Source organism: Streptococcus mitis (genome assembly GCF_946190275.1).
GTDB lineage: Bacteria > Bacillota > Bacilli > Lactobacillales > Streptococcaceae > Streptococcus > Streptococcus mitis_DC.
Genome location: NZ_CAMHZQ010000002.1, coordinates 57672 through 115342, shown reverse-complemented (window position 1 = coordinate 115342; position 57671 = coordinate 57672). Strand labels below are relative to the sequence as shown.

Annotated in this window: 60 protein-coding genes and 3 pseudogenes (2 of these 63 cut by a window edge); 48 read left to right on the top strand and 15 right to left on the bottom strand. The window is 39.6% G+C overall.

The window, feature by feature from the left end; genetic code table 11:
• The 4 genes and pseudogenes from N8M20_RS02040 to N8M20_RS02025 form a co-directional block, all read right to left on the bottom strand.
• Positions 1–605: the 5' portion of a peptidylprolyl isomerase gene (locus N8M20_RS02040; RefSeq protein WP_261078892.1), read on the bottom strand. The gene continues 220 nt to the left of window position 1, outside the view; 605 of the gene's 825 nt are visible here — the first part of the coding sequence; its start codon is at positions 603–605; its stop codon lies beyond the left edge, outside the window.
• Between the two features lie 95 nt (positions 606–700).
• A pseudogene (locus tag N8M20_RS02035) lies at positions 701–926 on the bottom strand (hypothetical protein); the annotation flags it as partial.
• A 153-nt stretch (positions 927–1079) separates the two neighbouring features.
• Positions 1080–1304, bottom strand: coding sequence for a helix-turn-helix transcriptional regulator (locus N8M20_RS02030; protein WP_001041097.1), 225 nt, complete (start codon positions 1302–1304; stop codon positions 1080–1082).
• 2 nt (positions 1305–1306) lie between these two features.
• Entirely contained in the window at positions 1307–1903 is a 597-nt protein-coding gene (locus N8M20_RS02025) for a hypothetical protein (RefSeq protein WP_261078891.1), read from the bottom strand.
• A 739-nt stretch (positions 1904–2642) separates the two neighbouring features.
• Here N8M20_RS02025 and rpsP point away from each other — a divergent pair.
• From rpsP to N8M20_RS01985, 8 genes are all read left to right on the top strand, one after another.
• Positions 2643–2915: a 30S ribosomal protein S16 gene (gene rpsP / locus N8M20_RS02020; protein ID WP_000268760.1), complete on the top strand. Its 273-nt coding sequence runs from the start codon at positions 2643–2645 to the stop codon at positions 2913–2915.
• Positions 2916–2934: 19 nt separating this feature from the next.
• A complete protein-coding gene (gene kphA / locus N8M20_RS02015) occupies positions 2935–3174 on the top strand; it encodes an RNA-binding protein KphA (RefSeq protein WP_000379617.1) in 240 nt (79 codons plus the stop codon).
• A gap of 44 nt (positions 3175–3218) precedes the next feature.
• Entirely contained in the window at positions 3219–3545 is a 327-nt protein-coding gene (locus N8M20_RS02010; RefSeq protein ID WP_049542949.1) for a MazG nucleotide pyrophosphohydrolase domain-containing protein, read from the top strand.
• A complete protein-coding gene (locus N8M20_RS02005) occupies positions 3508–4104 on the top strand; it encodes a hypothetical protein (protein WP_261015264.1) in 597 nt (198 codons plus the stop codon). The genes N8M20_RS02010 and N8M20_RS02005 overlap by 38 nt, the downstream gene beginning before the upstream one ends.
• A 107-nt stretch (positions 4105–4211) precedes the next feature.
• A complete protein-coding gene (locus N8M20_RS02000) occupies positions 4212–5000 on the top strand; it encodes an alpha/beta fold hydrolase (RefSeq protein WP_049542951.1) in 789 nt (262 codons plus the stop codon).
• A 30-nt stretch (positions 5001–5030) separates the two neighbouring features.
• Positions 5031–5549 carry a ribosome maturation factor RimM gene (rimM, locus tag N8M20_RS01995; RefSeq protein ID WP_001105890.1) on the top strand — a complete coding sequence of 173 codons (519 nt, stop codon included), beginning with the start codon at positions 5031–5033 and terminating at the stop codon, positions 5547–5549.
• Positions 5539–6249, top strand: coding sequence for a tRNA (guanosine(37)-N1)-methyltransferase TrmD (gene trmD / locus N8M20_RS01990; RefSeq protein WP_261078890.1), 711 nt, complete (start codon positions 5539–5541; stop codon positions 6247–6249). The genes rimM and trmD overlap by 11 nt, the downstream gene beginning before the upstream one ends.
• A gap of 11 nt (positions 6250–6260) precedes the next feature.
• Complete coding sequence (locus N8M20_RS01985) at positions 6261–6599, top strand: ATP cone domain-containing protein (RefSeq protein WP_001196040.1); 339 nt, start codon at positions 6261–6263, stop codon at positions 6597–6599.
• 30 nt (positions 6600–6629) lie between these two features.
• Here N8M20_RS01985 and N8M20_RS01980 read toward each other — a convergent pair whose 3' ends face one another.
• A complete protein-coding gene (locus tag N8M20_RS01980; protein WP_261078889.1) occupies positions 6630–6950 on the bottom strand; it encodes a hypothetical protein in 321 nt (106 codons plus the stop codon).
• A 98-nt stretch (positions 6951–7048) separates the two neighbouring features.
• On the opposite strand from N8M20_RS01980, the gene N8M20_RS01975 reads away from it, so the two are divergent.
• On the top strand, positions 7049–7264 hold the full coding sequence (locus N8M20_RS01975; protein WP_000807422.1) for a YdbC family protein: 216 nt from the start codon (positions 7049–7051) through the stop codon (positions 7262–7264).
• A 53-nt stretch (positions 7265–7317) separates the two neighbouring features.
• Here the strand turns inward: N8M20_RS01975 and N8M20_RS01970 are convergent, their stop codons facing one another.
• Complete coding sequence (locus N8M20_RS01970; RefSeq protein WP_261078888.1) at positions 7318–7854, bottom strand: biotin transporter BioY; 537 nt, start codon at positions 7852–7854, stop codon at positions 7318–7320.
• Positions 7855–8049: 195 nt separating this feature from the next.
• On the bottom strand, positions 8050–9396 hold the full coding sequence (gor, locus tag N8M20_RS01965; protein ID WP_261078887.1) for a glutathione-disulfide reductase: 1347 nt from the start codon (positions 9394–9396) through the stop codon (positions 8050–8052).
• 290 nt (positions 9397–9686) lie between these two features.
• Between gor and N8M20_RS01960 the strand changes: the two genes are divergently transcribed.
• From N8M20_RS01960 to ciaH, 15 genes and pseudogenes are all read left to right on the top strand, one after another.
• Positions 9687–10895, top strand: a complete 1209-nt coding sequence (locus N8M20_RS01960) for an efflux RND transporter periplasmic adaptor subunit (protein WP_261078947.1) — start codon at positions 9687–9689, stop codon at positions 10893–10895.
• Positions 10879–11580, top strand: coding sequence for an ABC transporter ATP-binding protein (locus tag N8M20_RS01955; RefSeq protein WP_261078886.1), 702 nt, complete (start codon positions 10879–10881; stop codon positions 11578–11580). Before N8M20_RS01960 ends, N8M20_RS01955 begins: the two co-directional genes overlap by 17 nt.
• A 1-nt stretch (position 11581) precedes the next feature.
• The gene (locus N8M20_RS01950) at positions 11582–12841 is read left to right on the top strand and encodes an ABC transporter permease (protein ID WP_261069913.1); all 1260 of its coding nucleotides are present in this window, start codon (positions 11582–11584) and stop codon (positions 12839–12841) included.
• 123 nt (positions 12842–12964) lie between these two features.
• Positions 12965–14962, top strand: a complete 1998-nt coding sequence (gene metG, locus N8M20_RS01945) for a methionine--tRNA ligase (protein ID WP_261078885.1) — start codon at positions 12965–12967, stop codon at positions 14960–14962.
• Between the two features lie 330 nt (positions 14963–15292).
• On the top strand, positions 15293–15613 hold the full coding sequence (locus tag N8M20_RS01940) for a PadR family transcriptional regulator (protein ID WP_000665422.1): 321 nt from the start codon (positions 15293–15295) through the stop codon (positions 15611–15613).
• Positions 15614–15616: 3 nt separating this feature from the next.
• On the top strand, positions 15617–16432 hold the full coding sequence (locus tag N8M20_RS01935) for a hypothetical protein (RefSeq protein ID WP_261078884.1): 816 nt from the start codon (positions 15617–15619) through the stop codon (positions 16430–16432).
• 74 nt (positions 16433–16506) lie between these two features.
• Entirely contained in the window at positions 16507–17433 is a 927-nt protein-coding gene (locus N8M20_RS01930; RefSeq protein WP_261078883.1) for an aldo/keto reductase, read from the top strand.
• A 99-nt stretch (positions 17434–17532) separates the two neighbouring features.
• The gene (locus tag N8M20_RS01925) at positions 17533–17769 is read left to right on the top strand and encodes a DUF2829 domain-containing protein (RefSeq protein ID WP_049479736.1); all 237 of its coding nucleotides are present in this window, start codon (positions 17533–17535) and stop codon (positions 17767–17769) included.
• Positions 17762–18460 (top strand): 3-oxoacyl-ACP reductase, encoded by a 699-nt coding sequence (locus tag N8M20_RS01920; RefSeq protein WP_261078882.1) that lies wholly within the window; start codon positions 17762–17764, stop codon positions 18458–18460. The genes N8M20_RS01925 and N8M20_RS01920 overlap by 8 nt, the downstream gene beginning before the upstream one ends.
• A gap of 10 nt (positions 18461–18470) precedes the next feature.
• Positions 18471–18788 (top strand): annotated as a pseudogene (locus N8M20_RS01915) (NUDIX domain-containing protein).
• Positions 18766–19614, top strand: a complete 849-nt coding sequence (locus tag N8M20_RS01910; protein WP_261078881.1) for a putative PEP-binding protein — start codon at positions 18766–18768, stop codon at positions 19612–19614. The pseudogene N8M20_RS01915 and the gene N8M20_RS01910 overlap by 23 nt, the downstream one beginning before the upstream one ends.
• Entirely contained in the window at positions 19611–20051 is a 441-nt protein-coding gene (locus N8M20_RS01905; RefSeq protein WP_261078880.1) for an ASCH domain-containing protein, read from the top strand. Before N8M20_RS01910 ends, N8M20_RS01905 begins: the two co-directional genes overlap by 4 nt.
• A gap of 122 nt (positions 20052–20173) precedes the next feature.
• Positions 20174–22720 (top strand): M1 family metallopeptidase, encoded by a 2547-nt coding sequence (locus tag N8M20_RS01900; RefSeq protein WP_261078879.1) that lies wholly within the window; start codon positions 20174–20176, stop codon positions 22718–22720.
• 214 nt (positions 22721–22934) lie between these two features.
• Positions 22935–23609 carry a two-component system response regulator CiaR gene (gene ciaR, locus N8M20_RS01895; RefSeq protein WP_000590639.1) on the top strand — a complete coding sequence of 225 codons (675 nt, stop codon included), beginning with the start codon at positions 22935–22937 and terminating at the stop codon, positions 23607–23609.
• Complete coding sequence (gene ciaH / locus N8M20_RS01890; RefSeq protein WP_261078878.1) at positions 23599–24933, top strand: two-component system sensor histidine kinase CiaH; 1335 nt, start codon at positions 23599–23601, stop codon at positions 24931–24933. Before ciaR ends, ciaH begins: the two co-directional genes overlap by 11 nt.
• Before the next feature lie 32 nt (positions 24934–24965).
• Here ciaH and N8M20_RS01885 read toward each other — a convergent pair whose 3' ends face one another.
• Positions 24966–25253 (bottom strand): DUF3270 domain-containing protein, encoded by a 288-nt coding sequence (locus tag N8M20_RS01885; RefSeq protein ID WP_261078877.1) that lies wholly within the window; start codon positions 25251–25253, stop codon positions 24966–24968.
• Positions 25254–25392: 139 nt separating this feature from the next.
• Between N8M20_RS01885 and N8M20_RS01880 the strand changes: the two genes are divergently transcribed.
• From N8M20_RS01880 to ezrA, 7 genes are all read left to right on the top strand, one after another.
• Entirely contained in the window at positions 25393–26322 is a 930-nt protein-coding gene (locus tag N8M20_RS01880; protein WP_261078876.1) for a peptidase U32 family protein, read from the top strand.
• Between the two features lie 199 nt (positions 26323–26521).
• Complete coding sequence (locus tag N8M20_RS01875; protein WP_261078875.1) at positions 26522–28972, top strand: bifunctional DnaQ family exonuclease/ATP-dependent helicase; 2451 nt, start codon at positions 26522–26524, stop codon at positions 28970–28972.
• 36 nt (positions 28973–29008) lie between these two features.
• Positions 29009–30232, top strand: a complete 1224-nt coding sequence (locus tag N8M20_RS01870) for an FtsW/RodA/SpoVE family cell cycle protein (RefSeq protein ID WP_261078874.1) — start codon at positions 29009–29011, stop codon at positions 30230–30232.
• A gap of 10 nt (positions 30233–30242) precedes the next feature.
• Positions 30243–30797, top strand: a complete 555-nt coding sequence (locus tag N8M20_RS01865; RefSeq protein WP_261078873.1) for a DJ-1 family glyoxalase III — start codon at positions 30243–30245, stop codon at positions 30795–30797.
• Positions 30798–30882: 85 nt separating this feature from the next.
• Positions 30883–31446 (top strand): HAD family hydrolase, encoded by a 564-nt coding sequence (locus tag N8M20_RS01860; RefSeq protein WP_261078872.1) that lies wholly within the window; start codon positions 30883–30885, stop codon positions 31444–31446.
• 14 nt (positions 31447–31460) lie between these two features.
• Positions 31461–33407: a DNA topoisomerase (ATP-hydrolyzing) subunit B gene (gyrB, locus tag N8M20_RS01855; protein ID WP_261078871.1), complete on the top strand. Its 1947-nt coding sequence runs from the start codon at positions 31461–31463 to the stop codon at positions 33405–33407.
• Positions 33408–33488: 81 nt separating this feature from the next.
• On the top strand, positions 33489–35216 hold the full coding sequence (gene ezrA, locus N8M20_RS01850) for a septation ring formation regulator EzrA (RefSeq protein WP_261078870.1): 1728 nt from the start codon (positions 33489–33491) through the stop codon (positions 35214–35216).
• 169 nt (positions 35217–35385) lie between these two features.
• On the opposite strand, the gene N8M20_RS01845 is transcribed toward ezrA, so the two are convergent.
• The 4 genes from N8M20_RS01845 to N8M20_RS01830 all read right to left on the bottom strand — a co-directional run bounded on the left by N8M20_RS01845 (position 35386) and on the right by N8M20_RS01830 (position 39046).
• The gene (locus N8M20_RS01845; RefSeq protein WP_000767197.1) at positions 35386–35685 is read right to left on the bottom strand and encodes a DUF1827 family protein; all 300 of its coding nucleotides are present in this window, start codon (positions 35683–35685) and stop codon (positions 35386–35388) included.
• A 58-nt stretch (positions 35686–35743) separates the two neighbouring features.
• Positions 35744–36196, bottom strand: coding sequence for an NUDIX hydrolase (locus N8M20_RS01840; protein WP_050239640.1), 453 nt, complete (start codon positions 36194–36196; stop codon positions 35744–35746).
• Between the two features lie 130 nt (positions 36197–36326).
• On the bottom strand, positions 36327–38585 hold the full coding sequence (locus tag N8M20_RS01835; protein WP_261026690.1) for an ATP-dependent Clp protease ATP-binding subunit: 2259 nt from the start codon (positions 38583–38585) through the stop codon (positions 36327–36329).
• A gap of 230 nt (positions 38586–38815) precedes the next feature.
• A complete protein-coding gene (locus N8M20_RS01830; RefSeq protein ID WP_000443570.1) occupies positions 38816–39046 on the bottom strand; it encodes a DUF1797 family protein in 231 nt (76 codons plus the stop codon).
• Positions 39047–39236: 190 nt separating this feature from the next.
• Here N8M20_RS01830 and N8M20_RS01825 point away from each other — a divergent pair, with 190 nt between their 5' ends.
• The 13 genes and pseudogenes from N8M20_RS01825 (at position 39237) to deoD (ending at position 52905) form a co-directional block, all read left to right on the top strand.
• Complete coding sequence (locus N8M20_RS01825; RefSeq protein WP_261078869.1) at positions 39237–39920, top strand: amino acid ABC transporter permease; 684 nt, start codon at positions 39237–39239, stop codon at positions 39918–39920.
• Entirely contained in the window at positions 39920–40654 is a 735-nt protein-coding gene (locus N8M20_RS01820; protein ID WP_261078868.1) for an amino acid ABC transporter ATP-binding protein, read from the top strand. Before N8M20_RS01825 ends, N8M20_RS01820 begins: the two co-directional genes overlap by 1 nt.
• Before the next feature lie 153 nt (positions 40655–40807).
• Positions 40808–41665 carry a bifunctional methylenetetrahydrofolate dehydrogenase/methenyltetrahydrofolate cyclohydrolase gene (locus tag N8M20_RS01815; RefSeq protein WP_261078867.1) on the top strand — a complete coding sequence of 286 codons (858 nt, stop codon included), beginning with the start codon at positions 40808–40810 and terminating at the stop codon, positions 41663–41665.
• Positions 41666–41801: 136 nt separating this feature from the next.
• Positions 41802–42623: a phosphate ABC transporter ATPase gene (locus N8M20_RS01810; protein ID WP_261078866.1), complete on the top strand. Its 822-nt coding sequence runs from the start codon at positions 41802–41804 to the stop codon at positions 42621–42623.
• A gap of 13 nt (positions 42624–42636) precedes the next feature.
• Positions 42637–43476, top strand: coding sequence for an NAD(P)H-hydrate dehydratase (locus tag N8M20_RS01805; RefSeq protein ID WP_261078865.1), 840 nt, complete (start codon positions 42637–42639; stop codon positions 43474–43476).
• Between the two features lie 298 nt (positions 43477–43774).
• A complete protein-coding gene (rpiA, locus tag N8M20_RS01800) occupies positions 43775–44458 on the top strand; it encodes a ribose-5-phosphate isomerase RpiA (RefSeq protein ID WP_033684959.1) in 684 nt (227 codons plus the stop codon).
• Between the two features lie 23 nt (positions 44459–44481).
• Positions 44482–45693 (top strand): phosphopentomutase, encoded by a 1212-nt coding sequence (locus tag N8M20_RS01795; RefSeq protein WP_261078864.1) that lies wholly within the window; start codon positions 44482–44484, stop codon positions 45691–45693.
• A gap of 1 nt (position 45694) precedes the next feature.
• Complete coding sequence (locus N8M20_RS01790; protein ID WP_261078863.1) at positions 45695–46255, top strand: DUF1697 domain-containing protein; 561 nt, start codon at positions 45695–45697, stop codon at positions 46253–46255.
• Positions 46252–47061: a purine-nucleoside phosphorylase gene (locus N8M20_RS01785; RefSeq protein WP_261078862.1), complete on the top strand. Its 810-nt coding sequence runs from the start codon at positions 46252–46254 to the stop codon at positions 47059–47061. The genes N8M20_RS01790 and N8M20_RS01785 overlap by 4 nt, the downstream gene beginning before the upstream one ends.
• Positions 47062–47249: 188 nt before the next feature.
• Positions 47250–49982: a galactose-binding domain-containing protein gene (locus N8M20_RS10535; protein ID WP_314726166.1), complete on the top strand. Its 2733-nt coding sequence runs from the start codon at positions 47250–47252 to the stop codon at positions 49980–49982.
• Positions 49983–50271: 289 nt separating this feature from the next.
• Positions 50272–50517: pseudogene (locus tag N8M20_RS01770) on the top strand (phosphorylase family protein); the annotation flags it as partial.
• The gene (locus N8M20_RS01765; protein WP_261078861.1) at positions 50511–51794 is read left to right on the top strand and encodes a chloride channel protein; all 1284 of its coding nucleotides are present in this window, start codon (positions 50511–50513) and stop codon (positions 51792–51794) included. The pseudogene N8M20_RS01770 and the gene N8M20_RS01765, both read left to right, overlap by 7 nt.
• A gap of 400 nt (positions 51795–52194) precedes the next feature.
• The gene (gene deoD / locus N8M20_RS01760; protein ID WP_261078860.1) at positions 52195–52905 is read left to right on the top strand and encodes a purine-nucleoside phosphorylase; all 711 of its coding nucleotides are present in this window, start codon (positions 52195–52197) and stop codon (positions 52903–52905) included.
• A gap of 25 nt (positions 52906–52930) precedes the next feature.
• Here the strand turns inward: deoD and N8M20_RS01755 are convergent, their stop codons facing one another.
• The 3 genes from N8M20_RS01755 to coaA form a co-directional block, all read right to left on the bottom strand.
• Positions 52931–53455, bottom strand: coding sequence for a DNA topology modulation protein (locus N8M20_RS01755; RefSeq protein ID WP_261078859.1), 525 nt, complete (start codon positions 53453–53455; stop codon positions 52931–52933).
• A 52-nt stretch (positions 53456–53507) separates the two neighbouring features.
• Positions 53508–53744, bottom strand: coding sequence for a 30S ribosomal protein S20 (gene rpsT, locus N8M20_RS01750; RefSeq protein ID WP_001274000.1), 237 nt, complete (start codon positions 53742–53744; stop codon positions 53508–53510).
• A gap of 67 nt (positions 53745–53811) precedes the next feature.
• Complete coding sequence (gene coaA / locus N8M20_RS01745) at positions 53812–54732, bottom strand: type I pantothenate kinase (RefSeq protein ID WP_261078858.1); 921 nt, start codon at positions 54730–54732, stop codon at positions 53812–53814.
• Between the two features lie 200 nt (positions 54733–54932).
• Between coaA and N8M20_RS01740 the strand changes: the two genes are divergently transcribed.
• From N8M20_RS01740 to deoC, 4 genes are all read left to right on the top strand, one after another.
• Positions 54933–55334 carry a hypothetical protein gene (locus N8M20_RS01740; RefSeq protein ID WP_261078857.1) on the top strand — a complete coding sequence of 134 codons (402 nt, stop codon included), beginning with the start codon at positions 54933–54935 and terminating at the stop codon, positions 55332–55334.
• A 213-nt stretch (positions 55335–55547) separates the two neighbouring features.
• The gene (locus N8M20_RS01735; protein WP_314726165.1) at positions 55548–56138 is read left to right on the top strand and encodes a class I SAM-dependent methyltransferase; all 591 of its coding nucleotides are present in this window, start codon (positions 55548–55550) and stop codon (positions 56136–56138) included.
• The gene (locus tag N8M20_RS01730; protein ID WP_261078856.1) at positions 56135–57412 is read left to right on the top strand and encodes a pyrimidine-nucleoside phosphorylase; all 1278 of its coding nucleotides are present in this window, start codon (positions 56135–56137) and stop codon (positions 57410–57412) included. The genes N8M20_RS01735 and N8M20_RS01730 overlap by 4 nt, the downstream gene beginning before the upstream one ends.
• A 19-nt stretch (positions 57413–57431) precedes the next feature.
• Positions 57432–57671, top strand: the start of a protein-coding gene (gene deoC, locus N8M20_RS01725; RefSeq protein ID WP_261078855.1) for a deoxyribose-phosphate aldolase. The gene runs 423 nt beyond the window's last position; 240 of the gene's 663 nt are visible here — the first part of the coding sequence; it begins with the start codon at positions 57432–57434; its stop codon lies off the right edge, out of view.

Below are 57671 nucleotides of genomic sequence, written 5' to 3'. Positions count from 1 at the left end.
GGATACTTGCTTGTAGGGAGTTTAGCAGAGGTATCTGTAGAGTTTTGGTTGATGAAGAACTGGCTACCATTGGTGTTTGGTTGACCAGTATTAGCCATAGAAAGAGCACCACGGATGTTATAGAGATAAGGAGTAATCTCGTTCTTGAAACCAGTTCCCTTGTCTTTAGTCTTATCCTTGTCATGCCAGATGGACTGACCACCTGTACCGTCCCCTTTTGGATCTCCAGTTTGAACCATGAAGCCATCGATGATACGGTGGAAGGTAATGCCGTTATAGTATCCTTCTTTGGCATGAGTGAGGAAGTTTTCAACCGCTAGAGGAGCGAGTTTAGGGAAGAGTTTAATACGGATATCTCCCTGATTTGTGTGGAGAATGACTTCAGCCTCGTCTTCAGCAACTTCTTTAGATAGTTGTGGGAAATTGGCATTTTCGTTTGTCAAAGCATCATTTAACTCCTTGGCAGATTGGGCAGCTGCTTTGGAACTTTCTTCAGCAGCCAAGCTAGAATCTACATAGTCATCGCCACGCAAACTACGTTGGATGTTGCTACATCCAGCTAGGGCTACAGTGGATAGTAAAAGAAGGGTTGCTAGTTTTTTCATTCTGTTCCTCTCAAAAATTTATTTCTACCATTGTACCTTAAAAGGAAGGGGAATTCAAATGTTAATGATTTTGTAGGGATTTCTTAAGTTTTAAAAATTTTATATTCTGTCAAGTTTTTATGAAGAGCTTGGTCCAAATTTGTAGCCTTCATCTTAGACAGTCCTGTAATTCCCTTGCTTTTCAGAATATTCTTTTTCATAGTAGCATTCAGATGGTCAGTGAATCAAAAGCCGTTTCAATGCAAGCATAACCTTTTCCACCAGAGTTTTTAGATGCTTAGGGGTATCAATACCATAAGTGTACTCGAAGTATTTAGGAAACCAGATCTTAAGAAAGTTCGTAAAGAATCACAATTAGTAAACGTTAATTCGAAAGAATTACTATATTTTAAAAGAGCACATTTTCAAAGGATTTTTTCTTTTGGCTTTACTTCCTAATTAATCAATGAACTTAATACTAGGTCTCGAAAAGAATTATGCTTCCTCTTTCTGTCTGAGTTCAAAGAGGTCTTCTACTTTCAGATTAAAAACTTGAGCAATTTTAAGAGCCATTTCCAGAGAAGGGTTGTAACGGTTATTTTCCAAGTGTAGAATTGTCTCGCGTCGCATGCCGATGAGGTCGGCTAACTCCTGCTGGGTCATGCCTGTGGACTCACGAACAGATTTGAGATTAGTAATAATCTTGCTTTCTTTGGCCATGCTTATCCTCTACGTTCCAAGATAAAATAGACAACCGCAAAGATGAAAATCAAGGCAGCTATGCTAATAAATATCTGTCCCATGTAAAGAGTGAGAGACCCCATATACCCAATGATAACTGCTAGGATCATCAGTGCGCCTAGTATAAAAACAAACATCAAGCTAGCTGCCTTGGCTAAATTAGCATAAAAGCGTTCGTCCGGAGTTTCCTTGACATTTTTCAAGGAGAAAAAAACAAATACAATCACTTCAATAACGAGGCCAATTCCTAAAATCCATTCTTTAATACCAGAACTTTCGCTTGGGTTCGCAACCCAAATTCCTACTGTATAAAAAATGCTTGCTGCAAACACAAGTATCGCGTAAAGCTTAGCAGACAAGTCAAAAATAATCTTTCCCTTACCTTTCTGACTCTTATGAGGCCGTGGTTTCCTATGTAGCCAGCCCCAAATAGCTACAATTTGACCTAACACTGAAATACCAGTAATAACTAACTTGGGTTCCCAACTAAGATTAGAACCAAATAAAACAATAAAATCAATAAAGAGAGCTACGGCAATCACTGCAATGAGGCCACGCATTTTTTGACTTTTTTTCATGATAGACTCCTTTTTTGTGTTATAAATATATAACACTTAAATTTTATGTTATAAATATATCACATTTAAATTTGGAAAGCAAGAATTTATGTGCCAAGGTGGCAATTATTTGAAAAAATTTTTTAATTAAAGCCCTCGCTAGTCAAACAACTAAAGAATTTCTGGAAAATCTAGATACTGTATGAATCTCTACTTTTTTCTTAGACTGTTATAAAGTCTGTCAGAATAAGCGTTATAGGTGTAGAAGTTAATTTTTACAGAACTAAATTATTCCCCTATTTAGAATCTATTAATTCATATTTTATAAGTTAATTAGTAGATATCGTTCTTAAAATCCTTGATATTTCGCTTGGGAACAGGCTTGGGATTTAGGAGCCAAGCATTCACATCACGTTCAGGAGAGATAAAGGGTTTGACTTGATGGTCTTTATAAAATGTTTCTAATACTCTTCGAAAATCAAATTCAAACTACGTTAGCTTTGCCTTGCCGTACTCAAGTACAGCCTGCGGCTAGCTTCCTAGTTTGCTCTTTGATTTTCATTGAGTATAAAATAGTATTCACGGATAGCTTCTTTTAAACATTTATTTCCTACTTCTAACAAATTTCTAAATGGTTTAAGAATTTTATAATCTGTCAAGTTTTTTTCTTGACACCTGTTAGAAATCTGCTATAATAGAACATGTGCTAAATAGCTCAGCTATTTCACTCAAATAAAAAATAAGAAAAGAGACTTTAAAAATGGCAGTTAAAATCCGTTTGACTCGTATGGGTTCTAAGAAAAAACCTTTCTACCGTATCAACGTAGCAGATTCACGTTCACCACGTGACGGACGTTTCATCGAAACAGTTGGAACTTACAACCCACTTGTTGCTGAAAACCAAGTAACTTTGAAAGAAGACCGCGTTCTTGCATGGTTGGCTGATGGAGCTCAACCTTCAGATACAGTTCGCAACATCCTTTCAAAAGAAGGTGTATTGAAGAAATTCCACGATTCTAAATTCTCAAAATAAATTTAAAGTAGGTTGACAGATGGATACGATTGAAAATCTCATTATTGCGATTGTGAAACCCTTGATTTCACAACCAGATGCCTTAACTATCAAGATTGAAGATACACCAGAATTTTTGGAATATCATTTGGATCTTGATCAAAGCGATGTGGGTCGTGTAATCGGTCGTAAGGGTCGCACTATTTCTGCGATAAGAACGATTGTCTACTCTGTCCCAACTGAAGACAAAAAAGTACGAATCGTTATTGACGAAAAATAAGAAGGGCGGGACGAATGTCTCGCTTTTTTTTGCAAGGAGAAAGAATGAGAGATTTAACAGTTAGACAACTAGAGGAATATTTACTTGACCATTACCGACAATCTAGAACAGAAGAAGGGCTTTTTATTAAGCTAGTAGAAGAAGTTGGAGAAGTTGCTGAGGTTTTAAATGGACGCTCTGGTCGAAAAGAGGGAGTTCAAGATTCGAACGAGGAACTAGCAAAAGAATTGGCTGATATCATTCACTACACTGTCGCAATTGCGGCCATCAACGACATAGATCTAACCAAGACCATTTTTGAAAAAGACAAAAAGGCGGCTATCAAATATCAGCATGAACGAGATTTGGAAGGCTTTTTTAAAGAAAACTGAAAAAAGAATGAATATTGATTGTGTTTTTAACATAGATTGGTCAATGTATATTGATTGGCTATTACGAATTTTACAAATTGCGACATTTATTGCTGTGATTATAAAGATAACTTTCCAAAATAAGGTTTATATCAATAATATTGAAATCAAGGAAATTAAACCATTCGAGTTTGAATCTTTACATACAAATTTTCACTATATTCATGAATTTACACATAATATAAGTAGCAAACCTTTTAATCATTTGATTTTTTATCCCAAAGAAGTTGATATTGAAATAGTAGAATTTTATTCTTTAAACTATGATTCAAGAAACGATTGTTTGATTGTAAATAATAAACTGCATACAGTTAAAAATTTAAAGAATTATACATGCTTATTGATTCATACAAATTTACCAGAGAATATGCCTAGTTTAAGAATGAAATGGAAAACAAGTCAGGGTGAAATTGGGGAATATACATTTTATAGCAATATGTATAACGGGAATGTAAATATCTCATCTTTCAAATATAAATTAACATTAAAGAGAAAAATATTAGCACTTTTTGGACTATAGCGGGCCCTCTATGTATTTTCCTCTAACTTGAGAAAATCTTTGGAACGTGATAAAATAAAGGATAAGGATTTTTAATAATTCATTATATAGAACGAGTGGATTTCTTTATGAAGAGGTTTGAAGTATCTACAGAAATTGGTAGTCTCTCTGTTACTTATCAAAAACAAAAGAAAATGCTAGTTTGTTTAAGTGGCGCAGGTTTGCTACCAAGTTATGAAAATTTTTCACTTATACTTGAAAAACTTCCTCCTACAATTGGTTATTTGACAATTGATTTTCCGAACACAGGTAGGAGTCCGATTCATGACCAAACTGGAAAAAATCTAGATAATCTTGCAGATGCGGTTTATGAAGTACTTGAAGAATTAGGGATTTCTGAATATATACTTTGTGTACATAGTTTGAGTGGAATTTTAGCTTGTGAATTGCTCAACAAACCAATTAAGTGTCAGGCTTTAGTAGCGCTTGAACCGACAACTAAAAAAGTCATGTTTGCTGATTTTTCAGAAAATCCTTATCCAGAAATGGAAGAGCAAATGAGACTGATTGAAGAATTTGGTCCTGAACTTTATTTTAAGAACTTAACTCAAGCAACATTTAGCCCTGAGATTAATAAAGAAATCTGGGAAATAATGCAAGAAAAAGGTTCAGAGTTGGAAAATCAAGATACAGGATTTCAGATATCTGGAGAGATTACTGAGGAAGATTTTGAGAATGTATCTATAGAATCTTATATCCCTGTATTTATTTTTTGTCAGCCTTATAGAGAAAAAGAGTACAGAGAATCAGAATATTGGACTTCCAATACTAAGCTCATTTTAGGAGGGAATCACCATTATTTACAGTGGTCTGAATCCGAAAAAATTGTGACTATTATTCGAGAATTGTCCGAATAAGATGGAAAGAAGGAGACTACAGGAGACAAGATGAACTACTTTAATGTTGGGAAAATCGTCAATACGCAGGGGTTGCAGGGGGAGATGCGAGTCTTGTCTGTGACGGATTTTGCAGAAGAACGCTTTAAAAAAGGGGCTGAACTGGCCTTGTTTGATGAAAAAGATCAGTTTGTTCAAACAGTGACCATCGCTAGCCACCGTAAACAGAAGAACTTTGACATTATTAAATTCAAAGATATGTACCATATCAATGCTATTGAAAAGTACAAGGGATACAGTCTCAAGGTTGCTGAGGAAGATTTGAATGACCTAGACGATGGTGAATTCTACTATCACGAGATTATCGGTTTGGAAGTCTATGAGGGTGATAACTTGATTGGAACCATCAAGGAAATCCTACAACCAGGTGCCAACGATGTCTGGGTGGTCAAGCGGAAAGGCAAGCGTGATTTGCTCTTGCCTTATATCCCACCAGTGGTTCTCAATGTTGATATTCCAAATAAACGGGTCGATGTGGAAATCTTAGAAGGGTTAGACGATGAAGATTGATATTTTAACTCTCTTTCCAGAGATGTTTTCTCCGCTGGAGCATTCAATCGTTGGAAAGGCTCGAGAAAAAGGGCTCTTAGATATCCAGTATCATAATTTTCGAGAAAATGCTGAAAAGGCCCGCCATGTAGACGATGAGCCCTACGGAGGCGGTCAGGGGATGTTGCTCCGAGCCCAACCCATTTTCGATGCCTTTGATGCTATTGAAAAGAAAAATCCGCGCGTCATCCTCCTCGATCCTGCTGGAAAGCAGTTTGATCAGGCTTATGCTGAGGATTTGGCTCAAGAGGAAGAGTTAATCTTTATCTGTGGGCACTATGAGGGTTATGATGAGCGTATTAAGACCTTGGTGACAGATGAGATTTCCCTGGGCGACTATGTCTTGACTGGTGGAGAGTTGGCGGCTATGACCATGATTGATGCTACGGTACGCCTGATTCCAGAAGTGATTGGTAAGGAGTCCAGCCACCAAGATGATAGTTTTTCTTCTGGCCTTCTTGAATATCCTCAGTACACACGTCCCTACGATTATCGAGGTATGGTCGTGCCAGATGTACTGATGAGCGGACACCATGAAAAGATTCGTCAGTGGCGATTGTATGAGAGTTTAAAGAAAACCTACGAGAGAAGACCGGATTTGCTTGAACATTATCAACTGACAGCAGAAGAAGAAAAAATGCTGGCAGAAATCAAAGAATAAAGGAGATACCTATGCAAGTAATCAAACGTGATGGTGAAATTGCTGAATTTAATCCAGATAAGATTTACCAAGCTATCTTAAAGGCAGCCCAGACTGTCTATGTATTGACAGATGATTTACGTCAAAACCTTGCACAAGTCACTAAGAAAGTGGTTTTGGATTTGGAAGAGGCCAAGGTGGAACGTGCTACCATTAGCATGATTCAGTCTATGGTTGAACATCGTTTACTGGGTGCAGGTTACATTACCATTGCAGAACACTACATTTCCTATCGTTTACAACGTGACTTGGAAAGAAGTGGTTATGGAGATCATATCGCAGTTCATTTACATTTTGAACAAATTCGCTAAGAAAAAAGAGTGGGATGAAGCAACTACATCTCACTCTTTCTTAAATCTATTTTTTTGGGCTGTTTGGACAGTTGACGGGACAAATCGCAGGCGTTGAATATCGCTTATACGGATAATACGGGTCACATTTTTGGCAAAATTTTTCACGATAATTTGCTGGCGTTGCTGATCGTATTTGATGATATCACCTGTAAAACTTGTCTCAGACAAGATAAGGTGAACAGCGGTTTGTTTCTGGATAGCCTCTTCAATAGTGGCTGTAAGGGAGTTGCTTTCAGTATGGTCTGGTTCTTCATATCCATTTAAAAAATCATGTATTTTATCTAGAACTTGCTGGAATTTATGTCTCATAGTGGCCTCCCTTCTTTTATATCAATATTATATAAAATTTTCCTAAAATCTACAAGATTTTACGAATAATCAAATGAAAGCTAAAAAAGGAGAAGAAAATGGCAGAATTTACATTTGAAATCGAAGAGCACTTGTTGACTCTTTCTGAAAACGAAAAAGGTTGGACCAAGGAAATCAACCGTGTGAGCTTTAATGGTGCCCCTGCAAAGTTTGATATTCGTGCTTGGAGTCCAGATCATACTAAAATGGGTAAAGGAATTACTCTCTCAAATGAAGAATTTCAAACAATGGTGGATGCCTTTAAAGGTAACTAAGTTGTCAAAATAAAAGAAAAGGATACTGAGTCATGATAACTCGATATCCTTTTTTAGTTAGTAAAGTAAGCCTGATTTTTAAGGCGTTGAAGTAGTGGACGGCTAATAAAACTAATAGTTAGAAGTTTACCAAGGTCTGGGATAATAAAGGGAATGACCCCCACAACAAGAGCTTTTTCAAATGCCATTCCAGCTAGGAAATGCAAGCTAAGAATCCCTCCGATAAAGACAAGGGCATCACCCAAGAGGTTTGCAAGAAAAATCTTGACAACACCACTCTTGCTGTTAGTTAGGGAAGAAGTAAGTCCAGAGTATACAAGATAAAACCAAAGATAGCCTGCAGTAGGGCCAACTAAAGCCTGAAATCCTGCTCCACCTCCTGCAAAGACAGGGAGACCGATGGCACCTAGAAGAAGATAGAGTCCAACAGAAAGTACAGCCTCTCTCGGTCTAAAGACAGTAGCAATCAAGCCGATTGCAAAGTTCTGTAGAGTGAAGGGAACAGGTCCAATTGGAAGACTGATTTGTGCTAAAACAGCAATGAGAGCAGCCCCAATAGCAGGGATAGCATAAACGTGAGCTTTTTTCAAAATAGTTAACCTCTTTTCTAATGTATAGTAACTATTATACGCATAGAGGAATCATTGTCAACCAATTTTTAAAAACAAGGTAACAAAAACTGTAACAGCCGATTTTGCTTACTGGTTAAGGTGGGTAATTGTTTTGTTGATTCGAAAACATCAAAAAAGAAGCCGACACATTTGTATCAGCTTCCTTTATTTCGATTAACGCATAGTTACAAATTCTTCAGATGCAGTTGGGTGAATCGCAACAGTTGCATCAAAGTCTGCCTTGGTTGCTCCCATTTTGATAGCAACAGCAAATCCTTGAATCATTTCATCAACACCGTATCCAATTCCATGAAGTCCGACAACTTTTTCTTCTGAACCAGCTGTGATCAATTTGAAACGAGTTTCTTGACGGTTGCAAGTGCAAGCAGAGTACATAGAAGTAAAGCTTGATTTATAAACCTTGATTTGGTCTTGACCGTATTCTTTAATAGCTTGCTCTTCTGTCAAGCCAACAGTTCCGATAGCAGGGTGTGAAAAGACGACAGTTGGAATAGTTGTGTAGTCCATTTTAGCAGTTGTTTTTCCGTTAAAGAGACGTTCAGATAAAGTACGTCCAGCCTTGATAGCAACTGGAGTTAGTTCTTTTTCGCCTGTTACATCACCTAGAGCATAGATTCCCTCAACAACAGTATTTTGGTATTCATCCACTTGGATAAAGCCACGTTCATTCAGAGTTACTCCAGCTTTTTCAAGTTGCAAGCTCTTAACGTTTGGACGGCGACCAGTAGCCCAGATAACTTGGCTAGCTGTGTGACTAGTACCATCTTCGAAATGAATGGTAATGCCTTCAGCAGTTTTTTCTAACTTGACAGGGACTTTGTGAGTATGAAGTGGCAAGTTTGTTCTTTCCATTTCCTTTACCAAACCTTCAACGATATAAGAATCAAAACCACGTAAAGGACGATCGCGGCGAACAAAGAGATCTGTCTTGACACCAAAGGTGTGGAGTACGCCAGCCAATTCAACGGCAATATAACCCGCGCCTAGAATAGCAACTGACTCTGGCAATTCTTCCCAGGCAAATACATCATCAGAAGAGCCACCTAGATCAGCACCAGGAATATTTGGAATACTTGGATGGGCACCAGTAGCAATCACGATATGTTTAGCACGAATCAGCTCACCATTTACGCTGACAGTATGAGAATCTACAAATTCAGCATGACCTTCAATCAAGTCTACTCCGTTGCGTTTAAAACTGCCATCATAAGAAGAACGAGCGCGATCGATGTAGGCTTCACGATTGCGACGTAGGGTTGCAAAGTCAAAGTTAAGATCAGTAGTTTTAAAACCGTAGTCTTCTCCAAATTGATGGAAAGTCTCAGCGATTTGCGCCCCGTACCACATGATTTTTTTAGGAACACAACCGACATTGACACATGTTCCGCCTAGTTTCTTTTCCTCAATAACGGCCGCTTTGGCTCCGTGTTCACCAGCACGGTTCATGGTAGCAATTCCTCCGCTACCTCCACCGATAGCAATGATATCATATTCTCTCATTGAAAACTCCTTTATACTCTTTTAAATAGTAGAGTGTCATTTTTTGATAGTCATATTCTATCTTTTTTTTGATGTGATTGCAAAAATCTGCTACGTTCAAAAAAATTTAAAGAAAAGGCTTGCAAAAAAGAAAAATAAAGTGTATTATATAACTAGTACAATGATTGTAAAATAAATTCCGAACAATAATTAAATCCTGAAATGTCATTATTTCGTTCTGAAATGTTATTGTTTCAAATTGATAATTTTTGTATAATATTGTTAAGAACTTTAAATCAAAAAGGAGTTTCATTATGAAAAAGAATGGTAAAGCTAAAAAGTGGCAATTGTATGCAGCAATCGGTGCTGCAAGTGTAGTTGTATTGGGTGCTGGGGGCATTTTGCTCTTTAGACAACCTTCTCAGACTGCTGTAAAAGATGAGGCTACTCATCTTGTTGTTGCCAAGGAAGGAAGCGTCGCATCCTCTGTTTTATTATCAGGGACAGTAACGGCAAAAAATGAACAATATGTTTATTTTGATGCTAGTAAGGGAGATTTAGATGAAATCCTTGTTTCTGTGGGTGATAAAGTGAGTGAAGGGCAGGCTTTAGTTAAGTACAGTAGTTCAGAAGCACAGGCGGCATATGATTCAGCTAGTCGAGCAGTTGCTAAGGCAGATCGTCATATCAACGAACTCAACCAAGCGCGAAATGAAGCCGCTTCAGCTCCTACTCCACAGTTGCCAACACCAGCAGGAGGCGAAGGAGCTGCAGCCCAAACTCAAGCTGCAGTCTCAGGAAATTCGGTATCATCTATTGATGCACAATTAGGTGATGCTCGTGATGCTCGTGCAGATGCAGCAGCGCAATTAAGCAAGGCTCAAAGTCAGTTGGATGCCATGACGGTTCTCAGTACCTTAGAGGGAACTGTGGTCGAAGCCAACCGTAATGTTTCTAAATCTCCAACTGGAGCTAGCCAGGTGGTAGTTCATGTCGTTAGCAATGAAAACTTGCAAGTTAAGGGTGAACTATCTGAATATAACCTTGCCAACCTCTCTGTAGGACAAGAAGTAACCTTTACTTCTAAAGTTTACCAAGATAAGAGCTGGACTGGTAAGATTAGCTACATTTCGGACTACCCTAAAAACAATGGTGAAGCAGCAAGTGCAGCTACTGCCACAGCAGGTGGTAATTCTGGTTCTAAATATCCATATACCATCGATGTTACAAGTGAAATCGGTGATTTGAAACAAGGATTTTCAGTAAGCGTTGAGGTCAAGAATAAGAGTAAAGCCATTTTGGTTCCTCTAACAAGTGTTGTGACTGAAAATGATAAGAACTATGTCTGGGTGCTTGACGAGCAGAAAAAGGCCAAGAAAGTGGAAGTTGGTTTGGGCAATGCTGATGCAGACAACCAAGAAATCACTTCAGGTCTGACAAATGGAGTCAAGGTCATCAGTAACCCAACGTCTTCTCTAGAGGAAGGAAAAGAGGTGAAGGCTGATGAAGCAACTAATTAGTCTAAAAAATATCTGCAGAAGCTACCGTAACGGTGACCAAGAACTGCAGGTTCTCAAAAACATCAACCTAGAAGTGAATGAGGGTGAATTTGTTGCCATCATGGGACCATCTGGTTCTGGTAAGTCTACTCTCATGAATACGATTGGGATGTTGGATACACCAAGCAGTGGAGAATATTATCTTGAAGGGCAAGAAGTAGCTGGACTGGGTGAAAAACAACTAGCCAAGGTCCGCAACCAACAAATCGGTTTTGTCTTTCAGCAGTTCTTTCTTCTATCTAAACTCAATGCTCTGCAAAACGTAGAATTGCCCTTGATTTACGCAGGAGTTTCATCTTCAAAACGTCGCAAGTTAGCTGAGGAATATCTAGATAAGGTTGAATTGACAGAACGTAGTCATCATTTGCCTTCGGAATTATCTGGTGGTCAAAAGCAACGTGTGGCTATTGCGCGTGCCTTGGTAAACAATCCTTCTATTATCCTAGCAGACGAACCGACAGGAGCCTTGGATACCAAAACAGGTAACCAAATCATGCAATTATTAGTTGAACTAAATAAAGAAGGAAAAACCATTATCATGGTAACGCATGAGCCTGAAATAGCTGCTTATGCTAAACGCCAGATTGTCATTCGAGATGGAGTTATTTCATCTGATAGTGTTCAGTTAGAAAAGGAGGAAAACTAAGATGCAGAATCTGAAATTTGCCTTTTCATCTATCATGGCTCACAAGATGCGTTCTTTGCTTACCATGATTGGGATTATTATCGGTGTTTCATCAGTTGTTGTGATTATGGCTCTAGGTGATTCCCTATCTCGTCAACTCAACAAAGATATGACCAAATCTCAGAAGAATATTAGTGTCTTTTTCTCTTCTAAAAAAAGCAAAGATGGGTCTTTTACTCAGAAACAATCAGCTTTTACGGTTTCTGGAAAAGAAGAGGAAGTTCATGTTGAACCGCCAAAACCGCAAGAATCCTGGGTTAAAGAGGCAGCCAAACTCAAGGGAGTGGATAATTACTATGTAACCAACTCAACGAACGCCATCTTGACTTATAAAGATAAAAAGGTTGAAAATGCCAATTTGACAGGCGGGAATAGAACCTATATGGACGCTGTTAAGAATGAAATCATTGCAGGTCGTAGTCTGAGAGAGCAAGATTTCAAAGAGTTTGCAAGTGTTATTTTGCTTGATGAAGAATTGTCCATTAGTTTATTTGGCTCTCCTCAAGAGGCTATTAACAAGGTTGTAGAAGTCAATGGTTTTAGTTATCGAGTCATTGGGGTTTATACTAGTCCAGAGGCTAAACGTTCAAAAATATATGGTTTTGGTGGCTTGCCCATTACTACAAATACTTCCCTTGCTGCGAATTTTAATGTAGATGAAATAGCTAATATTGTCTTTCGAGTGAATGACACAAGCTTGACTCAAACTCTGGGTCCAGAATTAGCACGAAAAATGACAGAGCTTGCTGGCTTGCAACAGGGAGAATATCAAGTATCAGATGAGTCAGCTGCATTTGCAGAAGTTCAACAATCGTTTAGTTTTATGACGACGATTATTAGTGCCATTGCAGGTATTTCCCTCTTTGTTGGAGGAACTGGTGTTATGAACATTATGCTGGTTTCTGTTACAGAGCGTACCCGTGAGATTGGTCTCCGTAAGGCTTTGGGTGCAACTCGTGCCAATATTTTAATCCAGTTTTTGATTGAATCCATGATTTTGACTTTGTTAGGTGGATTAATTGGCTTGACAATTGCAAGTGGTTTAACTGCCTTAGCAGGTTTGCTATTGCAAGGCTTGATTGCGGGTATAGAAGTTGGAGTATCAATCCCAGTTGCCCTATTTAGTCTTGCGGTTTCGGCTAGTGTGGGTATCGTTTTTGGAGTCTTGCCAGCCAACAAGGCATCGAAACTTGATCCAATCGAAGCTCTCCGTTATGAATAAGATCAACAAGATGGACACTTGTCTATCTTGTTTTTGTATGGATTTCCCTATCGAAAATTATTAAAAATGTGATATAATGAAGTGTTAGAAAAACAGGTTTCATTTGCCTGGAAAGGAAAAATTATGTCTGAAAAGAATTTTTATATTACAACGCCGATTTACTATCCATCTGGAAAACTTCATATCGGATCTGCCTACACAACTATCGCATGTGATGTCCTAGCACGTTATAAACGCCTGATGGGCTACGATGTCTTTTATTTGACAGGTCTTGATGAGCATGGTCAGAAGATTCAACAAAAAGCAGAAGAAGCTGGGATTACACCACAAGCCTATGTTGATGGAATGGCAATTGGAGTTAAAGAACTCTGGCAATTACTCGATATCTCATACGATAAGTTTATCCGTACAACGGATGACTACCATGAAAAAGTAGTGGCTCAAGTCTTTGAGCGCTTGCTTGCTCAAGATGATATCTATTTGGGTGAATACTCTGGTTGGTACTCAGTATCAGATGAGGAATTCTTTACAGAAAGCCAGCTTGCGGAAGTTTTCCGTGATGAAGCTGGAAATGTGACTGGAGGTATTGCTCCATCAGGCCACGAAGTGGAATGGGTATCTGAAGAGTCTTATTTCCTTCGTCTTAGCAAGTACCAAGACCGTCTAGTAGAATTTTTCAAAGCTCATCCTGAATTTATCACTCCAGATGGTCGTCTGAATGAAATGCTTCGCAACTTCATCGAACCTGGTTTGGAAGATTTGGCGGTTTCTCGTACAACCTTTACATGGGGGGTACCAGTTCCATCAAATCCAAAACACGTTGTCTACGTTTGGATTGATGCCCTTCTTAACTATGCGACAGCTCTTGGATACGGTCAAGATGAACATGGTAACTTTGACAAATTCTGGAATGGCACAGTCTTCCATATGGTAGGGAAAGATATCCTTCGTTTCCACTCAATCTACTGGCCAATCCTTCTTATGATGTTGGATATCAAATTGCCAGAACGTTTGATTGCCCATGGTTGGTTCGTCATGAAAGATGGCAAAATGTCTAAGTCAAAAGGGAATGTCGTATACCCTGAAATGTTGGTAGAGCGTTATGGACTAGATCCGCTTCGTTACTACCTCATGCGTAGCCTTCCAGTTGGTTCAGACGGAACCTTCACTCCTGAAGACTATGTAGGCCGTATCAACTACGAATTGGCTAATGACCTTGGGAACCTCCTCAATCGTACGGTTTCTATGATTAACAAGTACTTTGATGGACAAATTCCAGCCTATGTAGAGGGTGTAACAGAGTTTGATAATGCTCTTGCTCAAGTAGCTGCTGAATCAATCGCTGACTACCATACTCACATGGAAGCAGTTGACTACCCACGTGCCCTAGAAGCAGTATGGGCTCTTATTTCACGTACTAATAAATACATTGATGAGACCGCACCATGGGTCTTGGCTAAAGATGAAGCCCTTCGTGATCAATTGGCAAGTGTCATGAGCCACTTGGCAGCCAGCCTCCGCGTCGTAGCACACTTGATTGAGCCATTTATGATGGAAACCAGTCGCGCGGTCTTGACTCAACTTGGCTTGGAAGAAGTAGCAAGCCTTGAGAATTTGAGCTTGGCTGACTTCCCAGCAGATGTGACTGTAGTTGCCAAAGGAACACCAATCTTCCCACGTCTGGATATGGAAGAAGAAATCGCCTATATCAAGGAACAAATGGAAGGCAATAAACCAGCAGTCGAGAAAGAATGGAATCCAGATGAAGTTGAACTCAAACTAAACAAAGAAGAAATCAAGTTTGAAGACTTTGATAAGGTTGAAATCCGTGTCGCAGAAGTCAAAGAAGTGTCTAAAGTAGAAGGTTCAGATAAGTTGCTTCAATTCCGCTTGGATGCTGGTGATGGTGAAGATCGTCAAATCCTCTCAGGAATTGCAAAATACTATCCAAACGAACAAGAATTGGTCGGCAAGAAAGTTCAAATCGTTGCCAACCTCAAACCGCGTAAGATGATGAAAAAATATGTCAGCCAAGGTATGATCCTATCAGCTGAACATGATGGAAAATTAACCCTTCTCACAGTTGATCCAGCTGTACCAAACGGAAGTGTGATTGGGTAAAAATAGACAGGACTAGTTCATGCTAGTTCTGTTTTTTTATTTACACTCAATGAAAATCAAAGAGCAAACTAGGAAGCTAGCCGCAGGTTGCTCAAAACACTGTTTTGAGGTTGTAGATGAAACTGACGAAGTCAGCTCAAAACACTGTTTTGAGGTTGTGGATAGAACTGACGAAGTCAGTAACCATATCTACGATAAGGCGATGCTGACGTGGTTTGAAGAGATTTTCGAAGAGTATCGACTATTATGCTTTACAAACTAGTGTGAAAGTGGTATTTTATAGGTGAAGCCACTAGTAGGTATTACAAAATAGATTAGAAGGGAGTAGGGATGAAGGAAACTCAACTATTAAAAGGTGTTCTTGAAGGTTGTGTCTTGGATATGATTGGTCAAAAAGAGCGGTATGGTTATGAGTTGGTTCAAACTTTGCGAGAGGCTGGATTTGACACTATTGTTCCAGGAACTATTTATCCTTTGTTGCAAAAGTTAGAAAAAAATCAATGGATAAGAGGCGATATGCGCCCGTCGCCAGATGGTCCAGATCGAAAGTATTTTTCATTAACTAAAGAAGGAGAAGAGCGTGTCTCGGTCTTTTGGCAACAATGGGACGATTTGAGTCAAAAAGTAGAAGGAATTAAGAATGGGGGTTAAACCATGAAGAAAATGAAGTATTATGAAGAAACAAGCGCTTTGTTGCATGAGTTTTCTGAGGAGAATCAGCAGTATTTTGAGGAGCTGTGGGATAGTTTTAATCTTGCTGGATTTCTCTATGATGAGGACTATCTCAGAGAGCAGATTTATTTGATGATGTTAGATTTCTCAGAAGCAGAACGAGATGGCATGAGTGCAGAGGATTATCTAGGTAAGAATCCTAAAAAAATAATGAAAGAGATTCTCAAGGAAGCACCACGCAGTTCTATCAAGGAGTCCCTTTTAACACCAATTTTTGTCCTAGCGATATTACGCTACTATCATCTACTGGGTGATTTTTCTAAAGGTCCTCTCTTAACAGTCAATTTGCTTACTTTTTTAGGGCAACTTCTTCTTTTTCTGGTCGGATTTGGGCTTGTAGCCACAATCTTACGTTGGGGCTTAGTCCAAGATTCTCCTAAAATGAAAATTGGCACCTATATTGTCGTTGGGATTCTTGTTCTGCTAGTTGTTCTGGGATATGTAGGAATAGGAAGTTTTGTACAAGAAGGAGCATTTTATCTTCCTGCTCCCTGGGATAGTTTGTCTGTCTTTACGATTTCCCTAGTCATCAGTATTTGGAATTGGAAAGAAGCGGTCTTTCGTCCATTTGTTAGTATGATTATTGCCCATCTTGTGGTAGGTTCTCTGCTTCGTTACTATGAGTGGATGGGAATTTCAAATGTTTTTCTTACAAAGATTATTCCTTTAGCTGTTCTTTTTATTGGCATTTTTCTCTTGTTCCGTGGGTTTAAGAAGATAAAATGGAGTGAAATATAGTCAAAAAGCCGTTGCAAAGCGGTTTTTTGTTATAATGAAGGGAAGAATGTTAGAAATTTAAGGAGAAAAATTTGATGAGATACATAACTCTTGGTCAAGATGACAAAGAATTATCAGAAATTGTTCTCGGAATGATGAGAATAGAAGATAAGTCTGTAAAAGAAGTTGAAGAGCTTGTAGAAACAGCACTTTCTGTTGGAATCAATGCTTTTGACTTGGCTGATATATATGGTCGTGGTCGTTGTGAAGAACTGTTAGGTCTTGTCCTAAAAAATCGTCCAGATTTAAGAGAAGAGATGTGGATTCAGTCAAAATGTGGCATTCGCATTGAAGAATTTACCTATTTTGATTTTTCTAAGGACTATATTATAAAATCAGTTGACGGAATTTTGCAAAGATTGAAGATTGATCATCTAGATAGCTTGCTCCTTCATCGACCAGATGCTTTGATGGAATCTGACCAAGTAGCAGAAGCCTTTGATCTTCTTTATAAACAAGGTAAGGTTCGAGATTTTGGAGTTTCTAATCAAAATCCTATGATGATGGAGTTGCTTAAAAAAGATGTCAAGCAGCCGTTAGCTGTTAATCAGCTACAATTGAGTGCGGCTTTTACTCCAGGATTCGAATCAGGTTTTCATGTTAATATGGAAGATAGTCAAGCAGCTATGCGAGATGGCAGCATTTTTGAATATTGTAAATTACACGATGTGGTCATTCAAGCATGGTCTGTCTTACAATTCGGGTATTTTAAAGGGAATTTTGTTGGAAATGAGAAATTCCAAGCTTTAAATCAAGTACTTGATCGTTTAGCTATTAAATATGGAGTAACCTCTTCAACTATTGCCATTTCTTGGATATTGCGTTATCCAGCAAAAATGCAGGCAGTCGTAGGTACAACAAATCCTAAGCACTTGAGAGAAGTTAGCCAAGCGGGAAACTTTAGCTTAACAAGAAAAGAATGGTATGAAATTTATCTTGCAGCAGGGAATAATTTGCCGTAAGTAGAAGCAGATGTAAATAAATCACAGTCAAAAAGCCGTTGCAAAGCGGTTTTTTTGTTATAATGAAGGGGAGAATTATTGATATTAAAGGAGAAAAACATGACATTTGAAGAAATTCTGCCTGGGTTAAAGGCTAAGAAAAAATATGTACGTACTGGTTGGGGAGGTGCTGAAAACTATGTCCAACTTTTTGACACCATTGAACAAAACGGGATTGCACTTGAAGTGACACCCTATTTCCTAATCAACGTGTCTGGAGAGGGAGAAGGTTTTTCCATGTGGAGCCCGACACCTTGTGATGTTTTGGCGACGGATTGGGTAGAAGTGCATGACTAAACGTGTACTCATTACAGGAGTGAGTTCAGGTATCGGATTGGCTCAAGCTCGCCTCTTTTTAGAGAAGGGCTATCAAGTTTACGGAGTTGACCAAGGTGAAAATCCAGTTTTAGATGGTGATTTCTACTTTTTACAGAGAGATTTGACCTTGGACTTGGAGCCAATTTTTAGCTGGTGTCCTCAGGTTGATGTTTTGTGCAATACTGCTGGAGTTTTGGATGCTTACAAACCACTGTTGGAACAAACAGCGCAGGAAATTCAAGAGATTTTTGAAATCAACTATGTGACTCCTGTTGAGTTGACTCGGCATTATTTGACACAAATGCTGGAGAATAAAAAAGGAATCATTATCAATATGTGCTCCATTGCTTCTAGCCTAGCAGGTGGCGGTGGACACGCCTATACTTCCTCGAAGCATGCCTTGGCTGGCTTCACCAAACAGCTAGCTCTAAACTATGCAGAAGCTGGGATTCAGGTCTTTGGGCTTGCTCCAGGAGCAGTCAAGACAGCTATGACCGCTGCCGACTTTGAACCAGGTGGCTTAGCAGACTGGGTGGCGAGTGAAACACCAATCAAACGCTGGATCGTGCCAGAGGAAGTAGCAGCAGTCAGTCTCTTTTTGGCCAGTGGAAAGGCATCTGCCATGCAGGGACAAATGTTGACAATAGATGGTGGCTGGTCGTTGAAGTAGGAGGAGTTGGATGGAAATCAAAAGACACTTTGGAGTCTACGCTGTTTGCTTTGAAAATGGGAAGTTACTCCGCATTGAAAAAACGAGAGGCCCTTATCAACATAGGTATGATCTACCTGGAGGCAGTCAGTAACTTGGTGAAGGACTGATGGAAACGCTGATTAGAGAAGTTTTGGAAGAGACGGGATTTACTGTTAGAAGTTATTCCAAAGAAAATGCACCGTCACTGGTCTTGAAGGTCAAAGCATAATTATTAGGATTTCCAGAACTGTACAAGACTTCTTGCATGAATTGGAAGGTGAATGATGAAAAACCAACTTGCTCTTAGTGGCGAAAAACTTGATGAAAAAGTTTACCCACAACTATTTCATCATGTTGGCATGATTCGTGGGGAATATTTGTTGAGAGAGCTTAATCAAAACATCATATTAGCAAGTTGTCAGCAATTTGTAAAAGATTATCTAGAGACTATATGCTCCCTGTACTCAGATGAAGAAGTTTGGTATCGTTTTTCTGAATTAACGAATACAGAAGCTAATTGTTTAAAGGGGACTAAAGAGTATTTTGATGAAAATCATCCCTTATTTGGATATAGAGGAACGAGGCGTTTACTGGCGTGTCCGGATGAATTTCAGGCTGAAGCACATGTCGTTACAGAAGTTCATCAAAACAATCCCAATCTATCTGTTATCTTTCCTTTTGTCAATGATGCTGAGCAGTTAAAGCAAGCTATTACAGTATTGCGTGAGTATGGTTTTACTGGGAAAATCGGCACGATGATTGAATTACCGTCAGCGTATTTTGACTTGGATAGGATACTGGAAACGGGCATTTCAAAGATTGTAGTTGGAATGAATGATTTGACTTCTTTTATTTTTGCGACTGTGAGAAACAGTCAATGGCATGATATGGAAAGTCCAATAATGTTAGATATGCTAAGACAGATGCAGGATAAAGCAAGGATGAAAAAGATTGACTTTGTTTTAGCAGGCTATCTGAATGATTCTTTCATACAAAAAATGAATCAGATGGGTATCAAGTGCATTATTCACTACAGTTCTATTCCAGAGATTTTTAATTTAGAGATTGACCATCCAGACCACCTCAAACGTGTAAAAGAAGTAAGTAAAAAATTACAAAGGAGCAACCCATGACACCGCAAGAAATGTGGAATGCATACAAGAAAATTAACCCCTCTATAGGAGATGAAATCGATGCTTGGGCTTTTGGAGTGGAACCAGAACTTTTAGCAGATTTGGTTTTAAGAGGCGAAAAGACTGCAACAGCTTCAGCCTACGATCTCTACGCACTAGAAGATGAGCCCCTTCCGCAAGAAGGAACTTTTGATGTCATTTTGGATAGTCAAAATCAGGCTGTCTGTATTGTCGAAATTACAAAGGTTTCTGTCCAGGCCTTCAATCAAGTTTCTGCTCAACATGCCTTTAAGGAAGGGGAAGGTGACAAATCCCTAGCCTATTGGTGTCAGGTTCATGAGGATTGTTTCGCCGAGTGGCTGAGAGAAGCAGGACTGACTTTTACACCTGAAAGCAAGGTTGTTTTAGAAGAATTTCGCAAGGTCTACCCACTGTAGACTGTTAGACGGAAGAAAGTTTTGGAAATCACCCGTCCAATCCTTTTTTCTCAAGCAAAACATGATATAATAAGTTTGTTTGAAGAAGAGCTTTAGCTCTTAAACTTAGATAGGAGAAAACTATGCAAGCAGTTGAACATTTTATTAAGCAATTTGTTCCTGAACATTATGATTTATTTTTAGACTTGAGTCGTGAGACCAAGACGTTTTCAGGGAAGGTGACCATCACTGGTCAAGCACAGAGTGACCGTATTTCCCTTCACCAAAAAGACTTGGGAATCGCCACTGTAGAAGTTGCAGGGGAAGCTCGCACATTCACAGTTGATCATGACAATGAAGCTCTTCATATTGAATTAGCTGAGGCTGGTCAAGTTGAAGTGGTTATCGCCTTTTCTGGTAAAATCACAGATAACATGACAGGGATTTATCCATCTTACTACACAGTTGATGGAGTCAAGAAGGAAGTCTTGTCTACTCAGTTTGAGAGCCATTTTGCGCGTGAAGCCTTCCCATGTGTGGATGAGCCTGAAGCTAAAGCAACTTTTGACCTCTCTCTACGTTTTGACCAAGCAGAAGGTGAATTGGCCTTGTCTAACATGCCAGAAATCGATGTTGAAAACCGTAAGGAAACAGGTATCTGGAAGTTTGAGACAACACCTCGCATGTCTTCTTACTTGTTAGCCTTTGCTGCGGGTGATTTGCAAGGTGTGACGGCTAAAACTAAAAACGGTACCCTTGTAGGTGTCTACTCAACCAAAGCCCACCCACTATCTAACCTTGATTTCTCACTGGATATCGCTGTTCGCTCAATCGAGTTTTACGAAGATTACTATGGAGTTAAGTACCCAATCCCTCAATCTCTCCACATCGCCCTTCCTGACTTCTCAGCTGGAGCTATGGAAAACTGGGGTCTTGTGACCTACCGTGAAGTTTACTTGGTTGTCGATGAGAACTCAACCTTTGCCAGCCGTCAACAAGTTGCCCTTGTTGTGGCACATGAGTTGGCTCACCAATGGTTTGGCAACCTCGTTACTATGAAATGGTGGGATGACCTTTGGCTCAATGAAAGCTTCGCTAACATGATGGAGTACGTCTGTGTGGATGCCATTGAACCAAGCTGGAATATCTTTGAAGATTTCCAAACAGGTGGAGTACCTCTTGCTCTTGAACGTGACGCGACTGATGGTGTTCAGTCTGTCCACGTCGAAGTCAAACACCCAGATGAAATCAATACGCTCTTTGATGGTGCTATCGTCTATGCCAAAGGAAGCCGTCTCATGCACATGCTTCGTCGTTGGCTAGGTGATGCCGATTTTGCCAAAGGTTTGCATGCTTACTTTGAAAAACACCAATACAGCAACACCATTGGTAGTGACCTTTGGGATGCCCTTGGTCAAGCGTCAGGACGTGATGTCGCAGCCTTCATGGATTCTTGGTTGGAACAGCCTGGTTACCCAGTTCTTACTGTCAAAGTTGAAAATGATGTTTTGAAGATTTCACAAAAACAATTCTTCATCGGTGAGCACGAAGACAAGAACCGTCTCTGGGTTGTGCCACTCAATAGCAACTGGAAAGGCTTGCCTGATACACTTGAAACTGAAAGTATCGAAATTTCTGGCTACGCAGCTCTTCTTGCTGAAAATGACGGAGCTCTTCGTCTCAACACAGAAAATACAGCCCACTACATTACAGACTATCAAGGAGACTTGTTAGATGCTGTTCTTGCTGACCTAGTTGATCTTGATAACACAAGCAAATTGCAAATCGTCCAAGAACGTCGTTTGCTTGCTGAAGCAGGGCACATTTCTTATGCAGACTTGCTTCCAGTCCTTGATAAACTTGCTAAGGAAGAATCTTACCTTGTCGTTTCAGCTGTTTCTGAAGTAATTTCTGCTCTTGAGCGCTTTATCGATGAAGGAACAGAAGCTGAAAGAGCCTTCAAAGCCTTGGTTGCTAAATTGGCTCGTCATAATTATGACCGTCTTGGTTTTGAAGCTAAAGATGGCGAATCAGATGAGGATGAATTGGTTCGTCAGTTGGCTGTCTCTATGATGATTCGCTCAAATGATGCAGAAGCTAGTCAAGTCGCTAGCCAAATCTTCGCAGCTCACAAGGATAATCTTGCAGGACTTCCAGCAGCTATTCGCTCACAAGTTCTGATCAATGAGATGAAACATCATGAGACCAAAGACTTGTTAGCACTTTATCTTGATACTTATACTCATGCAACAGATGCTGTCTTTAAACGTCAGTTGGCAGCTGCTCTTGCCTATAGTAAAGATGCGGACAATATCCAAACCTTGATTGCTTCTTGGAAGGACAAATTTGTGGTCAAACCGCAGGACTTGTCTGCTTGGTATTACCAATTCCTAGCTCACCAAGCAACTCAGGAAACAGCTTGGTCTTGGGCGCGTGAAAACTGGGCTTGGATTAAGGCAGCTCTTGGTGGAGATATGAGCTTTGATAGCTTTGTTATCCTTCCCGCTCATGTATTTAAGACTCAGCAACGCTTGGCAGAGTACAAGGAATTCTTTGAACCGCAACTTTCTGACCTTGCTCTTAGCCGTAACATCGGTATGGGAATCAAGGAAATTGCAGCGCGTGTTGACTTGATTAACCGTGAAAAAGCTGCAGTGGAAGCAGTCGTTCTTCAATACGGAAATGCATAAATGAGCCTAAAATAAAAAGAAAACTCAGCTATCTCATGTAATACTCTTCGAAAATCAAATTCAAACCACGTCAGCGTCGCCTTACCGTACTCAAGTACAGCCTACGGCTAGCTTTCTAGTTTGCTCTTTGATTTTCATTGAGTATAAAATGCGGAGAGTTGAGTTTTTTTTAAGGCAAATTTGGTATAATGGTTTTAATAAGGAGGAGTTTCTCATGATAAAAATCTTATTGGTTGAGGATGATCTAGGCCTGTCAAATTCAGTATTTGACTTTTTAGACGATTTTGCGGATGTCATGCAGGTATTTGATGGGGAAGAAGGTCTCTACGAAGCCGAAAGTGGCGTCTATGACTTGATTTTGCTCGATTTGATGTTGCCTGAAAAAAATGGCTTCCAAGTCTTGAAAGAATTACGTGAAAAAGGAATTACGACACCAGTTCTGATCATGACTGCCAAGGAAAGTTTGGATGACAAGGGACATGGATTTGAACTGGGAGCGGATGACTATCTGACCAAACCTTTCTACCTAGAAGAACTCAAAATGCGGATTCAAGCGCTTCTCAAACGTTCAGGCAAGTTTAATGAAAACACCTTGACTTATGGAAATATTGTAGTTAATTTGTCAACCAATACCGTCAAAGTCGAAGATACTCCTGTCGAATTGCTGGGGAAAGAGTTTGATTTACTGGTTTATTTCCTTCAAAATCAAAATGTTATTTTGCCTAAGACTCAGATTTTTGATCGTCTATGGGGATTTGATAGTGACACAACGATTTCAGTTGTCGAAGTCTATGTTTCAAAAGTCCGTAAGAAATTAAAAGGAACCACTTTTGCAGAGAATTTGCAAACCTTGCGCAGTGTTGGGTATATTTTAAAAGATGTTCAGTAAACTAAAAAAAACATGGTATGCGGATGATTTTAGTTATTTTATTCGCAATTTTGGTGTCTTCACTCTGATTTTCTCCACCATGACTCTAATTATTTTGCAGGTCATGCACTCGAGTCTCTATACTTCGGTGGATGATAAGCTTCATGGACTGAGTGAAAATCCTCAGGCAGTTATTCAGCTTGCTGTAAATAGGGCAACAGAAGAGATTAAAGACTTAGAGAATGCCGCTACAGATACTAGTAAGACTGAGATAAAACCCAATGTCAGTTCCAATACGGAGGTTATTCTTTTTGATAAGAATTTTACCCAGCTCCTTTCTGGAAATCGATTTTTGGGATTGGATAAGATTAAGTTAGAGAAAAAAGAACTAGGCCATATCTATCAGATTCAGGTTTTTAATAGCTATGGACAAGAAGAAATCTATCGCATGATCTTGATGGAAACGAATATCAGTTCGGTTTCAACCAATATCAAGTATGCAGCTATCTTGATTAATACCAGTCAGTTGGAGCAGGCCAGTCAAAAGCACGAGAAATTGATTGTGGTCGTGATGGCTAGTTTCTGGATTTTGTCTTTGCTTGCCAGTCTCTATCTAGCTAGGGTCAGTGTTCGTCCTCTGCTTGAGAGCATGCAGAAGCAACAGTCCTTTGTGGAAAATGCCAGTCATGAGTTACGAACTCCACTCGCAGTTTTGCAAAATCGTTTAGAGACCCTTTTTCGTAAGCCAGAAGCAACCATTATGGATGTGAGCGAAAGCATTGCATCGAGTTTGGAAGAAGTCCGAAATATGCGGTTTTTGACGACGAACTTGTTGAACTTAGCTCGTAGAGATGATGGCATTAAGCCAGAACTTGCAGAAGTTCCAACTAGTTTTTTCAATACGACTTTCACAAACTATGAGATGATTGCTTCGGAAAATGATCGTGTCTTCCGTTTTGAAAATCGGATTCATCGCACGATTGTCACAGATCAGCTTCTCTTGAAGCAGTTGATGACTATCCTATTTGATAATGCTGTCAAGTATACTGAAGAGGATGGTGAAATTGATTTTCTTATCTCGGCGACAGATCGCAATCTGTATTTACTTGTTTCTGATAATGGAGTCGGTATTTCGACAGAAGATAAGAAGAAAATTTTTGATCGTTTTTATCGAGTGGACAAGGCTAGAACCCGCCAAAAAGGTGGTTTTGGTTTAGGATTATCTCTGGCCAAGCAAATTGTAGATGCGCTTAAAGGAACCATTACTGTTAAAGATAATAAACCAAAGGGAACAATCTTTGAAGTGAAGATTGCTATCCACACACCATCTAAAAAGAAAAAATAAAAATATCGCTCCAGACGGGGCGATATTTGGATTTATCTTCTACGTTTTCGTTTGATAATAGATCGTTGAACTTTTAAGACAAGTAAGCTGGATCCGATTGCTGCGGTAAAGGCAAGAGCAGGTGATAATTTTAATGCTAAAAAGATAAAACTAAAGATAGCAATACAGATACAAAAAACAGCAATATTAACAAAAAATAGGATTTCCTTGAGATTGGCATCAGATTGCGCTTCAGGTGTATAATCTTGATAGCGAGGAATCTGTTGGCTTAATTCTTCTTGATAGTCTACCTCATAGGATTGTAATTTTCTTACGGGCATTATTCTCTCCTTAACAGTACATACCTATTTTATCATTTTTTCAGGAGAGAATTATTACAGAAAGGTTACAAAAAGAATAAAGTCCCTTTTCATTTTCAAAGAATAGCTGATTTTGGAGAAATATGGTATAATTTTTCTTATGGAAAAGATTATCATTACAGCAACTGCTGAAAGTATTGAACAAGTTAAACAACTGCTCGAAGCTGGCGTAGACCGGATCTATGTCGGTGAGAAAGATTTTGGCCTTCGTCTGCCAACGACCTTTAGTTATGACCAATTGCGTGAAATTGCTAAGTTGGTCCATGAAGCAGGTAAGGAATTGATTGTTGCGGTTAATGCCCTCATGCACCAAGATATGATGGACCGTATCAAGCCCTTCTTAGACTTTTTGGAAGAAATCAAGACAGACTACATTACGATTGGGGATGCAGGTGTCTTTTACGTAGTCAACCGCGATGGTTATTCCTTTAAGACCATCTACGATGCTTCGACTATGGTAACTAGCAGTCGTCAGATAAACTTCTGGGGACAAAAAGCTGGCGCATCTGAGGCTGTTTTGGCGCGTGAAATTCCATCAGCTGAACTCTTCAAAATGCCAGAGATTTTGGAAATTCCTGCTGAAGTTTTGGTTTACGGAGCTAGCGTTATCCATCATTCTAAACGTCCACTCTTGCAAAACTACTATAACTTTACGCATATCGATGATGAAAAGACTCGCAAGCGTGACCTCTTTTTGGCTGAACCAAGTGACCCAGAGAGTCACTATTCCATTTTTGAAGACAATCATGGGACCCACATCTTTGCCAACAATGACCTTGATTTGATGACCAAATTGACAGAATTGGTAGAGCACGGTTTCACTCACTGGAAACTAGAAGGGCTCTACACACCAGGTCAGAACTTTATTGAGATTGCAAAACTCTTTATCCAAGCGCGTAGCTTGATTCAAGAGGGCAACTTTAGCCATGACCAAGCCTTCTTGCTGGATGAGGAAGTACGTAAGTTACACCCTAAAAACCGTTTCCTTGATACAGGATTTTATGACTACGATCCTGACATGGTTAAATAAAGTAAATGATTCGTTGAGAGAAGGAAGATGCAAACATTTCTTCTCTCAATTTTTCGTATTTCTTCACCATTTTCAAAAAATCAGTAGGCTAGGATGCTCTGTTTACTGGGAATTTTAATACAAGTAACCTTCTTGAGTTTGAAAATTATCCCATGTTTGCAGGTGCCAAATGGCCCTTTTTTTGGTATAATTTTTTATAATGAAAACGATTGGTAATCGCTATGTTGTGGTGGATTTAGAGGCAACTAGCACAGGTAGTAAGGCTAAAATTATCCAAGTGGGAATTGTCGTGATTGAGGACGGAAAAATCGTCGATCACTATACGACGGATGTCAATCCACATGAACCCTTGGATGCTCATATCAAAGAACTGACAGGGCTAACTGACAAACGTCTGGCGCAAGCACCTGATTTTTCGCAAGTTGCTAGAGAAATCTTTGACTTGGTGGAGGATGGGATTTTTGTAGCCCATAATGTTCAATTTGATGCCAATCTCTTGGCGGAAAATTTATTTTTTGAAGGCTATGAACTAAGAAATCCTCGTGTTGACACGGTCGAATTGGCTCAGGTTTTTTTCCCAGAACTGGAAAAATATAGTTTGCCGATATTGTGTCGAGAATTAGGAATTCCTCTAAAACATGCTCACACAGCCCTTTCAGATGCTCAAGCTACAGCAGAATTACTCTTGTTTTTACGGGAAAAGATGGCCCAACTTCCTAAAGGACTCTTGGAACGCTTGCTGGAAATGGCTGATGCCCTCCTATATGAGTCCTACCTGATTATTGAAGAAATTTATCGAAGTCAATCTATCCTGAGTTCTCCAGACTTGGTCGAAGTTCAAGGGCTATATTTCAAGAAAACTGCAGCTTCTCTGGAACCACGAAAACTATCTCAAGACTTTTCTAAAAATATTTCTCTATTGAACCTTGAAGTGAGGGAGGAGCAAGAAAGTTTTGCTAAAGAGGTTGGCTTGCTATTGAAAGATGAACCTGTCTCATTAATTCAAGCACCGACAGGGATTGGGAAAACCTATGGCTATCTCTTACCCGCTTTATCTCAATCCAAAGAGCGTCAAATTGTTCTTAGTGTTCCGACAAAGATTCTTCAAAATCAGATCATGGAAGAAGAAGGTAAACGTCTCAAGGAAGTATTCCATACAGATATTCATTCTTTAAAGGGACCACACAATTATCTGAAGCTGGATGCCTTTTATCGTTCCTTGCAGGAAAATGATGAAAATCGCTTATTTAGACGTTTTAAAATGCAACTCTTGGTCTGGCTGACTGAGACAGAGACAGGAGATTTGGATGAAATTGGGCAACTCTACCGTTACCAACATTTTCTAACAGATCTTCGTCATGATGGGAATTTATTATCCAAGAGTTTATTTGTGACGGAAGATTTTTGGAAACGTAGTCAAGAAAGGGCACAAGCTTGCAAGCTCTTAGTGACCAATCATGCCTATCTTGTAACCAGACTTGAAGATAATCCTGAATTTGTCAGTGATCGTTTATTGATTATTGATGAAGTCCAAAAAGTTTTGTTGGCCCTAGAAAATCTGCTTCAAGAGACCTACGATATCCAGTCTATTATCGATTTGCTTGATAAGGCTTTACTGGAGGAGCAAAATAAGGTTCAGCAACGAATATTAGAAAGTATTCGCTTTGAGTGCTTCTACTTGATAGAACAATTTCAGTCTGGCAAATCTAGGAAAAATATCTTAGATTCTCTTGCCAATCTCCATCAGTATTTTTCAGAATTAGAGGTAGAGGGCTTTGGGGAACTGGTCCGCTATTTTACGGCTGAAGGTGATTACTGGCTTGAAGCAACTGAAACGAGTCAAAAGAAAATTCAGATTTCTTCTACAAAATCAGGCCGTATTCTTCTATCTTCCTTAGTGCCTGATTCATGCCAAGTCTTGGGAGTGTCGGCCACTCTTGAGATTAGTCAAAGAGTTTCTTTGGCAGACCTGTTAGGCTATCCCGAAGCTAAATTTGTTAAGATTGAAGCTTGTAAAAAACAGGATCAAGAAGTGGTCTTGGTCAAAGATTTTCCCCTGGTGACAGAAACCTCCTTAGAAGTTTATGCCCAAGAGGTAGCTGATTTGCTGATGGGAGTTCAAGCTTTCCAACAACCGATTTTGGCTCTCTTTACTGCCACAGATATGCTTCTAGCAGTATCGGATTTACTCCCTGTAAGTCATTTAGCCCAGTATAAAAATGGGGATGTTCATCAGCTTAAGAAACGCTTTGAAAAAGGTGAACAACAAATCCTGCTTGGTGCAGCAAGTTTCTGGGAGGGAGTTGATTTTTCAAGTCATCCTTTTGTGATTCAAGTTGTACCAAGGCTTCCTTTCCAAAATCCCCAAGAACCCTTGACGAAAAAGATTAATCAGGAATTGAATCAAGAAGGAAAAAATGCCTTTTATGATTATCAGTTGCCAATGGCCATTATTCGTTTAAAACAAGCTTTGGGAAGAAGTATGAGACGCGAAAACCAACGTTCCTTAACCCTCATTCTGGATAGGAGAATTGTCGGAAAGCGATATGGTAAACAGATAGTAGCATCTCTAGCAAAAGAAGCGACTATTAAAACCGTCTCTCGATCCGAAGTTGATGAGGCTGTTGATAAATTTTTAAATGAACTTTGATAAATAGTATTGTATGAAAGTATAAGGTTAGTGTATATGAAACGTTCTCTCGACTCTAGAGTCGATTATAGTTTGCTCCTGCCAGTATTTTTTCTACTGGTTATTGGCGTGGTCGCTATCTATATAGCTGTTAGTCATGATTATCCAAACAATATTCTGCCCATTTTAGGGCAGCAGGTCGCCTGGATTGCCTTGGGGCTTGTGATTGGTTTTATCGTCATGCTCTTTAATACAGAATTTCTTTGGAAAGCGACCCCTTTTCTATATATGTTAGGTTTGGGACTCATGGTCTTGCCGATCGTCTTTTATAATCCAAGCCTAGTTGCATCAACGGGTGCTAAAAACTGGGTATCAATAAATGGAATTACCCTATTCCAACCGTCAGAATTTATGAAGATATCCTATATCCTCATGTTGGCTCGTGTGATTGTCCAATTTACAAAGAAACATAAGGAATGGAAACGCACGGTTCCGCTGGACTTTTTGTTAATTTTTTGGATGATTGTCTTTACCATTCCAGTCCTAGTTCTTTTAGCACTTCAAAGTGACTTGGGGACGGCTTTGGTTTTTGTAGCCATTTTCTCAGGAATCGTCCTGCTATCAGGAGTTTCTTGGAAAATTATTATCCCAGTATTTGTGACTGCTGTAACAGGAATTGCTGGTTTCTTATCTATTTTTATCAGCAAGGACGGCCGGGCTTTTCTCCATCAACTGGGAATGCCGACCTACCAAATCAATCGTATCTTAGCTTGGCTCAATCCATTCGACTTTGCCCAAACAACCACTTACCAACAGGCTCAAGGGCAAATCGCCATTGGGAGCGGTGGATTATTTGGTCAAGGTTTTAATGCTTCTAATCTGCTTATTCCAGTTCGTGAGTCGGATATGATTTTCACAGTCATTGCAGAAGATTTTGGCTTTATTGGCTCTGTCCTTGTTATCGCCCTTTATCTCATGCTGATTTACCGTATGTTGAAGATTACTCTTAAATCAAATAACCAGTTCTACACCTATATTTCTACAGGTTTGATTATGATGTTGCTCTTCCACATCTTTGAAAATATAGGTGCTGTTACTGGCTTGCTTCCTTTAACTGGGATTCCCTTGCCTTTTATTTCGCAAGGAGGATCGGCTATTATCAGTAATTTGATCGGTGTTGGCTTGCTTTTATCTATGAGTTACCAGACTAATCTAGCTGAAGAAAAGAGCGGAAAAGTCCGATTCAAGCGGAAAAAGGTTGTATTAAAACAAATCAAATAAGGAGAAAATCATGGTAAAAGTAGCAGTTATGTTGGCTCAGGGCTTTGAAGAAATTGAAGCTTTGACAGTTGTGGATGTTTTGCGTCGTGCTAATATTACTTGTGATATGGTAGGATTTGAAGAGCAAGTGACAGGTTCGCACGCAATCCAAGTAAGAGCAGATCGTGTCTTTGAGGGGGATTTATCAGACTATGACATGATTGTTCTTCCTGGAGGGATGCCTGGTTCTGCACATTTACGTGATAATCAGGCCTTGATTCAAGAATTGCAAAATTTCGAACAAGAAGGGAAGAAACTGGCAGCCATTTGTGCGGCCCCAATTGCCCTCAATCAGGCAGGGCTATTGAAAAACAAGAAGTTTACTTGTTATGACGGCGTTCAAGAGCAAATCCTTGATGGTCACTACGTCAAGGAAACAGTAGTGGTAGATGGTCATTTGACAACCAGTCGAGGTCCCTCAACAGCCCTTGCCTTTGCCTACGAGTTGGTGGACCAACTAGGAGGAGACGCAGAGACTTTACGAACAGGAATGCTCTATCGAGATGTCTTTGGTAAAAATCAGTAAAACGGGAGTCAAACTCTCGTTTTTTTATGTGGAAAACTCAGGGAAATCATCGCTTTTTTCATAAAAAAATGCTATAATGAAGGGTATGAAATATCACGATTATATCTGGGATTTAGGTGGAACTTTACTGGATAACTATGAAACTTCAACAGCTGCATTTGTTGAAACATTGGCATTGTATGGCATTACACAAGACCATGACAGTGTCTATCAGGCTTTAAAGGTTTCTACTGATTTTGCGATTGAGACATTCGCTCCCAACTTAGAGAATTTTTTAGAAAAGTACAAGGAAAATGAAGCCAGAGAGCTTGAACACCCGATTTTGTTTGATGGAGTTTCTGATTTATTGAAAGATATCTCAAATCAAGGTGGGCGTCATTTCTTGGTTTCTCACAGAAATGATCAGGTCTTGGAAATTTTAGAAAAAACCTCTATAGCAGCTTATTTTACAGAAGTGGTGACTTCTAGCTCAGGCTTTAAGAGAAAACCAAGTCCAGAGTCCATGATTTATTTAAGAGAAAAATATCAAATTAGTTCAGGCCTTGTCATTGGTGATCGACCGATTGATATCGAAGCAGGTCAAGCTGCAGGACTAGCTACTCACTTGTTTACCAGTATCGTGAATTTAAGACAAGTATTAGACATGTAAGAAAAAGGAAAAAGATGACAGAAGAAATCAAAAATCTGCAGGCACAAGATTATGATGCCAGTCAAATTCAAGTTTTAGAGGGCTTAGAGGCTGTTCGTATGCGTCCAGGGATGTATATCGGATCAACCTCAAAAGAAGGTCTTCACCATCTAGTCTGGGAAATTGTTGATAACTCAATCGATGAGGCCTTGGCAGGGTTTGCCAGCCAAATTCAAGTCTTTATTGAGCCAGATGATTCGATTACTGTTGTCGATGATGGACGTGGGATTCCAGTCGATATTCAGGAAAAAACAGGCCGACCTGCTGTTGAGACAGTCTTTACGGTTCTTCATGCTGGAGGAAAGTTTGGCGGTGGCGGATATAAGGTCTCAGGTGGTCTTCACGGAGTGGGGTCCTCAGTTGTTAACGCCCTTTCAACTCAATTAGACGTTCATGTCCACAAAAATGGTAAGATTCATTACCAAGAATACCGTCGTGGTCATGTTGTTGCAGACCTTGAGGTGGTTGGAGATACGGATAAAACAGGAACAACAGTTCACTTCACACCGGACCCAGAAATTTTCACTGAAACAACAATCTTTGATTTTGATAAATTAAATAAACGAATTCAAGAATTGGCCTTTCTAAATCGCGGTCTTCAAATCTCCATCACAGATAAGCGTGAAGGTTTGGAACAAACCAAACATTACCATTATGAAGGTGGGATTGCTAGTTATGTTGAATATATCAACGAGAACAAGAATGTAATCTTTGATACACCAATCTATACAGACGGTGAGATGGATGATATCACAGTTGAGGTAGCCATGCAGTACACAACAGGTTACCATGAAAATGTCATGAGTTTCGCCAATAATATTCATACCCATGAAGGTGGAACGCATGAACAAGGTTTCCGTACAGCCTTGACTCGTGTTATCAACGATTATGCTCGTAAGAATAAGTTACTGAAAGACAATGAAGACAACCTAACAGGGGAAGATGTTCGTGAAGGATTAACTGCTGTTATCTCAGTTAAACACCCAAATCCACAGTTTGAAGGACAAACTAAGACCAAACTGGGGAATAGCGAAGTCGTCAAGATTACCAATCGCCTCTTCAGTGATGCCTTCTCCGATTTCCTCATGGAAAATCCACAGATTGCCAAACGTATCGTGGAAAAAGGGATTTTAGCTGCTAAGGCTCGTGTGGCTGCCAAGCGTGCGCGTGAAGTCACTCGTAAAAAATCTGGTTTGGAAATTTCCAACCTTCCAGGGAAACTAGCAGACTGTTCTTCTAACAATCCTGCTGAAACAGAACTCTTCATCGTCGAAGGAGACTCAGCTGGTGGATCAGCCAAATCTGGTCGTAACCGTGAATTTCAGGCAATTCTTCCAATCCGCGGTAAGATTTTGAACGTTGAAAAGGCAAGTATGGATAAGATTCTAGCTAACGAAGAAATTCGTAGTCTTTTCACAGCCATGGGAACAGGATTTGGGGCAGAATTTGATGTTTCGAAAGCCCGTTACCAAAAACTCGTTTTGATGACCGATGCCGATGTAGATGGAGCCCACATTCGTACCCTTCTTTTGACCTTGATTTATCGTTATATGAAACCAATCCTAGAAGCTGGTTATGTTTATATCGCCCAACCACCAATCTATGGTGTCAAGGTTGGAAGCGAGATTAAAGAATACATCCAGCCAGGAGCAGATCAAGAAATCAAACTCCAAGAGGCCTTGGCCCGCCACAGTGAAGGACGTGCCAAACCAACCATTCAGCGTTATAAAGGTCTGGGTGAAATGGATGACCACCAATTGTGGGAAACAACCATGGATCCGGAACATCGCTTGATGGCCAGAGTTTCTGTGGATGATGCTGCAGAAGCAGATAAAATCTTTGATATGTTGATGGGGGATAGAGTAGAGCCTCGTCGTGAGTTTATCGAAGAAAATGCTGTCTATAGTACACTTGATGTCTAAAAAATCGGGAGAAGTAGTTCCCTTGGTCTAAAAAATATGATATAATCATTACGATTGTTTCAAGTAAAAAAGGAGTTTAATATGTCTGCTAGCCTAGTAATTTATTTGATAATTGCAGTTGCAGTTTTATTGGTCATTGCTTATGCTATCGCAATCTATGTAAGGAAGCGCAATGAAAGTAAACTAGCAATTTTAGAAGAGAAAAAAGAAGAACTGTACAATCTTCCAGTTAATGATGAAGTTGAAGCTGTAAAAAATATGCACTTGATTGGACAAAGTCAGGTGACTTTCCGTGAATGGAATCAAAAATGGGTTGATTTATCTCTTAATTCTTTTGCCGATATCGAAAATAATCTTTTCGAGGCAGAAGGCTACAATAACTCATTCCGTTTTTTAAAGGCCAGTCATCAAATTGATCAAATCGAGAGTCAAATTACCTTGATTGAAGAAGATATTGCGGCAATTCGCAACGCCTTGGCAGATTTGGAGAAACAAGAGTCTAAAAATAGTGGACGTGTTCTTCATACCTTGGACTTGTTTGAAGAGTTGCAACACCGAGTTGCTGATCATTCTGAAGAATATGGTCAAGGTTTATCTGAAATTGAAAAACAATTGGAAAATATCCAATCAGAGTTTTCTCAGTTTGTAACTTTAAATTCGTCAGGTGACCCAGTAGAAGCTGCTGTGATTTTGGATAATGCTGAAAATCATATCTTGGCTTTAACGCATATTGTTGATCGTATACCAGCAATTGTAGCAACATTATCTAAAGACCTACCTGATCAGCTGGAAGATTTAGAAGATGGCTACCGTAAGCTTTTAGATGCTAATTATCATTTTTCTGAGACAGATATTGAAGCGCGTTTCCAACTGCTTTATGAAGCACTCAAGAAAAATCATGAGAATATTGCGAAATTAGAATTGGATAATGCAGAGTACGAAAATACTCAAATCCAAGAAGAGATTAATGCACTTTATGATATCTTTACAAGAGAAATTGCGGCACAGAAAGTAGTAGAAGGTTTAGTAGCAACACTTCCTACTTATCTGCAGCACATGAAAGAAAATAATGCTTTATTGATAGAAGACATTGAGCGTTTGAGTAAAAACTATTTACTTTCTGAGTCAGATGCAAGTCATGTTCGTCGTTTACAGGGTGAATTAGAAAATTTTGAGACTGCTATTATTGAGGCAACTTCAAATCAAGATGAACCAACTCAAGCATATTCAATTCTTGAAGAAAATCTTGAATCTTTACAGGAAAATCTTAAAGAGATTGAAGATGAACAGATTTCAGTTAGTGAGCGTCTTGCACGAATTGAGAAAGATGATATCAATGCACGTCAAAAGGCAAATGTATATGTTAATCGTCTCCATACAATCAAGAGATATATGGAAAAACGAAACCTACCTGGTATTCCACAAACTTTCTTGAAGTTATTCTTTACAGCAAGTAATAATACGGAAGATCTAATGGCTGAATTAGAGCAAAACTTAGTCAATATAGAATCAGTTAACCGTATTCTTGAAATTGCAACGAAGGATATGGAAGAGCTTGAGACGGAAACTTATAATATTGTACAGTATGCAACCTTGACAGAACAACTATTGCAATATTCTAACCGCTATCGCTCATTTGATGAACGTATTCAAGAAGCATTTAACGAAGCTTTAGATATTTTTGAAAAAGAATTTGATTATCGCGCTTCATTTGACAAGATTTCTCAAGCATTGGAAGTGGCAGAGCCTGGTGTAACCAACCGATTTGTTACCTCGTATGAGAAAACACGTGAAACGATTCGTTTCTAAAATAAAAAAAGATTTGGTTTTGTGAGAAGCAGAATCAAATCTTTTTTATTTGTCTATAAAATCTTGTATGATAAGATCTCAAGATAAAAAATTGGAGACGATTTAAAAAGCAAGTCAGAACCTATGTTTGGTCTATAAGGTTCAATAGCTTTCTAATCTCTCCAAAATTTTACTTGATTGGAATCGAAATCCCAATTAATTTTTCTGAGTAGAGGGTTTTGATATTGGCCTCATCAATAGAGTCCTTATCAATTTTACGTTTCAAGAAAAATTCTTGGATGGCTTCGATTTCAGTTTCTCGAATAGCACGGTGTTTATTTGAGATGAGGATTTCATAGTGAAGCGGAGCTTGGGTAAAAATAACATCAGTATTTCCAGCAGAATAGACCTCAACAAGGGTTGCATCTGTACTCTCTAGCTGGCTTTTTACAAGTTGCGAGTGTGAGTTTGTCGTATTGATAAGCTTCATAGCATTTCCTCCGATTTTCTAATACTATTATAGCACTTTTTGAATAAAGTAGCTTGATTTAGTCAATCTTATGCTGTTTTTTCCAAGATTGAATAGCCCATTTATGGCTACCACGTTTGAGATTCTCAATAGCCTCATCAATAGGGAACCAGGCAATATGATTAAAGTCTTCTAGTGGTTTTTGAACTTCCTTGAAAGATGTCGCTTCATAGAGGTAGGCAGGATTGTAGTAGTAGGTATCACGGTGACGAGAGTAGAAATATTCGTCAGCTTGTCCGTAATAGACACCAATTTCAGCTGTGAATCCAAGCTCTTCAATCAATTCACGTTTTAGGGCTTCCTGATGATTTTCCCCTGCTTCAATTTCGCCACCTGGTAAGAACCAAGCACCATTAGGAGCTTGAACTAAAACTATTTGTTTTTGTTCAGCGTCAGGGATAACTGCATACACTCCATAGCGTGCAACATAGTCTGTATTCGCTTTTTTTTCTCCGAAAGTTGGGTTTGCCATTGCATTTTCCTCATTATCTAGTATCGTTATTATTATCATAATGGACAAAGGGCAAGCTGTCAAGAAATTACAGTTATTTTAGTAAAAAAGAAGCAGAAAATTTTCATTTTCTACTTCTTTTCTATAGTATTTATTTTTCTGTCTCAGAAGTTTTAACTTCTGCTTTTTTGGCAGATTTGATTTGAATCTTGCCCTTGCTGGTCATAACTGCCTTTAGGTCTTTTTCACTTGGATTTTCAAGGTAGTAGTCAGTGATTGCGTCTTCAATATAGTCTTGAATAGTACGACGAAGTGGGCGTGCTCCCATTTTTGGATCATAACCGAGGTCAACTAATTTTTCCTTGACCTTGTCAGTTACATCTAAATGAATGTTGTTGCTAGAGAGGCGCTTGTTAACGTCTGCTAGCATAAGCTCGACAATCTGAAGGAGGTTATCCTTGCTGAGAGCCTTAAATTCGATAATACCATCAAAACGGTTCATAAACTCTGGGCTAAAGAAGTTGCCGAGTTCACCGAGAACAGAATTGGTACGTCCTTCTCTAGCAGCACCAAAACCAACGCTGGCTTCAGCCTTACCTGTCCCTGCATTTGAGGTCATGATAATGATGGCATCCTTGAAGCTAACGGTACGTCCTTGCCCATCTGTCAAACGACCATCGTCCAAGACCTGGAGGAACATGTGCATAACATCTGGATGGGCTTTCTCTACTTCATCCAAGAGAATAAGAGAATATGGATTGCGGCGAACTTTTTCAGTTAATTGCCCAGCCTCATCGTAGCCAACATAACCTGGAGGGGCGCCGACCAACTTAGCCACGCTGTGTTTTTCCATGTATTCGCTCATGTCAAAGCGTATCATACTGTCAGCAGAACCAAAGAGTTCAATGGCTAGTTGTTTGGAAAGTTCTGTCTTACCGACGCCAGTTGGTCCGACGAAGAGGAAGCTTCCGATTGGGCGGTTAGGCGTACCGAGACCGACACGATTACGGCGAATAGCCTTAGCGATCTTATCGACAGCATCGTCTTGCCCAATAACATGAGACTTGAGGTCTTCAGCTAGATGGATAAGTTGAGATTGTTCTTTCTCTTTCAAATCGCCAACAGGAATATTGGTTTTCTGCTCGATAATGTGCTCAATGGTTTTCTCGCTGATGATAGGGGTATCTTGGTCTGTGACCTTTTTCTTTTGCATTTCCTTATACTTGGCAATCTGGTCGCGGAAATAGGCGGCCTTCTCAAAATCTTCCTCCCGTGTAGCTTGAGATTTGAGATTTTCAGCCTCAATCAAGCGTTGATCAATCACTTTAGGATCGACAAAATTCAAGGTCAAGTTCATCTTAGAACCAGCTTCATCTAGGAGGTCAATGGCTTTGTCAGGTAAGAAGCGATCTTGGATGTAACGATTGGAAAGAGTTGCAGCTGCTTCAATTGCAGCATCAGTATATTGAACGTGGTGGTAGTCTTCGTATTTCTTTTGAATTCCTTTGAGGATAGTGATTGTTTCTTCCACTGTTGGTTCATCAACTTTGACAGGCTGCATACGACGCTCTAGGGCAGCATCCTTTTCAATGATACGGTATTCATTGAGAGTAGTAGCGCCGACCAGTTGCAGTTCCCCACGAGCAAGGGCTGGCTTGAGGATATTTCCTGCATCCATATTGCCATCGCCCGCAGAACCAGCACCGACAATTTCATGGATTTCATCGATAAAGAGGATAATATCCTCACGTTTGCGAATTTCTTCCATGAGTTTTTGCATGCGTTCTTCAAATTGTCCACGGATACCCGTTCCTTGAACTAGGCTAACTACATCCAGACGGATGACTTGTTTACCTTGGAGTTTATGTGGAACGTCGCCATCAACGATTTTCTGAGCTAGACCTTCGACAACAGCCGTTTTTCCGACACCTGGTTCACCGATAAGAACAGGATTATTCTTAGTTCTACGATTGAGAATTTCGATGACACGGATAATCTCATCGTCGCGCCCAATAACGGGGTCAATGTCTCCACGACGGGCAATCTCAGTTACGTTGATACCAAATTCTTCCAGCAGGCCTTTCTCTTGGCTTGGTGGTGGAGTTTGAGCAGATCCACGATTTTGGGAACCATAACCGCCGTTTCCACCGTAACCTCCACCTGATTGGGTTGGGGGAGTAGGAGGAGTATTGTTAGAAGGTCTAAAATTGTTTAGGTCATTGAAGAAATCACCAAAGGGATCAAAGTCACGATTGTTCAGATCCGTCATACCTTTAAAGAGGCTATTGTTAGGATCTGTCTTGATAATCTTATAGCAGTTTTGACAGAGGTCAATTTGTTTTTGTTTTCCATTGAGATTGGTGTAAAGATGAATTGTTGAGTCATTGATTTTACAGTTTTGACAAAGCATACATCTACCTCATTTCTTTCTTTATCCTGACCTGTTCAAAGGTCAAAAATAGTCAAATTTCTATACTCTCATTATAACAGGATTGGGGTGTAAAGCAAGTAAAAAGATTGAAGCTTTGAGAAGTTGTTACAATGAAAATTTTTGAGATTTTAGGGAATAAAAAAATCCTATTTGTGAGACAAAAAGGATTTTGGTTAGACATGCAGGGTGTAATCCCAGCTTGTTTTGTATTAGTAAAGAAGTTCGTAAATCTCCATTGCAATCAAGTCAATGCTGTCAAACGTATAAGTTTCGCGAGCTTCTACATCACGAAGGGTAAAGATTGATCCGTTTTCTTCGTCGTGGCTGTATGCAACTTCTGCAACAACAACTCCTTCGCGTTCAAAATTACGTTTTAAATTTCCGCCGTCTTTTGCCATTGCTTCAAGGCGGTTGATAATTCTAACCAAATGTGATTCCATTTTGATTCTCCTTCATTTCTTATCGTTACTATTTTACCATAAAGGAGGCCAACTTGACTAGAAAAAACTAAGATTTCTCGCTAATTCTACCAGCTGAAAGTTTTTTTGAATAAATCGGATAAAAAGTTTGAATTTTAATTCAATACATGTTATAATCATACAGTATTCTATTTTAGAAAGCAGTGTGACTATGAATTTTTCTTTTTTACCTAAGTATTTACCTTATTTTAACTATGGGGCTGTCGTGACGGTTCTCATTTCTATCTGTGTTGTCTTTTTGGGAACTATTTTGGGTGTTGTCTTGGCTTTTGGGCAACGTTCAAAGTTTAAACCGCTTGTTTGGCTTGCCAACTTGTACGTTTGGATTTTCCGTGGGACACCGATGATGGTTCAGATTATGATTGCCTTTGCCCTTATGCACATCAATGCTCCGACTATTCAGGTTGGGATTTTGGGTGTTGATCTTTCTCGTCTGATTCCAGGGATTTTGATTATCTCTATGAACAGTGGTGCTTATGTTTCTGAGACTGTTCGTGCTGGGATTAATGCGGTTGCAAAAGGTCAGCTAGAAGCGGCTTATTCGCTAGGGATTCGTCCTAAAAATGCGATGCGCTATGTGATTTTGCCACAAGCAATCAAAAATATTTTGCCAGCATTGGGGAACGAATTTATCACTATTATCAAGGATAGTTCCCTCTTATCAGCTATCGGTGTTATGGAGTTGTGGAATGGGGCTACAACAGTTTCTACAACAACCTATCTACCTCTGACACCACTTTTATTTGCAGCCTTTTATTACTTGATTATGACCTCTATTTTGACAGTGGCCTTGAAAGCTTTTGAAAAACGTATGGGACAAGGAGATAAGAAATAATGACAGAAACCTTGATAAAAATTGAAAATTTACATAAATCATTTGGAAAGAATGAAGTATTGAAGGGCATCAACCTCGAGATTAAAAGAGGAGAAGTTGTCGTTATCATCGGTCCTTCAGGGAGTGGAAAATCTACCTTGCTTCGCTCTATGAATTTGTTGGAAGAAGCGACCAAAGGGAAGGTTATCTTTGAGGAAGTCGATATTACGGACAAGAAGAATGACCTGTTTGCCATGCGTGAGAAGATGGGCATGGTTTTCCAACAATTTAACCTCTTTCCTAATATGACTGTGATGGAAAATATCACCTTGTCACCTATCAAGACTAAAGGTGAAAGCAAGGCAGTGGCTGAGAAGAGAGCCCAAGAGTTGTTGGAAAAAGTTGGCTTACCAGATAAGGCAGATGCTTACCCACAGAGTTTGTCAGGTGGCCAGCAACAACGAATTGCCATTGCGCGTGGTTTGGCCATGGAACCAGATGTTTTGCTCTTTGACGAGCCGACTTCAGCCTTGGACCCTGAAATGGTAGGTGAGGTGTTGGCTGTTATGCAAGATTTAGCCAAATCAGGAATGACCATGGTTATCGTAACACATGAAATGGGATTTGCCCGCGAGGTGGCAGATCGTGTCATCTTTATGGCAGACGGTGTGGTTGTTGAAGACGGAACACCAGAACAGATTTTTGAACAAACCCAAGAACAACGGACTAAAGACTTCTTGAGTAAGGTTTTATAATCTATTTTAAAATTTCAAGACAAGATTAGTGAAAAGCTCGACCTGAGCTTTTTCTTATAGTTTGAAACTATAGGATAGCCTAGGAAAGAAGTGTTGGAGGGTACTAGCAGTTTTTGGTATAATGGAAGATATTTGAAAGAAAAGAGAAGTGATATGACACAGATTATTGATGGGAAAGCTTTAGCTGCCAAATTGCAGGGGCAGTTGGCTGAAAAGACTGCAAAATTAAAGGAAGAAACGGAACTAGTGCCTGGTTTGGTAGTGATTTTGGTTGGGGACAATCCAGCCAGCCAAGTCTACGTTCGCAACAAGGAACGTTCTGCCCTTGCGGCTGGTTTCCGTAGCGAAGTAGTGCGAGTTCCAGAGACCATTACGCAAGAGGACTTGCTAGACCTGATTGACAAATACAATCAAGATCCAGCTTGGCATGGGATTTTGGTCCAGTTGCCATTACCAAAACATATCGATGAAGAGGCAGTTTTGTTGGCCATTGACCCAGAAAAGGATGTGGATGGTTTCCATCCTCTAAATATGGGCCGTCTTTGGTCTGGTCATCCAGTTATGATTCCATCAACACCTGCAGGGATTATGGAGATGTTTCATGAATATGGGATTGACTTGGAAGGTAAAAATGCGGTTGTTATCGGTCGTTCAAACATAGTTGGAAAACCCATGGCCCAGCTTCTTTTGGCAAAGAATGCTACAGTTACCTTGACTCACTCACGCACCCATAATCTCGCTAAGGTTGCTGCAAAAGCGGATATTCTTGTTGTAGCAATTGGTCGTGCTAAGTTTGTGACTCCTGATTTTGTCAAACCAGGTGCGGTAGTCATTGACGTTGGGATGAATCGTGATGAAAATGGTAAGCTCTGTGGGGATGTGGATTATGAGGCAGTTGCCCCACTTGCTAGCCATATTACGCCAGTCCCTGGAGGTGTTGGTCCTATGACCATTACTATGCTGATGGAACAAACTTATCAAGCAGCACTTCGGACATTGGATAGAAAATAAGAGAAAAATCGCTGAAGAGAGTGTATTTTCTATAGCTATATCTGAAATGGCAGAAATGAGTATTAAATTTTAGATATAAGATTACAAAAGGAGGTCTGCGCCTCCTTTTTGTTGTATAATGGAGTGAGGTGATTAGATGATTTTAAAAATTTATAATGGGGAATATAGTTTACAATGGGATGGAATATACTACTTAGCACTAATTGATTATCCAAATATTCAAGAATGGGAATTAGAAAAAATTGCTAAATTTATAGCTTACGAAAAACTTCATAAACGTCAAACAAGTATTGAGTGTGCTGATTCTTGTTTAAAAAAAGAGATTTTAGATTACATCTTTCAGCATCCCTTTCTGCCACCATTTACCCCTACAGATAAAAGAGTAGCCTCGACTTATGATCTACATAAGAGGTTAGTGACTTCAGACTACTGTAGTCATACTACGACTATAGATGCAGCGATTTCTATCTTTAAAATAGGTCAGATCTTATCTGCTGTAAAAGCCTTTGGGCGAGATGCTGAGGAGTTGGTTTTGGATAGTCGAAATGCTGCATCGGATCCGATAGATTATTTTGACTATGTCATGTTAGGGTGGTCAAATACAAGTTCTGGTTATCGATTAGCGATGGAGCGTTTATTAGGTCGAGCTCCTTCAGAGAAAGAATTACAAGACAAGTTTATTCCTGGAGTGAGTTTTCATTTTATCTATACAGATTTGATTAAACTTACTGGTTATATTTTTGATGGCTACCATGTTGCAAAAATTAAGGACATGTTGAATTTATTTAGTGAGTTGTATATTTGCATTATTCCAACTCATAATAAGAGCCAATTTGAAAATATTATTCCAAGTCAATTACTGGATAAGGTGTATTATCTTGACCATGATGGAGAAGGTTTGGAGGAGTGGGTTAAAAAAGTATATCGGATTGTTTTAAAACGATCAGGTAAAGGATAGTTGAGGAAAAAAGATGAAAGTGATTGATCAAACCTTACTAGAAAAAGTCATTATTGAACGTTCTCGTACAAGTCATAAAGGAGACTACGGTCGTCTGCTGTTGCTGGGTGGGACTTATCCTTATGGTGGTGCCATTATCATGGCTACTTTAGCAGCTGTAAAAAGCGGTGCAGGATTGGTGACCGTTGGAACGGACAGGGAAAATATTCCAGCTCTGCACAGCCATTTACCTGAGGCTATGGCCTTTTCTCTTCAAGACCAGCAGTTGTTAAAAGAGCAGTTGGAGAAGACAGAAGTTGTCTTAGTGGGACCTGGTTTACGAGACGATACTTTTGGAGAAAATCTAGTAAAACAGGTCTTTGCTAGCTTAAAAAAGAATCAAATTTTGATTGTAGACGGAGGTGCTTTGACTATTCTTGCCAGAACAAGATTGTCATTTCCGTCTAACCAGCTTATCCTAACTCCTCACCAAAAAGAATGGGAAAAATTATCTGGAATTACGATTGAAAAGCAAAAGGAAGCTACAACAGCTAGTGCCCTGACTTCTTTCCCTCAAGGAACAATTTTGGTAGAGAAAGGTGCGGCTACTCGTATTTGGCAGGCTGGCCAATCTGATTATTACCAGTTACAGGTTGGCGGTCCCTATCAGGCGACTGGGGGAATGGGAGATACTCTGGCTGGGATGATTGCAGGATTTGCAGGCCAATTTCGACATGCTAGTCTCTACGAGCGTGTAACCGTAGCGACTCATCTTCATTCAGCTATAGCCCAAGAATTAGCTCAAGAACATTATGTGGTCTTGCCAACGGAAATTAGTAATTGTCTTCCTAAAGTAATGAAAAGATATGTCTAAAATAGTTAGACAAAAAATGTTGATAATTTGTATCATTATTCTTAATTCACAAAAAAACGAACGTTTAGTATTCTTCTCACTAAGAAACTAAATTTGTTCGTTTTTTTACTCTTGTAAATCTATTTTTGTTAGAGTTTATTTGCTTTACATCCGTACTTAAAGTTATTTGTCAGAGCTCTACTTTTATAAAAAAAATTCAATTTCAAGGATAAATAAGCAGTATTCTAAAGGTACTTTTAGATGAAATAAAAGCCTTTACATGGTATAATAGAAATAGCTCTTTAATGGAGGTGTTTGAGTGGAAAATCTGAAAAAAATGGCAGGTATCAAGGCTGCTGAATTTGTCAATGATGGCATGGTTGTCGGACTGGGAACGGGGTCTACTGCCTATTATTTCGTAGAAGAAATCGGTCGTCGGATTAAGGAAGAAGGGTTGCAAATTACAGCTGTAACGACTTCTAGTGTGACCAGTAAACAGGCTGAAGGTCTTAATATCCCGCTCAAGTCTATTGACCAAGTAGACTTTGTCGATGTGACAGTCGACGGGGCGGATGAAGTGGATGGTCAGTTTAATGGAATCAAAGGCGGTGGTGGTGCCCTTCTGATGGAGAAAGTTGTCGCAACGCCTTCAAAAGAATACATTTGGGTGGTGGATGAAAGCAAGCTAGTAGACAAACTGGGTGCTTTTAAATTGCCAGTAGAAGTGGTTCAGTATGGCGCAGAACAGGTCTTTCGTCGTTTTGAGCGAGCTGGCTACAAACCAAGTTTCCGTGAAAAAGACGGCCAACGTTTTGTGACGGATATGCAGAATTTTATCATTGACCTTGCCTTAGATGTCATTGAAGATCCAATTGCCTTCGGGCAAGAATTGGACCATGTCGTTGGTGTCGTGGAGCACGGCTTATTCAACCAAATGGTGGATAAGGTCATCGTTGCTGGACGAGACGGGGTTCAGATTTTAACTTCAACAAAAGCAAGATAACTAAAATAATAAGGAGATACACTATGTCAAAATTTAATCGTATTCACTTGGTGGTACTAGATTCTGTAGGAATCGGTGCTGCACCAGATGCTAATAACTTTGTCAATGCAGGAGTTCCAGATGGAGCTTCTGACACATTAGGACACATTTCAAAAGCAGTTGGTTTGAATGTCCCAAACATGGCTAAAATTGGTCTTGGAAATATTCCTCGAGAAACTCCTCTTAAGACTGTTCCAGCTGAAAACAATCCAACAGGATATGCAACAAAATTGGAAGAAGTATCTCTTGGTAAGGATACCATGACTGGACACTGGGAAATCATGGGACTCAACATTACTGAGCCCTTCGATACTTTCTGGAACGGATTCCCAGAAGAAATCTTGACAAAAATCGAAGAATTTTCAGGACGTAAGGTCATTCGTGAAGCTAACAAACCTTACTCAGGTACAGCTGTTATCGATGATTTTGGACCACGTCAAATGGAAACTGGAGAGTTGATTATCTATACTTCAGCTGACCCTGTTTTGCAAATTGCTGCCCACGAAGATATTATTCCTTTGGACGAATTGTACCGTATCTGTGAATACGCTCGTTCGATTACCCTTGAGCGTCCAGCCCTTCTAGGTCGTATCATTGCTCGCCCTTATGTAGGTGAACCAGGTAACTTCACTCGTACAGCCAACCGTCGTGACTTGGCTGTATCACCATTTGCTCCAACTGTTCTCGATAAACTCAATGAAGCAGGTATCGATACTTATGCTGTTGGTAAAATCAACGATATCTTTAACGGAGCTGGTATCAATCATGACATGGGCCACAACAAGTCAAACAGCCACGGAATTGATACACTATTGAAGACCATGGGACTTGCTGAGTTTAAAAAAGGATTTTCATTCACAAACTTAGTTGACTTTGATGCCCTTTACGGCCACCGCCGCAATGCTCATGGTTACCGTGATTGCCTGCATGAGTTTGATGAACGCTTGCCTGAAATTATCGCAGCTATGAGAGAGAATGACCTTCTCTTGATTACTGCGGACCACGGGAACGACCCAACTTACGCAGGAACAGACCACACTCGCGAATATATCCCACTTTTGGCTTACAGTCCTGCTTTTAAAGGAAATGGTGTCATTCCAGTAGGACATTTTGCAGATATCTCAGCGACAGTTGCGGATAACTTTGGTGTGGAAACTGCCATGATTGGGGAAAGTTTCTTAGATAAATTGGTGTAAGATGACACGATATGCTTTACTTGTTCGGGGCATTAATGTAGGTGGGAAAAATAAAGTTATCATGGCGCAACTTCGTCAAGAACTGACAGAGTTGGGACTGGAAAAGGTTGAGACCTACATCAACAGTGGCAATATTTTCTTTACTTCGACAGACCCCAAAGCCCGATTGGTTGAAAAGTTAGAGGCTTTCTTTGCAGTCCATTATCCATTTATTCAGAGCTTTTCCTTGCTAAGTCAGGAAGACTATGATGCAGAGCTGAAGAATCTGCCAGATTGGTGGACCAAAGATTTGGCACGAAAAGACGTTCTCTTTTACACGGAGGGTTTGGATGTAGCTCAAGTCATTGAGAAAGTTGAAAGTTTGGAATTGAAAGATGAAGTCGTTCATTTTGGAAAACTTGGTATTTTCTGGGGGAAATTCTCTGAGGAATCCTACTATGCAACTGCCTATCACAAGTACTTGCTCAAGATGCCTTTTTATCGCAACATCACCATTCGCAATGCAAAAACCTTTGACAAAATTGGTCAAATGTTAAAAAATAATAAAGGAGACACACAATGACATTTTTAAACAAAATCCATGAAACTGCTACTTTCCTGAAAGAAAAGGGAATTGCAGCCCCCGAGTTCGGTCTAATCCTTGGGTCAGGACTTGGAGAATTGGCAGAAGAAATCGAAAATCCAGTTGTAGTAGACTATGCGGATATTCCAAACTGGGGCCGTTCAACAGTTGTCGGTCACGCTGGTAAATTAGTATATGGGGAACTTGCAGGTCGCAAGGTTTTGGCTCTTCAAGGACGTTTCCATTTCTACGAAGGAAACCCTCTGGAAGTCGTGACTTTCCCAGTACGTGTCATGAAAGTTCTTGGATGTGAAGGTGTTATTGTAACCAATGCTGCTGGTGGTATTGGATATGGGCCTGGTACTTTGATGGCTATCTCAGACCATATCAACATGACAGGTCAAAACCCATTGATGGGTGAAAACTTGGATGACTTTGGTCCTCGTTTCCCAGATATGTCTAAGGCCTACACACCAGAATACCGTGCTACTGCCCATGAAGTGGCTAAAAAACTTGGTATCAATCTTGATGAAGGTGTCTATATCGGCGTTACTGGTCCGACTTATGAAACCCCAGCAGAAATTCGTGCCTATAAGACATTGGGAGCAGATGCAGTTGGTATGTCGACTGTTCCTGAAGTTATTGTTGCAGCCCACTCTGGCTTGAAAGTTCTCGGTATTTCATGTATTACTAACTTTGCAGCTGGATTCCAAGAAGAACTCAACCACGAAGAAGTTGTGGAAGTAACAGAACGTGTCAAAGGTGATTTCAAAGGCTTGCTGAAAGCGATTCTTGCAGAATTGTAAAAAAATTGGTGATGGTATTAGACTAGAAAGGGGGAGTTCTCATCGTCTTCAGTAGAGAAGATTGGGTTTGTTGTGATTAAAAGATGAACAAAAATCTAATCAACTACTATATCTTTAGTAAAAATTTATCACATGCTTATTTATCAATTATTGGTAAATAGGGGAAAATAAAAGAAAGTTAGAAAAGAATGAAAATCGGTCAACGAATAATGCGTTTTGGCATAAAAAAATTAAGTATCGGAGTTGTATCTGTTGCAGTTGGTTTTGCTTTTTTAGCACCGACAGGAATTTCTGCCAATGAAGGAAGTCCAGTTGTGAAAAACGAAACTCCTCTAGTAGTAAATGCAACGGATAGTCCGACAAAACTAGAAAATACTGATAAAAAACAGGAAACGCCTCTTATAGAGGAAAGAGTGGCAGTTATTCAACCAGCTCCGGAAACAAAAGAAGTCCTTAAAAATCAGAAGGAAGAAGAAAAGCTGGAATCCCATAAAACAGAGCCTGCTCTAGTTCCTGCAGAAGTGAATAGAGAGGAAAATGTAAAGGATGAGTCTACAACTTCTCGTCCTGTGACAGCAGAAGATCTTTTGAAAATTTCAAAAGGAGAACTGCACTCCGAAAATGATTTACTTGACAATTCTCTTTATGGTGAAAAAGTCCTTGATTTAGAAGGTGATGACGATCAGGATGGTATCAAAAATAAGGATGAGCTTTATGTTTATCGTAAAGATGGTAAGGACTATTTAGGATATAACAGTCATCCATTACTGGCGGACAGTGATGGAGACGGATTAGCAGATGGGGAAGATGATAATAAGAAACAATGGTATGTTACAGATCGAGACGCTCTTCTCTTTATGGAGTTATCCTATCGTGATGATGACTATATCGAAAAAATTCTAGATCATAAAAATCCATTTCCGAGTCTCTACTTGAATCGTCAAGAATATAAGATGATGCACAATGAGTTAGCCCCGTTTTGGAAGATGAAAAAAGCTTACCATACAGCTAGTGGTTTGGATGCTTATCTATTTGAAACTAAGAGTGATCTTCCTTATCTAAAGGATCATACGGTTCAAATGTTATCTATTAGAGGGACAAGACTGAATGATTCCAAAGATTTGAGAACGGACTTGACCTTGCTAGGAGGAAATAAATCTGCACAAGCGGATGATATCCGTAATGTTGTAAAAGAATTGGCACAGGATTCCAGCATTACCAATCTGTATATGACAGGTCATTCGCTAGGAGGTTACTTAGCTCAAATAGCAGCAGTTGAAGCCTATCAGAAATATCCTACTTTTTATAACAATGTTTTGAAAAAAGTGACAACATTTAATGCACCTAAGGTCATTACTTCAAGAACAATCTGGAATGCCAAAAATGGTTTCTGGGATGTAGGACTAGAAAGTCGGAAGCTCGCTGTAAATGGAAAAATTAAACATTATGTAGTGGATAACGACAATGTGGTTACATCTGTGCTACAAAATGATAGTGATGTTGTGACATCTACAGGAAGCGCCAATGTTAAACACCGTTCGCGTGGCTATTTTGAAAGTCGTATGAATGATATTCCAAACTTTAATATTGGAAAACGAACAACATTGGATAAGCAGGGTTACCGTGATCCAAAACTGGAAAAAATTTCTTTCTTTAAGAAACAACAAGTCCCTCTGTCATCTAGTCAACCAAGCGCTGAACCTCTTGAAAATATAGCTCTAGGGAAACGGGTTACCCAAAGTTCGACAGCTTTTGGAGGTGACGCTAGAAGGGCTGTAGATGGAAAAGTTGATGGGAATTATGCTCATCATTCTGTAACGCATACAGATTTTCAATCTAAACCTTGGTGGCAAGTTGATTTAGACAAGGAAGAAACGATTCGTCAAATCAATATCTATAATCGAACAGATACTGCTCAGGATAGACTTACCAATTTTAATGTGATTCTTTTGGATAGTTCTGGAAAGGAAATTGAAAGAAAGCGCATTGCATCTCTGAAAGATATCTCTGCACAAATTGCAATTGACTATAAAAAAGCTCGTTTTGTCCGTATTGAGTTAGATGGTTACAATGCTCTCAGTCTCGCAGAAGTCCAAGTCTTGCGTGCTGAGAATATCGCATGGAAAAAGCAAGCACGCCAAAGCTCTACCGAGTTTGGAGGAGATGCTAGTCGTGCTCTAGATGGAAATACTAATAGTAACTACAGCCAGCAATCAATTACGCATACAGAATTTGAAAATCAGCCTTGGTGGGAAGTTGATTTAGGTCGTACAGAACAGGTAGGACTTGTCCGTCTTTATAATCGTGGAGATGGCGAACTTTCCAAACGTTTGGCAGATTTTGATGTGATTTTATATGATGAAAAAGGGACAGAAGTTACTAGAAAGTATGTTTCTCGTTTAGAAGGAAATCGTCTAGATCTTCAGTTGGATGGTAAACTAGGTCGCCGTGTCCGTATTCAATTGCGTCAGAAAAATCAAGCTCTCAGTCTTGCTGAAGTAGAAGTATTTCGATTTATAGCTAAGAATGCTGTGACAACACCAACTTCTAAGCCAGTACAAGTGTTAAATTACACTCCCGTAAAAGATAAAACCCTCACTATTCAGCATAGTGGAGCTTACATTGCACGCTATTCTATAACTTGGGAAGAAGTTACAGTAGATAAAAATGGTCATTCAGTCGTTCGAAGTCATTCTTGGGAAGGAAATGGACGTAACCAGATTGCAGGTTTTGTACTCAACCTTCCAATTAAAGAAAATATGAGAAATCTTCGAATTAAGATCGAAAAGAGAACAGGTCTTATCTGGAATAGATGGCAAACAATCTATGACAACAGACCTCTTCTCGCCCAACCACATCGGAAAATCACTCATTGGGGTACGACATTGAATTCCAAGGTGAGTGACGATGATGTCTTGTAGTCTGATGGTACAATGACAGTTAGTTTGTCTAGTTTATAAGAAAGTACTACCTGAGCTTGAATAGAACTCAGGTAGCTCTCTGTGAAAGAACAAAATGAATACTCAATGAAAATCAAAGAGTGAACTAGGAAACTAGCCGCAGGCTGCTCAAAGCACTGCTTTGAGGCTGTAGATATAACTGACGAAGTCAGCTCAAAACACTGTTTTGAGGTTGCAGATAGAGTTGACGTGGTTTGAAGAGATTTTCGAAGAGTATAAACAGAAAGGTAGAGCGCGTGTTCTAATTTGAACACGAGTAGAAATTCGTACCTATAAGATGCTTGGAACAGATGTGGTCGGAATGTCAACTGCTCCTGAAGTTATTGTTGTAGCCTACTTAGGTTTGAAACTTCTAGGAAGTTTATGTATTACTAACTATACTACTGGTTTCAAAGAAGAGATTAACCACGGAGAGGTTATAGAAGTGACTGAGTGTGTTAAAGGTGATTTTAAAGGCTTACTTAAAACCGTTTTTGCTGAATTATTACTATGTTAAAAGAATTGAGGAGTATTTTTCAGAAAATCCCTTATAATCTTAAATTATTCCTAGCAGTCATTTTGCAAGGAATAGTTTCAGGTTTATCTGGTATTTTGTTACATTATCTTTTAAAGATGATAGAGGGGATAGCTTTTGGTCAATCAGAGCATCAAACTGTATTCTTGACAGATGGAGTTTCCTCCTCGCGGATAGGATTTAGTTTAATAATCGTGGGTGTCAGCTCATCCTTGGTCTGGTATTTCTTGCAAAAAAAATCACAGATTTTTTCCATTAGAGCACAGATGAAGGATGAGACTTCACAATACAAGCTTCATTTTTTAAGACAGCTATTTCATTCAATTTGGCAGATTATTGCAGTTGGCGGGGGAGCGCCTATTGGCAAAGAAGCTGCGCCACGAGAGATTGGAACTCTATTTGCAGGGCCAATTGGAAAAATATGTTTTCTCTCTAAGAAGGATCAAATCTTTCTCCTTGCTTGTGGTGCTGGTGCTGGTTTAGCAGCTGTCTATCAGGTTCCATTAACAAGTGTCTTCTTTGTTTTTGAAACTCTAGGAATTGCTCTATCTATTAAACGATTTATCTTAGTCGGTTTGACTACCTATGTGTCAACCTATACAGCAGGCTGGGTTATTTCAGATCAGGCTCTCTACCAGATTCCAGCGATAACATGGTCATTAAAGGAAACGTGGATTATTCCCTTATTACTTCTTTTCTTAACCCCACTAGCTTGGCTTTTTGGTCGCTTGAGTAAAGAAGTGTCTTCAAACAGAATAAAAGATAAACGAATACTTCTCACATTGCCTACAGCTTTTCTTTTTCTTGCTGGGTTGGCAAGTTATTTTCCACATCTACTTGGAAATGGACGTATGATGGCTCAGGAAGTATTGAATGGTAGCAATGGCAAAACAGTATTCCTCTTGTTTATCCTAAAAACGCTGGCCGTTCTTATTACTCTGTGGGCAGGGGCCTATGGTGGTACCCTTACGCCATCTTTTGCCTTGGGGATGGCTGGATCTGCTCTCTTTGGAATGATTCTAGGTGGGGATAGCCAGCCAAGCATTTTGCTTTTGGGATCTGTTTGCTTTTTGTCTGTGACCTTGAGGGCTCCCTGGTCTGCAACTGGATTAGTAATAGGTTTCACTGGGCTAGGTATAGATTCTCTTCCGTATCTCTTAGTAACAGCTGTTTTAGCCTATGAATTTGCAAAAATATTAGACCGTTTTTCTTGGGCTAACATACTGTGTCAGAAGTCAAAGAATAGAGTAATAAGATAGAGAACAACCGTTTCTTCTAATCAAAGATTTATCTTAAAAGATTAAAAACTATTGTCAATTTATCAATAACTGTTTGAAATAAAAAAGAATTAGGCTTATCGGAGTCATGATTGAATCCGATTTTTCCTAGCTATGAAATATAAAAATAAAAAAAGAAAGGTAGAGCGTGTGTTTTGATTTGAACACGAGCGGAAAACTTTTCTAAAAACTCAGAAGAGAAGGGGAATTCGGGTTTGAATTGAAGCCGGTCTAATCTTCTCAATATCATCAAAATTAAGAAAGAAAGGAATTGAACCCACCCTAAAAGCAGTGGGAAAAAGATAGTTGGTCTAGCGAGCATCGCTCACTGCACCCAACTCCTATTTTCCCTTTGCTTTTTGACGGGTTTGGTATCTTAACTATGTCTATCCATATTGCTGCTCAGCAAGGTGAAATTGCTGATAAAATTCTTCTTCCTGGGGATCCTCTTCGTGCTAAGTTTATTGCGGAGAATTTCCTTGAAGATGCTGTTTGTTTTAACGAAGTGCGTAACATGTTTGGTTACACTGGTACTTACAAGGGCCATCGTGTATCTGTCATGGGAACTGGGATGGGAATGCCATCTATTTCGATTTATGCGCGTGAGTTGATTGTTGACTACGGTGTGAAAAAATTGATCCGTGTGGGAACTGCCGGTTCTTTGAATGAAGACGTTCACGTCCGTGAATTGGTTTTGGCGCAGGCAGCTGCAACCAACTCTAACATCATCCGCAATGACTGGCCACAGTACGATTTCCCACAAATCGCTAGCTTTGATTTGCTGGACAAGGCCTACCATATCGCCAAAAAACTTGGTATGACAACCCACGTTGGGAACGTTTTATCATCTGATGTCTTTTATTCAAACTACTTTGAAAAGAACATCGAGCTTGGTAAATGGGGAGTCAAGGCTGTGGAAATGGAAGCAGCAGCACTCTACTATCTGGCAGCCCAACACCATGTTGACGCGCTAGCTATCATGACTATCTCTGATAGCTTGGTCAATCCAGACGAAGACACAACTGCAGAAGAACGTCAAAATACCTTCACTGATATGATGAAGGTTGGTTTGGAAACCTTGATTGCAGACTAATTATAGCCAAAAAGGAAGCCCTTCTTTATGAATTGGAGGACTTCCTTTTCTTATCTAGAAATTGGTCTATCTCTTTTTGTGATCTGAGGATGACCACTTTATATGGATAGTTTTTTTGAATCCACTTGTAGCGTTCCTTAGCGGATTTGCTCCGTCCGTCCCAAAGAATCCATCTGATAAACTCCCAATTAAATTGTTCTTGACAACCAGCTGCCATACTTTCTCTGACCTTGCCTCGGTATGTGAGATAACGTTTAAAAGCCCGAAATAGACAAGTCCATGGGGAAAAGTTGAGAAAGATGATTTGGTCAGCTTCCTGCATTCTTTCTTGGTAATAGCACCAAGAATAATTTCCATCAATAACCCAGGCTTCATGCTTGGTGAGAAAGTTATTCATCTCGGCTAACATCCAATCACGGTCACTGTCTTGCCAACCGGGTTGAAATTGGAGTGTGTCCATGTGAAGTTTTGAGATGGAGTAGTAGTGAGACAACTTTTCAGCTAGAGTTGACTTACCAGCACCAGAATATCCGATAATTGCGATTTTCATTTTCTACCTTTTCCTATTTGGAGACAAAAAAACAGCCTCTATGGACTGTTTCTTATTTAGCAAGTTTAGCTGAAAGACGAGCTTTGTCGCGGCTTGCTTTGTTTTTGTGAATCAAACCTTTAGTTTCTGCTTTATCGATAGCTGAGCTAGCAGCACGGAAAAGTTCTTCAGATGGGTTTGCTTCGAAAGCTTTGATAGCAGTACGCATAGCTGATTTTTGAGCTGAGTTCTTTTCGTTTTGTTTAACGTTCAATTCAGCGCGTTTGATAGCTGATTTAATGTTTGCCAATGTTCTTACCTCCATATTTACTAACTATACCATTATATCTGAAAACTTACGTTTTGACAAGGGAAAATTATTTTTTTAAGTAAATTTCATCGATTTCATGGTTCTTTGTTTTATGAAGAATCACTTCTGCACGATTTCTAGTTGGTTCAATATAATTTTGTAGATTTGTGAGATTGATACTGGTCCAGACCTGATGGGCAAAGGATTCCACTTCCCCAATCGGCATTTGTGTAAAACGATAATAGTAGCTATCAGGGTCGTTTTGGGCTAGGCTCAGCATTTTCAAGAAACGGTCTAGATACCAACTCTCGATGTCATTGACTGCAGCATCAACATAGATGGAAAAGTCAAAGAAGTCAGTAATGTAGAGACGCTCGTTTTGTGGATTTTGAAAGACATTGATTCCCTCAACAATGACAAAATCAGCAGCTTTGACGCTTTGCTTTTCCTCGGGTACGATGTCGTAGACTTCATGAGAATAGACAGGAATATCCACATCTTGTCCATTTTTGATGTGATCCAGGAAGTTGAGAAGAGCTTCCATATCATAGCTTTCAGGAAATCCCTTGCGATTTAAAATCCCTTGTTCAATCAAGGTCTGGTTGGGATAGAGAAAGCCATCAGTTGTTACTAACTCAACCGTAGCATCTGTAAGTGTACGGGATAGTAAGATTTGCAGTAGTCGACTAGTTGTAGATTTTCCAACGGCAACACTCCCAGAAACCCCAATGATAAAAGGCTGAGCTTTGCTTTCACGTTGAAGGAAAATTCCTTTTGAAAAGGCCAAATCATCCTTGGTACGTTTGTAAATCTGGATGAGATGGGCTAGGGGAAGATAGACATCGGTAACATCCTGCAAGCTAATCTGGTCATTAAAACTCTTGATGGATTCTAATTCCTCTTCTGTCAAAGGAGGTGTTGTCTTTCGATGTAACGATTGCCAAGTCTGGCGACTGATTTTTTCAAAATGTAAAAATTCGTTGGTCATTTGTTTTCCCCTAGATATTTTGTCTATCATACCATAAAAAGCTAAAAAAATAAAGCGGTTTCTTGAATGTGGTAAGTCAATATTATATAATAGAGGTAGATAGAGGTTGACCAATTTATAGATGAAGTAGGAGATAGTTTCTTCTGATTTATAAGCTAATAAAGGGGAATTTTTAGTTCACAACTTATAGGAGGTGTACTATGAAAATCTTAAAACGTTACACATTGGAACTTTGTTTTATTTTAAGTTTTGCACTACCTTTTATAAAAGGAGCCAATGCAGATAATGGTAGACGCTTTGTGGAAATCTATTACGGTTTTACTTTTTTGATGGAACATGCCATTGTAACAGTTGTCTTTCTTTGTTCGCTCTTGATTGCTTTCTTACTAAAAAAGCGGTGGGCGAAATGGCTTGCTGCTGGTAGTTATGTCTTTTTAGTTCTATGGATTGCTACAGAGGGTTATTTCTTCCGCATGTCGCTAGAAGATTTGATACGACTTTGGACAAGTTTGGAATTCCTGACAAAAACGTATCAGTTGGGCTTTTATCTAAACATCCTGTTGGGAATTTTGTTGATGATTAAGCATTTGAAGGTTAAGTAATAGTAATCAAAATTCTTCTGATGATAGACAATAAATTTGTTGTTTTATCCTGACTGTGATACCTTATAGCTCCCAATGACTTGTCATTCGTTTCCAATAATTGAAAGAGATTGAAGAAAATGTTTTACTTACTAACTTTCTTCAGTCTTTTTCGTTTTATTATCAATTTGTAAACGATTTACAATTTAAGTCAAATTATGGTAAAATAGTTTCATGAGTAAAATGTATTATGCAGAAAATCCTGACGCTGCTCACGACATTCATGAGTTAAGAGTGGACTTATTGGGAGAAAAAATGACCTTTTTGACAGATGCGGGTGTTTTTAGCAAGAAAATGATTGACTTTGGAAGTCAACTCTTGCTCAAGTGTCTTGAGGTCAACCAAGGAGAAACTGTCCTTGATGTAGGCTGTGGTTACGGACCTTTGGGCTTGTCTTTAGCTAAGGCTTATGGCGTTCAGGTTACCATGGTCGATATCAATAATCGTGCCTTGGATTTGGCGCGACAAAATGCTGAACGAAATAAAGTAGAAGCGACGATTTTCCAGTCCAACATCTATGAACAAGTTGAAGGCACATTTGACCATGTCATTTCCAATCCTCCTATCCGTGCGGGCAAGCAAGTGGTTCATGAAATCATTGAGAAAAGTAAAGATTTCTTGGAAACTGGTGGAGATTTAACAATCGTTATCCAGAAAAAACAAGGGGCCCCAAGTGCCAAGTCCAAGATGGAAGATGTGTTTGGTAATTGTGAGATTGTCAAAAAAGATAAGGGATATTATATCCTTAGAAGTGTGAAAGAATGAGAGCAGTTGATTTAATCCAAAAGAAACGAGATGGTCAAGAGCTGACTTCGAGTGAAATTGAATGGCTAGTTGAAGGCTATGTGTCAGGAACTGTTCCTGATTATCAGATGTCTGCTTTTGCTATGGCTGTTTATTTTAAAGGAATGACGACACGAGAAATCTCTGACCTAACTATGAAAATGGTTCAGACAGGCCAAGAGTTTGATTTATCAGCTATTGAAGGGGTTAAGGTTGACAAGCATTCTACTGGGGGTGTTGGTGATAAGGTAACCTTGATTTTAGCTCCTCTTGTTGCTAGCTTCGGTGTACCTGTGGCAAAAATGAGTGGTCGTGGTCTCGGCCATACAGGCGGAACAATTGATAAGTTGGAGTCCGTTAAGGGCTATCAAGTAGAACGTAGTCAAGAAGATTTTATTCGTCAGGTTCAGGATATTGGTGTATCTGTCATTGGGCAATCAGACCAGCTGGTCAAAGCGGATAAGCTTCTCTATGCCCTTCGTGATGTGACCGCAACCGTCGACACGATTCCTTTGATTGCGAGTTCGGTGATGAGCAAGAAAATTGCGGCAGGGGCGGATGCTATTTTGCTAGACGTGACTGTCGGTGAAGGTGCCTTCATGAAGACGGTTGATGAGGCGCGTGAATTGGCTCAAACCATGGTGGAACTTGGTAAGGCAGTTGGTAGAAAAACGGTAGCAGTCATTACGGATATGAGTCAGCCCTTGGGACGAGCGATTGGAAATCGTCTAGAAATCCTTGAAGCATTGGAGATTTTACAAGGTCAAGGACGTCAGGATATTACCCACTTCATCTGTGAACTGGCTCAAATTATGCTTGGTTTGGCAAATGTAAATAAAACAGTTGAAGAAGTTCGCCAACATCTTGAAAATGGTCAAGCACTGGCTAAGTTTGAGGAGATGGTCCAAGCCCAAGGTGGAGACTTGGAAGACCTCTATCGTCCTGTAAATGTTACCCATGTGGTGGAAATCCCTGCTCAGGAAACGGGTGTCATTTCAGCTCTTCCAGCTATGGAATTTGGGCTTTATGCTATGAGACTGGGGGCAGGCCGTGCAGTCAAGTCTGATGCCTTGGACTATGAAACAGGAATTGTTTTTGAAAAGAAAGTTGGAGATTCCGTTCAAAAGGGAGAAATTGTTGCAAAAGTATACACAAATGGAAAAATTTCTCCTCAGCTAGTTACAGATTTTCAAAAATATGTTAAAATAAATGATAGGGTGCAAAGTTTACGAGAAATTATAGAAATTATCTCATAAACTGCAGGAGAATCCGAATATGAAATTAAATAAATATATCGATCATACGCTTTTAAAACAAGATGCAACAGAAAATCAAATCGATTGTTTGTTGTCTGAGGCTAAGGAGTATGATTTTGCCAGTGTTTGCGTTAATCCGACCTGGGTTGAACATGCTAAAAAAGGGCTTGAAGGTACAGATGTCAAGGTCTGCACAGTAGTAGGTTTCCCCTTGGGAGCAACAACTTCAGCTGTGAAAACTTTTGAAACCAAAGAAGCT

Bases quoted from the DNA above. Each gene is read 5' to 3' on its own strand.
- N8M20_RS01870 (WP_261078874.1), top strand. From the start codon at position 29,009: ATGAAACGTTCTCTCGACTCTAGAGTCGATTATAGTTTGCTCCTGCCA.
- rimM (WP_001105890.1), top strand. From the start codon at position 5,031: ATGAACTACTTTAATGTTGGGAAAATCGTCAATACGCAGGGGTTGCAG.
- gor (WP_261078887.1), bottom strand. From the start codon at position 9,396: ATGAGAGAATATGATATCATTGCTATCGGTGGAGGTAGCGGAGGAATT.
- N8M20_RS01835 (WP_261026690.1), bottom strand. From the start codon at position 38,585: ATGCTTTGTCAAAACTGTAAAATCAATGACTCAACAATTCATCTTTAC.
- N8M20_RS01985 (WP_001196040.1), top strand. From the start codon at position 6,261: ATGCAAGTAATCAAACGTGATGGTGAAATTGCTGAATTTAATCCAGAT.
- coaA (WP_261078858.1), bottom strand. From the start codon at position 54,732: ATGACCAACGAATTTTTACATTTTGAAAAAATCAGTCGCCAGACTTGG.
- N8M20_RS01740 (WP_261078857.1), top strand. From the start codon at position 54,933: ATGAAAATCTTAAAACGTTACACATTGGAACTTTGTTTTATTTTAAGT.
- N8M20_RS01845 (WP_000767197.1), bottom strand. From the start codon at position 35,685: ATGAAGCTTATCAATACGACAAACTCACACTCGCAACTTGTAAAAAGC.
- N8M20_RS01940 (WP_000665422.1), top strand. From the start codon at position 15,293: ATGAAGGAAACTCAACTATTAAAAGGTGTTCTTGAAGGTTGTGTCTTG.
- N8M20_RS02025 (WP_261078891.1), bottom strand. From the start codon at position 1,903: ATGAAAAAAAGTCAAAAAATGCGTGGCCTCATTGCAGTGATTGCCGTA.
- N8M20_RS01810 (WP_261078866.1), top strand. From the start codon at position 41,802: ATGATTTTAAAAATTTATAATGGGGAATATAGTTTACAATGGGATGGA.
- N8M20_RS01905 (WP_261078880.1), top strand. From the start codon at position 19,611: ATGACACCGCAAGAAATGTGGAATGCATACAAGAAAATTAACCCCTCT.
- N8M20_RS01950 (WP_261069913.1), top strand. From the start codon at position 11,582: ATGCAGAATCTGAAATTTGCCTTTTCATCTATCATGGCTCACAAGATG.
- N8M20_RS01975 (WP_000807422.1), top strand. From the start codon at position 7,049: ATGGCAGAATTTACATTTGAAATCGAAGAGCACTTGTTGACTCTTTCT.
- trmD (WP_261078890.1), top strand. From the start codon at position 5,539: ATGAAGATTGATATTTTAACTCTCTTTCCAGAGATGTTTTCTCCGCTG.
- N8M20_RS01825 (WP_261078869.1), top strand. From the start codon at position 39,237: ATGAATTTTTCTTTTTTACCTAAGTATTTACCTTATTTTAACTATGGG.
- N8M20_RS01880 (WP_261078876.1), top strand. From the start codon at position 25,393: ATGGAAAAGATTATCATTACAGCAACTGCTGAAAGTATTGAACAAGTT.
- ciaR (WP_000590639.1), top strand. From the start codon at position 22,935: ATGATAAAAATCTTATTGGTTGAGGATGATCTAGGCCTGTCAAATTCA.
- N8M20_RS01790 (WP_261078863.1), top strand. From the start codon at position 45,695: ATGACACGATATGCTTTACTTGTTCGGGGCATTAATGTAGGTGGGAAA.
- N8M20_RS02000 (WP_049542951.1), top strand. From the start codon at position 4,212: ATGAAGAGGTTTGAAGTATCTACAGAAATTGGTAGTCTCTCTGTTACT.
- N8M20_RS01865 (WP_261078873.1), top strand. From the start codon at position 30,243: ATGGTAAAAGTAGCAGTTATGTTGGCTCAGGGCTTTGAAGAAATTGAA.
- N8M20_RS01765 (WP_261078861.1), top strand. From the start codon at position 50,511: ATGTTAAAAGAATTGAGGAGTATTTTTCAGAAAATCCCTTATAATCTT.
- N8M20_RS02030 (WP_001041097.1), bottom strand. From the start codon at position 1,304: ATGGCCAAAGAAAGCAAGATTATTACTAATCTCAAATCTGTTCGTGAG.
- N8M20_RS01920 (WP_261078882.1), top strand. From the start codon at position 17,762: ATGACTAAACGTGTACTCATTACAGGAGTGAGTTCAGGTATCGGATTG.
- N8M20_RS02010 (WP_049542949.1), top strand. From the start codon at position 3,219: ATGAGAGATTTAACAGTTAGACAACTAGAGGAATATTTACTTGACCAT.
- deoD (WP_261078860.1), top strand. From the start codon at position 52,195: ATGTCTATCCATATTGCTGCTCAGCAAGGTGAAATTGCTGATAAAATT.
- rpsP (WP_000268760.1), top strand. From the start codon at position 2,643: ATGGCAGTTAAAATCCGTTTGACTCGTATGGGTTCTAAGAAAAAACCT.
- N8M20_RS01910 (WP_261078881.1), top strand. From the start codon at position 18,766: ATGAAAAACCAACTTGCTCTTAGTGGCGAAAAACTTGATGAAAAAGTT.
- N8M20_RS01980 (WP_261078889.1), bottom strand. From the start codon at position 6,950: ATGAGACATAAATTCCAGCAAGTTCTAGATAAAATACATGATTTTTTA.
- N8M20_RS01935 (WP_261078884.1), top strand. From the start codon at position 15,617: ATGAAGAAAATGAAGTATTATGAAGAAACAAGCGCTTTGTTGCATGAG.
- N8M20_RS01805 (WP_261078865.1), top strand. From the start codon at position 42,637: ATGAAAGTGATTGATCAAACCTTACTAGAAAAAGTCATTATTGAACGT.
- N8M20_RS01885 (WP_261078877.1), bottom strand. From the start codon at position 25,253: ATGCCCGTAAGAAAATTACAATCCTATGAGGTAGACTATCAAGAAGAA.
- N8M20_RS01830 (WP_000443570.1), bottom strand. From the start codon at position 39,046: ATGGAATCACATTTGGTTAGAATTATCAACCGCCTTGAAGCAATGGCA.
- N8M20_RS01955 (WP_261078886.1), top strand. From the start codon at position 10,879: ATGAAGCAACTAATTAGTCTAAAAAATATCTGCAGAAGCTACCGTAAC.
- N8M20_RS01820 (WP_261078868.1), top strand. From the start codon at position 39,920: ATGACAGAAACCTTGATAAAAATTGAAAATTTACATAAATCATTTGGA.
- N8M20_RS01900 (WP_261078879.1), top strand. From the start codon at position 20,174: ATGCAAGCAGTTGAACATTTTATTAAGCAATTTGTTCCTGAACATTAT.
- N8M20_RS01795 (WP_261078864.1), top strand. From the start codon at position 44,482: ATGTCAAAATTTAATCGTATTCACTTGGTGGTACTAGATTCTGTAGGA.
- kphA (WP_000379617.1), top strand. From the start codon at position 2,935: ATGGATACGATTGAAAATCTCATTATTGCGATTGTGAAACCCTTGATT.
- N8M20_RS01815 (WP_261078867.1), top strand. From the start codon at position 40,808: ATGACACAGATTATTGATGGGAAAGCTTTAGCTGCCAAATTGCAGGGG.
- N8M20_RS01930 (WP_261078883.1), top strand. From the start codon at position 16,507: ATGAGATACATAACTCTTGGTCAAGATGACAAAGAATTATCAGAAATT.
- N8M20_RS01925 (WP_049479736.1), top strand. From the start codon at position 17,533: ATGACATTTGAAGAAATTCTGCCTGGGTTAAAGGCTAAGAAAAAATAT.
- N8M20_RS01730 (WP_261078856.1), top strand. From the start codon at position 56,135: ATGAGAGCAGTTGATTTAATCCAAAAGAAACGAGATGGTCAAGAGCTG.
- N8M20_RS01860 (WP_261078872.1), top strand. From the start codon at position 30,883: ATGAAATATCACGATTATATCTGGGATTTAGGTGGAACTTTACTGGAT.
- ciaH (WP_261078878.1), top strand. From the start codon at position 23,599: ATGTTCAGTAAACTAAAAAAAACATGGTATGCGGATGATTTTAGTTAT.
- N8M20_RS02005 (WP_261015264.1), top strand. From the start codon at position 3,508: ATGAACGAGATTTGGAAGGCTTTTTTAAAGAAAACTGAAAAAAGAATG.
- ezrA (WP_261078870.1), top strand. From the start codon at position 33,489: ATGTCTGCTAGCCTAGTAATTTATTTGATAATTGCAGTTGCAGTTTTA.
- N8M20_RS01840 (WP_050239640.1), bottom strand. From the start codon at position 36,196: ATGGCAAACCCAACTTTCGGAGAAAAAAAAGCGAATACAGACTATGTT.
- N8M20_RS01875 (WP_261078875.1), top strand. From the start codon at position 26,522: ATGAAAACGATTGGTAATCGCTATGTTGTGGTGGATTTAGAGGCAACT.
- N8M20_RS01735 (WP_314726165.1), top strand. From the start codon at position 55,548: ATGAGTAAAATGTATTATGCAGAAAATCCTGACGCTGCTCACGACATT.
- N8M20_RS01755 (WP_261078859.1), bottom strand. From the start codon at position 53,455: ATGAAAATCGCAATTATCGGATATTCTGGTGCTGGTAAGTCAACTCTA.
- metG (WP_261078885.1), top strand. From the start codon at position 12,965: ATGTCTGAAAAGAATTTTTATATTACAACGCCGATTTACTATCCATCT.
- N8M20_RS10535 (WP_314726166.1), top strand. From the start codon at position 47,250: ATGAAAATCGGTCAACGAATAATGCGTTTTGGCATAAAAAAATTAAGT.
- gyrB (WP_261078871.1), top strand. From the start codon at position 31,461: ATGACAGAAGAAATCAAAAATCTGCAGGCACAAGATTATGATGCCAGT.
- N8M20_RS01785 (WP_261078862.1), top strand. From the start codon at position 46,252: ATGACATTTTTAAACAAAATCCATGAAACTGCTACTTTCCTGAAAGAA.